A 44,881-nucleotide genomic window follows, 5' to 3' on the forward strand; every position below is an offset into this window, starting at 1 on the left:
TAGCGACATTCGCTGTCGTGTTCCGTGTCAGTGGGGTTGCATTATAGAGACTTCGATCACGTTGGCAAGAGGCTTTTTGCAAAAAAATCACAAAAAAAAGCCTTTCGAACAAAAAATAAACTAAAGCATCATAAATCGCACTTAAAACTGCCGAAACTGCCGTGCAAACAGGGAAACCTTATCCCAATCTGTGTATTCCACTTCTTTAGTCGGGTCAGTTTCTCCACCAGTTATCCGCATAATGAACTGAATCATCACCCGATCGAACCAACGATACTTCGGATATCGTAGTGCACCAGCAAACACCGCCTGCAATTTTGGCTGCCAAGGTGACTTTTTTAGGAAGGTCTTCATATAAGCGCTGGTTTCCGGCGTATTCTTACCTTCTTTACGGGCTGTCAGGTTCACGCAGAAAAAACCCACTTTATGTTTTTCCAGCGCAGGCCTGTGAAGACGAATAAATTCGTACAATTTTTTATTTAAATGCCCGTAACGGATGGATGCTCCGATCAATACGCGCTGGTAGTCAGCAAAATCAATCTCCGGCAGCGTATTTAAGTCTTTCAACTCACACTGACAGTCGGTACCCAATTGTTCCTCTATATAATGAAGGATTTTCACCGTCTGACCATCGGTGCTTGAATGAAGCAATAAAACCTTTTCCACGTCCTCTCCTTAGTTACGCCAGAATGTCGGCGTAAAGAGTACCAATAATGTAAATACTTCCAGACGACCAAACAGCATTGAGATAATCAATATCCATTTCGCCGGATCGTTAATCTCACCGAAGTGTACCGCGACCTCCCCCAATCCGGGACCGAGGTTATTCAACGTGGCCGCCACAGCAGAAAATGACGTCAATTCATCTAGGCCGGTCGCAATCAACGCCAGCATACAAATCACAAACACCAGGGCATAAGCAGAAAAGAAGCCCCATACCGCATCCACGACTCGTTGTGGCAGCGCTTTGTTACCGATTTTGATCGTATAAACCGCCCTTGGGTGAACAAGACGCTTAAGCTCCCGCACACCCTGTAATAAAAGCAGCAACATACGGATTACCTTGATGCCGCCACCGGTCGAACCGGCACAACCGCCCACAAAGGATGAAAACAGCAACAGTACCGGCAAAAACAGCGGCCATTCGGCAAAGCTGGTTGTCGTAAAGCCAGCTGTGGTTGAAATCGACACTGTCTGGAACAACGCCTGATCAAAAGCATCATAAAGAGAGTCATAGGAATGGTGCTTGAGCAGCAGGCTATAACAAATCAGCAGCAGGATCAGCTGGGTGGCTAGAAACGCCCGGAACTCAGGATCACGCCAATAAGTTCGCAAGTGCACCCCGCCATTGGCAAATGCCGCAAAATGCAACGAAAAGTTACAGCCGGAAATCAACAGGAACACCACGGTGATCATATTAATAGTGGGACTATCGAAATACCCCATACTGGCATCATGGGTTGAGAAGCCGCCGATCGCCACGGTAGAGAAGCTATGAGCGATAGCATCAAACACTGTCATTCCTGCCATCCAGAATGCCACCGCACAACTTACCGTCAGTGCCAGATAGATGTACCACAAGGTTTTTGCCGTTTCGGCAATTCGCGGTGTCATCTTGCTATCTTTAACCGGTCCGGGAATTTCCGCCCGGTACAGCTGCATACCACCGATACCCAGTACGGGCAGGATGGCGACCGCCAACACGATGATACCCATCCCGCCAAACCACTGCAGAAGCTGGCGATAGAACAAGATCGCCTTAGGCAAATCATCCAGCCCGACAATCACCGTCGCCCCGGTTGTCGTCAAGGCAGAAAACGATTCGAAAAAAGAATCCGTCACCGACATCACCGGGGTTTCAGACAAGATAAACGGCACGGCCCCGGCGCTGCCGATAACGGTCCAGAACAGGACAACGATCAAAAAGCCATCTCTGGCTTTGAGTTCACGGCGATAACGCCGGTTTGGCACCCACAGCAAAGCACCACCGGTAAAAAGAATAAGGAAGGTCACCACAAACGGGTAACCCGCACCGTCGCGGTAAATTAATGCCACCAGTGCCGGTGCCAGCATAGTGACACTGAACAGTGCGAGCAATAACCCGACAATTCTGATAATGGAACGAAATTGCATAGCCTTAGCCGGCTCTCATCCTGTTGTTATGATTATTTGAAGAATTACTGGGAGTTAAATACCGGAACAATACGGCCACCACTACGATTGGTCAGCTTAGCAATAAATTCCTCTGCGACCCGGCTATCAATCTCCACGGTCATCTCGACCTGGTTTCCGTAATCAGCACCCAGCTGAACCCCTGCATACTCGGCAAGCAACGACTCAACGAGTGACACCTGATTATATGCACAGCTCAGAGTAAGTTCCGAAGTTATTACTTTTTCTTTGGTTTGCAACACAGTTAATGCTTGCTGAACACCGCCACCATAGGCTTTCACCAAGCCACCTGTTCCCAACTTGATTCCACCGGAGTAACGGGTTACCACAGCCGTGATTTCACCGATACCGGAACCAGTCAGCTGGGCCAGAATCGGTTTTCCCGCGGTTCCCGACGGTTCGCCATCATCACTGAATCCCCATTTCATAGAATCTGTTGGTCGTCCGGCAACAAATGCCCAGCAGTTATGGCGGGCATCACTGTGTTTGGTTTTTATGTGCTGTACAAACGCCTTAGCCGCCTCGACCGACGGTGTATGAGCCAGATAAGTAATAAACCGACTCTTCTTTATTTCTTCTTCAAACGTCGCCATCTCGGCCGGAATGAAATACGGTTCAGATTCCATAATGATGATTCTATTAAGAAAACCAAAGACAATAGCTCAGGATAACACAGCGCACAGATGAGGCTTCAATCTCACCGTAAAAAAGCGAAGCAGCCCCACCGGCAAACGCATGACCAGCTCTTTGTCACCAGTATTACTACATTTTCGCAACATACAGACAAAGCCACCAACCAAAACCTAAGCCACTGATAAGCAATAAATTTAAAAGCAACCTTAATTCACCAACGCGACTTACTCATCTGTACAGCCCCCTTAATTCACAACAAAAAGTTAAACATTTGTTTAAAATAAGTGTTGTAATCGTTGCATAACAGGTTCAGACTAATCTTTAACCTGCTCAACAGGTCTAACCAGTTAAATCAAATTCGGCAAAGAACCGGTATTCACGGAGATAGAACATGATTTATCAAGGAGAAACCTTATCCGTCAGCTATCTGGAAGATGGCATTGCGGAGCTCAACCTCAACGCCCCGGGCGCCGTCAACAAGTTTGACCTTGCGACTCTGGAAAGCTTTAACGAAGCCCTGAATGCGCTCTACCAGCAAACCGACCTCAAAGGCCTGTTGCTGACATCAGATAAAGACGCATTTGTTGTCGGTGCTGATATCACTGAGTTTCTTGGCCTGTTTGCCAAACCTGCCGAAGAACTGTCTTACTGGCTGAGCCATGCCAACGACATCTTCAACAAATTAGAAGATCTCCCTGTTCCAACCCTTTCTGCCATCAACGGCCATGCCCTTGGCGGCGGATGTGAGTGTGTACTTGCTACCGACTTCCGCCTTGCCGATACCACAGCCCGCGTCGGACTGCCGGAAACCAAACTCGGTATCATGCCCGGATTCGGCGGAACCGTTCGCCTACCGCGACTGATCGGTGCCGATTCGGCGATGGAAATCATTACGGCGGGTAAAGATAAAAAAGCAGCAGATGCGCTCAAGTTAGGCCTGGTCGATGGCGTTGTTGCACCAGACAAGCTCAAAGACGCCGCCATTGCGATGCTAAAAGATGCCATCGATGGCAAGCTGGACTGGCACCACCGCCGAGAGCAAAAAAAAGCACCGTTACCACTGAATAAAATCGAAGCGACCATGAGCTTTACCACCGCCAAAGGCATGGTCAGCCAGATCGCCGGCCCTCACTACCCGGCTCCGATCACCTCGGTCATCACTATTGAAGAAGCTGCAACCCTTTCCCGTGATGAAGCACTGGCGGTAGAAAACAAGCACTTTACTAAACTAGCCAAAACGGATGTCGCCCAGGCGTTGGTCAGTATTTTCCTTAACGATCAGTACATCAAAGGCAAAGCGAAAAAAGCGGCCAAAGCAGGCAAAGCCACCAGCAAAGGGGCTGTACTGGGAGCCGGTATCATGGGCGGAGGCATTGCCTACCAGTCAGCCCTGAAAGGGGTGCCGGTTCTGATGAAAGATATCGCCGAGCCATCATTGGAGCTCGGTATGGGGGAAGCGGCCAAGCTGCTGAACAAACAACTTGAGCGTGGCCGCATCGATGGCCTGAAGATGGCCAAGGTACTGTCGGCTATTCAACCCAGCCTGCATTACGCCGGTATCGAGCAGACTGATGTCATTGTTGAGGCCGTGGTCGAAAATCCGAAAGTCAAAGCGGCGGTATTGTCGGAAGTAGAAGGTCTGGTCAGTGAGGACACAGTGCTCACCTCCAATACCTCAACAATCCCTATCAACCTGTTAGCCAAATCGCTCAATCGCCCGGAAAACTTCTGCGGCATGCACTTCTTCAACCCGGTACACCGCATGCCACTCGTTGAGATCATCCGCGGCGAACAGACCTCAGACGACACCATCAACCGCGTTGTCGCCTATGCCGCCAAAATGGGTAAATCCCCTATCGTGGTCAACGACTGTCCCGGCTTCTTTGTTAACCGCGTACTGTTCCCTTACTTTGCCGGTTTCAGCATGCTGATGCGTGATGGTGCCGACTTCAACAAAATTGACAAGGTGATGGAGAAACAGTTTGGCTGGCCGATGGGCCCGGCCTACCTGCTGGATGTGGTCGGCATTGATACCGCGCACCACGCCCAGGCTGTTATGGCCGAAGGTTTCCCGGAGCGCATGAGCAAAGACTATAAAGATGCTGTCGATGTGATGTTCGAAAGCCAACGTTTCGGGCAGAAAAATGGTAAAGGCTTCTACAACTATTCAGTCGACCGCAAAGGTAAGCCGAAAAAGAACGCCGATCCGGATGTTACCGACCTGCTTGCGCCGGTATCCGGTGAGGCCGTCGACTACAGCAGTGATGACATCATTGCCCGCATGATGGTGCCGATGATCAACGAAGTCGTTCGCTGCCTGGAAGAAGGTATTATCGCCAGCCCGGCAGAAGCAGACATGGCGCTGGTTTACGGCCTGGGCTTCCCTCCGTTCCGCGGCGGCGTGTTCCGTTACCTAGATACCTTGGGGCTGGCTAACTATGTAGCCATGGCAGATCAGTATGCCCAACTGGGCGCTGTCTATGAGGTTCCGACCGGCCTAAGGGAAAAGGCAGAAAAAGAGGAAACTTACTATCCGCTTCCTGCACAAAACACTCCGGACAAGGCTTAACCACCACTTAAGGATGAGGAACAAAAAATGAATAACGTTGTGATTGTTGATTGTATCCGTACCCCGATGGGTCGATCCAAAGGTGGTGCGTACCGTCATGTCCGATCAGAAGATCTGTCAGCTCATCTGATGAAAGGCCTGCTGGCACGAAACCCGCAGGTTGATCCGGCAACCATTGAAGATATCTACTGGGGCTGTGTACAGCAAACGTTAGAGCAAGGTTTTAACGTTGGCCGTAATGCCGCCCTACTTGCCGGCATTCCCCATACCGTCGGGGCAACCACAGTTAACCGCCTGTGCGGCTCCTCCATGCAGGCGCTGCATGATGCAGCCCGCGCCATTATGGTCGGCGATGCCGACACCTGCCTTATCGGGGGGGTCGAACATATGGGGCATGTGCCGATGAACCATGGTGTCGACTTCCATCCCGGTTTATCGAAGTCTGTCGCCAAAGCCGCCGGTATGATGGGGCTGACCGCCGAGATGCTGGGCCGACTGCACGGTATCAGCCGCGAAATGCAGGATGAGTTTGCTGCCCGCTCCCACCAGCGCGCCCATGCCGCCACGGTGGAAGGTCGCTTTACTCATGAAATCCTGCCAACCGAGGGCCATGACGAAGACGGTCGCCTTAAGCTGTTCGACTACGATGAGGTGATCCGCCCGGAAACCACGGTCGAGGCACTGTCAGGATTGCGTCCGGTCTTTGATCCGGCCAACGGCACAGTCACAGCCGGCAGTTCATCCGCTCTGTCTGATGGTGCCGCAGCCATGCTGGTCATGAGTGAAGCCAAAGCCAAGGAGCTGGGGCTGACGATCCGCGCCCGGGTGAAAGCAATGGCCATTGCCGGTTGTGATCCGTCAATTATGGGTTATGGCCCGGTACCGGCCACCCAGAAAGCCCTGAAGCGCGCCGGACTATCCATGGATAATATCGGCATGGTCGAACTCAACGAAGCCTTTGCCGCTCAGTCGCTGCCATGTGCCAAAGATTTAGGCTTGCTCGACAATGTTGACGATAAGGTCAACCTGAACGGCGGCGCCATTGCCCTTGGCCACCCGCTGGGTTGTTCCGGTGCACGGATCTCCACCACCCTGATCAACCTGATGGAACACAATGATGTCCAGTTTGGTCTGGCAACCATGTGTATTGGTCTCGGTCAGGGTATTGCGACCATTTTTGAGCGTGTCGAATAACCACCAGATAAGCCAAACAACAAGCCCGCTTCACGCGGGCTTTTCTTTTTCCTGCCCAATGATCGCAGTACAGCGCTTCTGTTTAACCCATGCTTGTGATGCATATATAAAATGATAAAGTTTCATTTTATTCATAGTCATATCAGGACTACACTCAATAGCCATCAACGCCCCCTTTTATTCAAATCCGGAGCATTCTTATGTTTAAGGCACTTGTTCTTAACCAAGAAGAGAAAAAAACCATCGCAGCTATCCAGCAAGTTGAAGAATCACAACTTCCTGAAGGTGATGTGCTTATTGATGTCGACTACTCGTCGCTGAACTTCAAGGATGGTTTGGCCATCACAGGTAAGGGCAAGATTGTCCGCCAGTTCCCAATGGTGCCAGGTATCGATCTGAGCGGTACCGTAACTGAATCAAGTGATGACCGCTACAAAGCCGGTGACAAAGTGGTTCTGACCGGCTGGGGTGTCGGTGAAGGCCACTGGGGCGGCATGGCTGAAAAAGCACGCCTGAAAGCAGACTGGCTGGTACCTCAGCCGGAAGGCCTGAGCGGTAAACAAGCAATGATGATCGGTACTGCCGGCCTGACAGCGATGCTGTGTGTTCAGGCGCTGGTCGATGCCGGTATCAAACCAGAACACGGCGAAGTACTGGTTACCGGTGCCAGCGGTGGTGTTGGCTCTGTTGCCGTTACCCTGCTTTCCCAGCTTGGTTATCAGGTAGCTGCCGTTACCGGCCGTGCTGAAGCCAATGGCGAATTACTGAAACAACTGGGTGCGGCCCGCATTATCGAGCGCAGTGAGTTTGAAGAACCTTCACGTCCGCTGGAAAAACAAATCTGGGCGGGTGCCGTAGATACAGTCGGCAGCAAGGTACTGGCGAAAGTACTGGCTCAGGTAGATTACAACGGCGCAGTTGCTGCTTGTGGCCTGGCTGGTGGTTTTGATCTGCCAACCACTGTAATGCCATTTATCCTGCGTAACGTAAGCCTGCTGGGTGTCGACTCAGTTATGTGCCCGTTTGAAAAACGTCAGCAAGCATGGAAACGTCTGAACGAACTACTACCAGCCAGCTTCTATGAGCAGGCATGCCGTGAAGTTCAGTTGGAAGAAGTTGCTGAGTGTGCAGAAGCTATCACTAACGGCCAGATCACCGGTCGTGTCGTGATTAAGCTATAAAGACCAGTTTTAAAACTAAACAACAGAGTTAGATATTGACTACCTTGGCCAGCTCCCCGCTGGCCTTTTTTCTAGCAGACTTTGCCCGCTCTCCCATAGTGACAACCACAAACTTCACTAATCAGCATCTTTGAAGTTACACCAAGCCCATATCGTGAATACGTTTATCGATCAGCTTACCGCACTCTTCCTGAATCAAATTCCGCAGCCAGATTTGCGAGGCCGAATGCTCACAGCGCGGGTGCCAGATCAGCGAATAATCAAACGGCTTGAACTCGAACGGCAACGGCTTCACCACCAAATCATGCTTGTCCGCAACCAGGTACGCTAAGTCAGCCGGAACGGTAATAATAAGCGGCATCTTATCAACAATTGCCAATGCCGCTTCCAGGTGATAGGCCCGCAATACCATTTTGCGCTGGGAGTACCCACGCAAGGCTTCATCAATTAACGACTTCACCCCATCACTGATCGCTATCATCGCATGGGGAAATGTCAGGTAATCCTCTAACGAAAGTTCTTTATCAGCCAGCGGATGCTGCTTCGACAACATGCAAAACACACTCACCAGCCCGAGCTTGTCACGACGCAACGGCTCAATCGGCCCGGTCGGCCGACAGATCGCCATATCGCAACCGTCAGTTGTAAGCTGGTTCAGTAAGTGATCATGTTGAAGCGGCGGGAACTCCAGCGAAATATTCGGCGCTTCTTCATAGATACGCGGCAAGGCAAACGGCAGGATGGTTTGCATCGCGTAGTCGGTAGTGGCAATAACAAAGTGTTGTTCACACCGCGCCGGATCGAAATCAGCGGGCGTGAGTAAAATACGCATCGCTTCCAACGGCACGTTCAGTGCTTCATTTAGCTCCAGTGCTCTTTGTGTCGGTAACAGTCGCTGGCCCTGGCGGGTAAATAAAGGATCACCAAGCAAATCGCGCAAACGCCCCAATACCCGGCTCATCGCCGACTGGCTCAGGTTTAGCCTGACAGCCGCCCGGCTGACGCTGCCTTCTTCCAGTAACACTTTCAGTGCCACCAGCAGGTTTAAATCACGGCGGTAAACTTCTTCTAGTTCCATTTCGCTCTGACCTTGCTTCGGTAACCCAATAAATAAGGAAGAGTATTATGGAACGACCAATAAAAAAAATCCCGCTCTATCAGCGGGGAAGCCCAAGAAAACCGGGAGTGAGATATGATGCGCACATTAGTGTTCTTCTTCTTCAAGCTCAGGTGAGTTGGTGAGTTCAAACCAGAGTCCTAGTGCAGAAGCAACCAAGGCAGCCAAAGCAAAAATACTGGTTTGATCCGGACTTCGAATCACCAAAGAGCAAAAGGTAATAAAGCACAACACACTATAAACAGCTAAGCGATCCATCTGAGTCAACATCATGCACCCTCCTAATCCTTTAGAAGACAACGTTAATGACTTGTTAAATACGTTACACAATTAATTGTGATTTGCCAAGCCTTATTGATTAATTCTTATCCATAAGTATGATCGGAAGCTTCGCAACAACACGTATATGCTATGACTGCTACATTTGAAAACGCGACTCATATTCTCGAAGCCGAAGGCCTGCGCTGCCCGGAGCCAGTTATGATGGTCCGTAAAACAGTAAGAAAAATGGCCGAAGGCGACACGCTTTTGATCACAGCAGATGACCCGTCAACAACCCGGGATATTCCGAGTTTTTGCCGATTCATGGATCACACCCTGCTTGCCGCAGAAACCGATAACCTTCCATATCGGTACTTAATCCAAAAAGGCGCAAATTAAAAAAGGCAGCTCAGAGAGCTGCCTTTTACATATTCGGTATTATTTATCTTTTTGACTAACTGCAATCAATCCCTATTGCTGAGATTCATAACTGTCACGCAATGCCTTGTTGGCCTTTTCCAGCTCATGGCGCAATTCGCGGATTTCCTTTTTCATCGGCAGCACATAGCGCAACCTGACCAGAGCATCAACGGATAAGTAGGTTGTCACAATCGCCCCTACCACCATAGGGACCCACATATCGGTTAACACCATTCCCAAAATATTGAGGGCCAGAGCAAGGTTAAACAACCAGAACTGGCTTCGCGGCGAAATAGCGAGAAAACGGTCCATACTCCCTCCTACTACCGTTCACCTTAACTTCACCATACCATGGCATTTAATTGCACACTGCTGCCAATATCACAGTTCAATCTCTTGTTACCGGACTGTCATGAACAAACAATAACGGGATGTTTCATGTGAAACATCCCGACATATTAAGGGAATAAAAACCGGGAGTTAGTCGCAGGCTTAAAGACCAAATGCAGCCGCCACAGCCAGTGCAACAAACAATGCAGCAGTCACTTTACGGATAAGTCCAAGCGGCATTTTGTCGGCTGATAATTTCCCGATCAGTACTACAGGAACATTCGCCAACAGCATTCCGATCGTTGTACCCATCACCACCAACAACAAGCCGTCATGGAATTTGGCACCCAGTACCGTTGTGGCAACCTGCGTCTTATCGCCGATTTCAGCAATAAAGAAAGCAATAAAGCTGGCGATAAACGGCCCGCGATTGGAAATCTGCTCATCATCATCCATCTTGTCCGGGATCAGGATCCACCCAGCCATCAAGACAAAACTGACTATCAGCACCCACTTCAATACTTCAGGTGAAAGGAAATCGGCCACCACCACACCCAGCCAGGCAGCGAGGGCGTGGTTGGCTATCGTTGCCAGGAAAATCGCCAAAATGATAGGAACAGGTTTGCGATAACGACTGGCCAGCAACAAAGATAAGAGTTGGGTTTTATCCCCGATTTCAGCAAGGGCTACGGTAGTAATAGATACGGCTAGAATACTCACGACATGCTCTTTGGGGCGAGGATTGGTATTTAACAACCACGGACAAACGCACATGCCCCACCCCGGTTCATGCTGGTTTGCCTATGGTCTCGCCAAACTCACTCGTAGGGAAAATGTGAGTCACAATCGCCATGAAGATTTTGCTTCAATTATGTTGACGATGGTCTCGATAGATCGAGAGGCTACTCCCCAAAGGAAACAGGATAATAACCAGCATCGATGACAGGATCAAGCAGAGAGAATAAACAGGAATGATGACGGGCTGCCGACTTGTCGGCGGCAGCCCGGGAAAGTTATGACAGCGGAGACAGAACAATCTCAACACGGCGGTTTTCCGCACGGCCCTGTTTAGTGCTGTTCGTCGCAATCGGATGTGATTCACCCATCCCCTTCGCCACAACACGATTCGCCGTTACACCTTCGCGGATCAGGTAATTGCTCACCTCACTGGCACGAACCTGAGACAGGCGCAGATTGTAAGACTCAGAGCCAGAGCTATCCGTAAAGCCATACACATTCAGAACAGTCTTGTCGTACTCTTTCGCTACCAGCGCTACATTGTGAAGCGCCTGCATTGCACGTGGGTTAAGTTCGGTTTTATCGAACTCAAAAGTGATCGCATTTGGCATATTCAGCACAATGTTGTCGCCGTCACGGGTAACACTGATACCAGTTGATTGCAGTTGCTGACGCAGTTCTGCTTCCTGTACATCCATGTAATAGCCGATACCACCACCCAGTGCAGCACCGGACGCCGCACCAATCAGCGCGCCTTTACCACGGTCACTCTTACTTGAAGAAGCCACACCAATTGCAGCCCCCGCCACTGCACCAAGCAGCGCACCACTGGTTGCCTTGGCAGTCTGAGATTCACCGGAATAAGGATTCACAGTACTACAGCCTGCTGCTGCAACAGCTGTTGCCGTAGCAAAAATTACATTTCGCACCCATTTGGTAGCGACCAATGAAGAATTGAAGTCCATCGTCTTGTCCATTAGTTCTCGATTTATTATCGATGTGATTGTATTCCCCGCCAGCATTTGACGAGCTATAAAACGAAAGCCCGGCCATTGTATCGGGCCTTCAGGAAGGTATATCAGAACAGTGTAAAATTATCATTACCGTTGTGAATCCTGCCATTGACCAACTAATTTAACCAATTTGCCCAAAGATGGCCAAAAAACATGCAACAGCCCTACTCGGGCCTTGCCATGCAAGGTATACTGGATTGTTACTAAAAAATTCTTTTAATCCACTAATCTCGCGAAGCTGACAATGCAGAAATACGATATTAAAACCTTTCAGGGCATGATCCTCGCGCTGCAGGATTACTGGGGCCAGCAGGGTTGTACCATTGTACAACCATTGGACATGGAAGTTGGTGCAGGTACCTCTCACCCAATGACCTGTCTGCGTGCTCTGGGTCCAGAACCAATTGCAGCAGCGTATGTACAACCATCTCGCCGCCCGACTGATGGCCGTTACGGTGAAAACCCTAACCGTCTTCAGCACTACTACCAGTTCCAGGTGATCATCAAGCCTTCACCGGACAACATCCAGGAACTATACCTGGGTTCACTGGAAGCACTGGGTATCGACACTCAAGTGCACGACATTCGTTTTGTTGAGGACAACTGGGAAAACCCGACTCTGGGTGCCTGGGGTCTTGGCTGGGAAGTATGGCTGAACGGCATGGAAGTAACTCAGTTTACTTACTTCCAGCAGGTTGGTGGTCTTGAATGTAAACCAGTTACCGGCGAAATCACTTACGGTATTGAACGTCTGGCGATGTACATCCAGGGCGTTGACTCTGTTTATGATCTGGTTTGGACTGACGGCCCGCTAGGCAAAGTAACCTACGGCGATATCTTCCACCAGAACGAAGTGGAACAGTCAACTTACAACTTCGAACACGCAGACGTAGACTTCCTGTTCACCTTCTTCGACCAGTGCGAGAAGGAAAGCCAGGAACTGCTGGCTCTGGAAAATCCACTGCCACTGCCAGCCTACGAGCGTATTCTGAAAGCTGGCCATGCCTTCAACCTGCTTGATGCACGTAAAGCGATCTCGGTTACCGAGCGTCAGCGTTACATCCTGCGTATTCGTAACCTGACTAAGCAGGTTGCAGAAGCTTACTACGCATCTCGTGAAGCCCTGGGCTTCCCTATGTGCAAAAAAGACAAGTAAGGGCATCGCATGACCGAGAAGAATTTTCTTATTGAGCTGGGTACGGAAGAGCTGCCACCAAAAGCACTTCGTACCCTTGCTGAAGCTTTTGCAGCAAACTTCGAAGCTGAACTGAAAACCGCAGATCTGGCACACCAGGGTGTTAAATGGTTTGCGGCACCTCGCCGTCTGGCACTGAAAGTATCCGCACTGGCTGAAGGCCAGGCCGATAAAGTGGTTGAGAAGCGTGGTCCAGCTGTAGCTGTTGCATTTGATGCAGACGGTAACCCGACCAAAGCCGCTCAAGGCTGGGCTCGTGGTAACGGCATCACAGTTGATCAGGCAGACCGCCTGAAAACTGACAAAGGCGAATGGCTGCTGTACAAACAAGAAGTGAAAGGTCAGCCAGCACAAGCACTGCTTTGTGATCTGGTTGCAGCTGCACTTGCTAAGCTGCCAATTCCTAAGCCAATGCGCTGGGGCGACAAAGATACTCAGTTTATCCGTCCGGTTAAAACCGTAACTATGCTGCTGGGTGACGAACTGATCCCGGGTAGTATCCTGGGTGTGGAATCTGCACGCACTATCCGCGGCCACCGTTTCATGGGCGAACCTGAGTTCACTATCGTCAATGCCGACCAGTACCCTGCGCTTCTTGAAGAGCGTGGCAAAGTAATGGCGGACTACGAAGCTCGTAAAGCAATCATTCTTGCTGACGCTCAAAAAGCAGCTCAAGAAGTTGGTGGTATCGCAGATCTTGAAGACGAGCTGGTTGAAGAAGTCACGTCTCTGGTTGAATGGCCGGTAGTACTGACCGCATCATTCGAAGAAGAGTTCCTGAACGTACCTTCTGAAGCTCTGGTTTACACAATGAAAGGCGACCAGAAGTACTTCCCTGTTTACGATGCTGAAGGCAACCTGGTTCCTAAGTTCATCTTCGTATCTAACATCGTGTCTAAAGACCCACGTCAGATCATCGAAGGTAACGAGAAAGTGGTTCGCCCTCGTCTGGCTGATGCTGAGTTCTTCTTCAACACCGACCGCAAGCGTCCGTTGGTTGAGCGCCTACCTGAGCTAGAAACTGTTCTGTTCCAGAAGCAACTGGGTACGCTGCGTGACAAGACAGATCGCATCACTGCGATGTCCGGTTACATTGCCGAGCTGATCGGTGCCAACGTTGAGCACGCTGAGCGTGCTGGCCTGCTTTCTAAGTGTGACCTGATGACCTCAATGGTATTCGAATTCACTGACACCCAGGGTGTGATGGGCATGCACTACGCACGTCTGGACGGTGAACACGAAGATGTTGCTGTTGCCCTGAACGAGCAGTACATGCCTCGTTTCGCCGGTGACGAGCTGCCATCATCTGACGTTGCTGCGACTGTTGCCCTGGCTGACAAGATTGATACCCTGGTTGGTATCTTCGGAATCGGCCAGCATCCGAAAGGTGCTAACGACCCGTTTGCCCTTCGCCGTGCAGCACTGGGTGCCCTGCGTATCATCGTAGAGAAAGGCTACAACCTGGATCTAGTTGCTCTGATCAACAAAGCGAAAGAACTGTTCGGTGCCAAGCTGACTAACCAAAACGTAGATGCAGACGTGATTGATTTCATGCTGGGTCGTTTCCGTGCATGGTACCAGGACGAAGGCCACAGCGTTGACGCGATCCAAGCGGTACTGGCACGTCGTCCGACTCAACCTTCTGACTTCGACAAGCGAGTGAAAGCAGTAACTCACTTCCGTGGTCTGGAAGCAGCTGAGTCACTGGCAGCAGCGAACAAGCGTGTAGGTAATATCCTGGCGAAATTCGACGGTGAACTTCCTGCGTCTATCGACAGCAACCTGCTGGCTGAAGATGCAGAGAAAGCTCTGGCAGAAAAAGTAGAAGCTATGGTGGCTGCTCTGGCCCCTGTTTTTGCTGAAGGTAACTACCAACAGGCTCTGTCTGAACTGGCTACCCTGCGTGAAACTGTCGATGCGTTCTTCGACAACGTAATGGTAATGGCTGAAGACGAGAAGCTGAAAGTGAACCGTCTGGCAATGCTGAACCTACTACGTAACCAGTTCCTGAAAGTGGCTGATATTTCTCTACTACAGAAATAATCACCGAACTTCAGTATCCAACCCCATGCCTGTGGCATGGGGTTTTTTATATCTGTCTTCACAACTCCACTTCGCTTCCCGCAAACCTCAATCCCCCAACCTTTAACTGACTCAACTCATCCGGCACAAATGAGTTTCAACATGAGGCAGAGATATAAGCAAAACAGCTTGTTTCATTGCTCACTCATTTTTCCCCCAAGGTAAAATTCGTCTTCCTAGGTTTCACGTGAAACAGCTATGAAGGGAATAAGGCGAAAACAATTAAGCCCGAAAAATAGACGGCTCCAGGTCATCCCTTTCCTCTATCCTGACGGGCCTTTCCCGCCTGAGACATCAGCCTCTGAAATCAAACGAACACCGGCTTATTTCTGATCCTTTCCCTCTCAGGCTCGATGAGGTATGTTGACTGATGAACATGACGTATACAGTAGAAGTATCATAATAGATAAGAGCGATAGACTGAGGTCGGAAGTAAAAATGGAGTTTTCTAGATTCGGAGATAAGTTCGCCCGTTATTCGGGGATCACCCAACTAATGGACGATTTAAACGATGGCTTACGCAACCCGGATGCCATCATGCTCGGCGGCGGCAATCCGGCACAAATCCCGGCAATGGTTGAATACTTCAACCAGCTCTGCGTGCAAATGACAGCCAGCGGCGAGCTGACCGCCGCCCTGACAAATTATGACGGCCCGCAAGGTAAGAATGTATTTCTTCATGCCCTCGCCCAACTGCTCCGTACCACCTATGGCTGGGATATCACCGCCAAAAACATCGTCCTGACTAACGGTAGCCAGAGTGCCTTCTTCAACCTGTTCAACCTGCTAGCCGGCACTTACCCGGATGGCAGCAAAAAGAAAATTCTGCTACCGCTGGCACCGGAATATATCGGTTACAGTGACTCGGGCCTGGAGCCGGATATGTTTGTATCCTTCCGCCCTGAGATCACCCTGCTTGATGATGGCCTGTTTAAATACCATGTCGACTTCAGTCAACTTGTAGTCGATGACAGCATCGGCGCAATCTGTGCTTCACGCCCGACTAATCCGACCGGCAATGTCCTCACCAATGAGGAAATCAAACACCTTGACGTACTGGCTCGTGAACACGATATCCCATTAATCATTGATAATGCCTATGGCATGCCTTTCCCCGACATCATCTTTGAAGATGTCACCCCATTCTGGAATGACAACACTATTCTTTGCATGAGCCTGTCCAAACTTGGCTTGCCTGGTGTGCGTTGCGGCATCGTAATCGCCAGTGAAGAAATTGCCACTGCGATAGCTAACATGAACGGCGTACTCAGCCTTGCCCCTGGTAGTGTCGGTCCGGCAATAGCAAACAAAATGATTGAGAATCAGGATCTGCTAAAACTCAGCGAACAGACCATCAAGCCATTTTATCTTCGCAAATCCCAATATGCCGTCGAGTTACTACAAGATGCCATTAAGGATGAACGGTTCAGGATCCACAAACCGGAAGGCGCAATGTTCCTTTGGTTATGGTTTAAAGACCTGCCAATCACTACCATGGAACTGTATCAACGGCTCAAGGCCCGTGGGGTGCTTATCGTTCCTGGTGAATACTTCTTTATCGGTCTTGATGGCGACTGGAGCCATGCCCACGAATGTTTGCGGATGAACTACGTCCAGAACGATGATGACATGAAGCGCGGTATTGCCATCATTGCTGAAGAAGTTGAAAAAGCCTACCAACAGGTTTAACCCCTACAACCAACAAAGCTGCCAACTCGGCAGCTTTGTTTTAAGCAAGAAGATCGCCCCCGCTCTTCATTCCTAATTGCCCTACCCATAAATAATTAAGAACGCCCTCTCCTAGTTACCGCTACAAACAAGACCAATAAACCAAATCACAGCTATCACCCATACCCACAATTTAAATCTGGCCTGCATGTCAGCTAATAACATCCATTACTTACTCGGCTGCGGCAAGATAAGTCATGACGTTTAACGCACCATTTAGCTCTCCCATTCGCTTCAGGTAATCAGCATGAACTTTTACCTGGTGGCGATGGTGGCCTCCAGCCTCAAAGGTCAGGTTAAACACAATATCAAATGACGAGAACCACAGTAGCTTGAGATCGTCAGGCAACTCCTCTGCGGCCACCAGCAAAGACTCGAGTTCTTCTTCTATTGAGGCAAACTCATCACTGGCAGGCTCAACAGAAAGCTGAAACAGATGCTCATCCAGCCAACCGCAATGGAGAATCCGCACCTGGTCCTGAAGGGTGGCGGCCAGTGGGGATATATCCTGCCGGGAATACAAATCTAGATCGATACTGACATAACGGGTAATGGTCGACATAGCTCCCCTCTCCAAATTCGGACAAGCAACGCTGTTTCACGTGAAACAGCCGCCTCTTGCTAAATCAATAATAAGGCGCGCTGGGATCAAACATAAGCATAGCGGGTAAACAAACAGGCAAGTGAATCAACTCATGGACAAAGGACCATAACGTGAGCTCATCAAAATTCAGACATAAAAAAGGCCAGCCGAAGCTGACCTTTCACACCTTATCCGAACTCTGCGTTATTCGGTTTCAATTAAACGCTGACCGTTAATCGCAATCTTACGTGGCTTCTGCTCTTCCGGGATCTCTCGTTCAAGATCGATATGCAGCAGACCATTTTCCATCTCGGCACCAACAACTTTAACGTAATCAGCCAACTGGAACTTGCGCTCGAAGTCGCGCTCAGCAATACCCTGGTACAGGTACTGAGCTTCTTCTTTAGTATTCTCACGAGTACCGCGAACAATCAGTTTGTTTTGCTGCTGGGTGATATCCAGTTGCTCTTCAGCAAAGCCGGCCACCGCCATGGTGATGCGGTAATGATGCTCATCCTGCTGTTCGATGTTGTATGGAGGGTAACCCGCATTTGCGTTAGTTACACTTTTCTCCATCTGGTTGAACAGACGATCAAAGCCAATAGCAGAACGGTATAAAGGAGTGAAATCAAGGTTACGCATAATAATATCCTTCTCTTGAAGCAATAAACATATAACGATAATGAATTGTCTGAAGTGGTTTTCCGCCTCGGGACAAACCGTTTGTCGGCCCAACTTTTGGCACCGACCTCTTCATAATTAGATATAGGGATGAGCCAAAACTTTTCCAACCCCTGACCGCAAAATTTTTATCTTCTCTCCCAACAGGTGAAAAACACGCTCAGACTCCCCTCTCCGTCTTCAAAAAACAACAACCAGTTAGCGTAATAAAAGACACAACAAAAAAGCAGAAAGAAAGAGAGACACTAAACTGTTTGAACAAAACAGGCATAAAAAAACGCCACTCCTGAGAGTGGCGTTTCAGCGTTTTGTTCAGAGCAATACGAAGAGGATTATACGTCCAGATTCGCGTTCAGTGCGTTTTCTTCAATGAAGTGACGACGAGGCTCAACCTGATCACCCATCAGAGTGGTAAACAGTTCATCTGCCGCAACCGCATCGTTAATGGTTACCTGCATCATACGACGAGATTCAGGATCCATCGTAGTTTCCCACAGCTGTTCCGGGTTCATCTCACCCAAACCTTTGTATCGCTGCAGGCTCAGGCCACGACGAGACTCTTTGATCAACCACTCCAGCGCTTCTTTGAAGCTGCTAACCGGCTGCTTACGCTCGCCACGCTGAACATAAGCTGTTTCATCCAGCAGGTTATCCAGTGCTTCAGACAGCTCAGCCAGCTTGCCGTACTCTTTAGAATTGAACAGATCGAAGCTTAGCTGGTGTACGTGATCAACACCGTGAGTACGAACGACAATCTTCGGCAGCCAAACATTGTTTTCTTCATCACGAACAGTCTCAAAGTTGTACTGGCTTTCACCAGACTGTTTAGCGTTCAGTGCAGCAATCAGAGGCTGAACCCAAGCTGCAACCGCAGCCTGATCTGCCAGCATTTCAGTTGTCAGGCGTGGCTGGTATACAAACTCGTTCAGCATCAGAGACGGATAGCGACGGCTCATACGCTCAATCAGCTTCATCGCGCCATTGTACTGCTTAACCAGATCCTCAAGAGCCATACCAGACATTGCCGGTGCACCCTCTGCTGTAAACAGTGCAGCGTTGTCCAGCGCCAATGCAACCTGGTACTGGTTCATGTCTTCATCATCTTTGATGTACTGCTCTTGTTTACCCTTCTTCACTTTATACAGTGGAGGCTGGGCAATAAAGATGTGACCACGTTCGATCAGCTCTGGCATCTGACGGTAGAAGAAAGTCAACAGCAGCGTACGGATGTGCGAGCCGTCGACATCGGCATCGGTCATGATGATGATGCTGTGGTAACGCAGTTTGTCCGGATTGTATTCATCGCGGCCGATACCACAACCCATCGCCGTGATCAGCGTAGCCACTTCCTGTGAAGACAGCATCTTGTCAAAGCGTGCCTTCTCAACGTTCAGGATCTTACCTTTCAGCGGCAGAATCGCCTGATTCTTGCGGTTACGGCCCTGCTTGGCAGAACCACCCGCAGAGTCACCCTCCACAATGTAAAGTTCAGACAGTGCAGGATCTTTTTCCTGACAGTCTGCAAGCTTGCCCGGCAGGCCAGCCAGATCAAGCGCACCTTTACGGCGAGTCATTTCACGTGCTTTACGTGCAGCTTCACGGGCACGGGAAGCATCAATAATCTTGGTACAAACCGTCTTGGCATCGTTCGGGTTTTCCAGCAGGAATTCACTAAGCTTCTCACCCATTGATGATTCAACCGCCGGCTTCACTTCACTCGATACCAGCTTGTCTTTTGTCTGGCTTGAGAACTTAGGATCTGGCACTTTTACCGAAACAACCGCTGTCAGGCCTTCACGGGCATCATCACCGGAAGTCGCTGTTTTGGCTTTCTTCGAGTAGCCTTCCTTATCCATGAAGTTGTTCAGGGTACGGGTCAATGCACCACGGAAGCCAGCCAGGTGAGTACCACCATCACGCTGCGGGATATTGTTGGTAAAGCAGTAGATGTTTTCCTGGAAACCGTCGTTCCACTGCATAGCCACTTCTACTGAGATACCGTCTTCACGCTCAAAGTTGAAGTGGAATACTTTCGGGTGGATTGGCGTCTTGTTACGGTTCAGGTGTTCAACGAAAGCCTGGATACCACCTTCATACATGAAGTGGTCATTCTTTCCTTCTTCGCGTTCATCAATCAGTTTGATGGAAACACCGGAGTTCAGGAACGACAGCTCGCGCAGGCGCTTAGCCAGGATTTCGTACTGGAATTCAATGTTGGTGAAGGTTTCTTCACTTGGCCAGAAACGGATGCGGGTACCGGTTTTTTCTGTATCACCGATAACAGCAAGTGGCGCTTCCGGTGTACCGTGGCGGTAAATCTGTTGGTGAATCGAACCAGCACGTTGGATGGTCAGCTCTACTTTTTCAGACAGGGCGTTAACAACCGAAACACCTACCCCGTGCAGACCACCGGATACTTTGTAGGAGTTGTCATCAAACTTACCACCAGCGTGCAGTACCGTCATGATAACTTCAGCAGCCGATACCCCTTCTTCTGGGTGGAGTTCAGTTGGGATACCACGGCCATCATCGCTGACAGACACAGAGCCATCTTCATGGATGGTAACAATGATATCTTCACAGTGGCCAGCAAGAGCTTCATCGATAGAGTTATCGACGACCTCAAAGACCATATGGTGCAAGCCAGTACCGTCATCGGTATCGCCAATGTACATCCCTGGGCGCTTACGTACCGCATCGAGGCCTTTAAGCACCTTAATGCTTGATGAATCGTAGTTGTTGGACATTGAGTTACTCTCGCTTTAATTATCCTGCGGTTATTTTACCGTGTTCCACATGAAACATCTTGCCATTTTCATCATGCATCTCAGCAATTTGTTCACTACTGATCGCACTGACAAAAACCTGGGCGTTGGTTTCCTTTAACCGTTGCGCCAACAGCGCACGCCTATGGCTATCCAGCTCGGAAGCAAAATCATCAATTAAATATACACATGGCTTGCCGGTAGCTTCAGTCAGGTGAAGTCCCTGTGCTAATCGCAAAGCACAGACCATCAGCTTCAGCTGACCACGGGACAAAACGTCCTCAACCGGTGTTCCGGCAACCTTGATCCGCAAGTCGGCTTTATGCGGCCCACTTGCGGTATAACCGAGCTGGCAGTCACGTTCAAAATTACGTTTAAGCAGCTCGGCATAGGGTGTTTCTTTTTCCCAGCCACGGTAGTACCCCAGCTGGATATCATATTCAGGCAGAAAGCCCTGGCAGATCTCCGCCGCTTTCTGCTTTACCGCTTCCAGGTACTGATCGCGCCACTGGCTGATTTCCTCTGCCAGTACCGCCAGTTCCTGATCCCAGTAGCTCAGCTCTCGATAACTACGGGCGGTTTTGAGCAAAGCATTACGCTGTTTGGTCAACCGCTTTACCCTGCTCCAGGCATGGTAAAACTTGGGCTCAACATAAAAAACGCCCCAATCGATAAACGAGCGACGGTATTTCGGGCCGCCAATCAGCAAATCAAAGCCTTCCGGGGTGATCAGCTGCAATGGCAGTACCTGCGCCAGATGCGCCAATTTCTGCCCGCCTTCGCCGGCAACCTTTACCTCAGTTGTACCGTCACGCTTTTTATTGATCCCCAGCGGCAGCTCCATATTAGAGCTTGTCTGCAGCCGGCCGTGAACAAACAGCTCCGGCTGTTCATGGCGTATCACCCTCCCGGTCAGGTGACTGCGGAAGGAACGGCCATGGCCAAGGTAGTAGATCGCCTCTAAGACACTGGTCTTGCCGCTGCCGTTAGCACCGACAAGAAAATTGAAGCTTGCCGACAAAGACAAGTCGCAAGCTTCAATATTTCGGAAATCTTTGACGATTAGACGAGTAAGTGCCATGCCCTAGAGTCTGATTGGCATAACCACATACAGGGCATCACCACTGGCGCTGTCTTCCAGCAACGCACTGGCATTCGCATCGGACAACGACCAGCGTACCTGCTCACACTTCAGGGTATTGAGCACATCTAGCACGTAATTTACGTTAAAGCCAATCTCCAGATCTTCACCTTCATAGTTCACATCCAGAAACTCTTCCGCTTCTTCCTGCTCCGGGTTGTTGGCAGTAATGCGCATCTCACCGTTAGACAGGTTAAGGCGAACGCCACGGAACTTCTCGTTAGACAAAATCGCCGCACGAGAAAATGCCTTGCGCAGCTCATCACAGCTGGCTTCAACAAACTTAGTGCTGTTTTGCGGCATCACCCGACGGTAATCAGGGAAACGGCCGTCAACCAGCTTGGTCGTAAATACGAAGTTATTCACCACCGCGCGCAGATTCGAATTACCGAAGCGAATATCGACCATCGCATCCGGCGTATCCAGCAAGCGCATCAACTCCAGTACCCCTTTACGCGGTACGATGATCTGCTTGCCCGGTAGTTCAGCATCTAAATCCGTGGCACACACCGCCATACGGTGACCGTCAGTGGAAACCGAACGCAGTAGCTTACCTTCGGTTTCAAACAACATGCCGTTAAGGTAGTAACGCACATCCTGATGCGCCATCGAAAACTGAGTGCTGTCGATCAGGTGACGCAGTTGGCCCTGAGGCAACGTCATTTCGACTTCGCTCTGCCAGTCCTCAATATTCGGGAAGTCCGCCGCCGGCAGTGTCGACAGGGAATAACGGCTGCGGCCAGAGCGGATGATCACGCGATCACCTTCCAGGCTCACAACAATATTGGCGCTGTCCGGCAGACCACGGCAGATATCGAGAAATTTACGCGACGGGACAGTGATTGCACCCGGCTCGAAATCCGCGGCCAGTGCCACTTTGGCAACCAGCTCCACTTCCAGATCGGTACCTGTCATCGACAGACAGCCATCTTCGACCTGCAACAGAATATTGCCAAGAATTGGCAAAGAAGGACGACCGCCCAGGGCACCGGAGACCTGCTGCAGCGGTTTGAGTAATTGTTCTCGTTCGACGGTAAATTTCATATCAGGACGACAGTGTTCTAATCAGGTTTGAATAATCTTCTTTAATATCGTGGCTTTCTTCACGCAACTGCTCAATCTTACGGCAGGCGTGCAGCACCGTAGTATGGTCGCGGCCACCGAAGGCATCGCCGATTTCAGGCAGACTGTGGTTAGTCAGCTCTTTCGCCAGGGCCATCGCCATCTGGCGCGGACGAGCCACAGAGCGCGAACGGCGCTTAGACAGCATATCAGCCATCTTTATTTTATAGTATTCCGCTACCGTCTTCTGAATATTATCAATAGTTACCAGCTTTTCCTGAAGCGCCAGCAAATCTCGCAGGGCTTCACGGACAAAATCAATGGTGATCGCCCGGCCGGTAAAGTTGGCGTTGGCGATAACACGGTTCAATGCCCCTTCCAGCTCACGTACATTGGAGCGCAGGCGCTTGGCAATAAAAAACGCAACTTCATCAGCCAGACGGATATTGTGATCCTCGGCTTTCTTCATCAGGATCGCGACCCGTGTTTCCAGCTCCGGCGGCTCAATCGCTACCGTCAGACCCCAGCCAAAACGTGACTTAAGGCGATCCTCTACCCCGTTAATCTCTCGCGGGTAGCGGTCAGAGGTCAGGATGATCTGCTGGTTGCCTTCAAGCAGCGCATTAAAGGTATGGAAAAACTCTTCCTGCGAACGCTCTTTATTGGCAAAGAACTGGATGTCATCGATCAGCAGCGCATCAACACTGCGGTAATAGCGTTTAAATTCTTCGATGGCATTGTTCTGCAGCGCCTTGACCATGTCCTGGACGAAACGCTCGGAATGCATATAGACCACTTTGGCATTCGGCTTGCGATCAGCAATCGCGTTACCGACAGCATGCAACAGGTGAGTTTTACCCAGACCGGTACCCCCGTACAAAAACAGCGGGTTGTAGGCAGCTCCCGGGTTATCAGCCACCTGACGACAAGCAGCCAGACCCAACTGGTTCGACTTACCTTCGACGAAGTTATTGAAGTTGTGTTTCGGATTGACGTTCGAACGGTACCCACCCTGAGATTCAGGCTGGACCGGCGACGGTGCCGGTTCCCAGTTACGGGACGGCGGCGGTATTTCATCACGCACCGGTGCCGGAGAAGGAGAACCGAGAACAGGTGCTGCCGCCACCGGTTGCGGGGGTGGCGCAGTCACAGGACGGCTTCCCACTTCAAAACGCAGGATTGGCACGTCGTTACCGCAAAATTCATTCAGCAGACGGTTAATATTATTAAGGTACTTATCACGTACCCAATCAAGCACAAAACGATTCGGCGCAAACAAGGTCAGCGTATTATCGTTTAATTCGGCCTGAAGCGGTCGAACCCACATACTGAATTCTGTTGCAGGGAGTTCTTCCTGAAGGCGTTGAAGGCACTGCAACCAAAGCGAAGATGACAAGCTCGACTCCACACTGAATAACAAAACACAAAAAGGGATGCAATTTTATACCTGCTGGCTCAGGATCGCCAGCAAAGAGATCGCAGATCCAGTGAATAAGATCGGACTTATTCACATGGATCGCACATAAAACAGCAAGATCAGCACAAATTGACCAGCCCTTACCCACAATTCTATTAACAACAGCCAGGATCAAGAAGCGAACGATTGGTTATTTTTAATAACTCATCGTTATTTAAGAAAGAGGCTTATAACCGTATAGGATGTGGCACATCGTATTGCATCACAGCGACCTGAGGAGTAGACAGGATGAAAAGCTGGTTAAAAACAACATTGACGGCCGCAGCTCTGGCCCTGACCGCCAGCCAGACGGCAATGGCAGCCACAGACGTCAAAGTCGGGATGTCGGGGCGTTATTTCCCGTTCACCTTCGTAAAACAGGATCAGCTTCAGGGCTTTGAGGTCGATTTGTGGAATGAAATCGCCAAGCGCAACGATTACAAGGTCGAGTTCGTGACAGCGAACTTCTCCGGCCTGTTCGGCCTGCTGGAAACCGGCCGTATTGATACGATTTCCAACCAGATCACCATTACCGATGAGCGCAAAGCCAAATACCTGTTCTCGCAGCCGTATGTTATTGACGGTGCCCAGTTGGTGGTGCGTAAAGGCAATGACAGCATCAAAGGAACCGACGATCTGCAAGGCAAAACCGTCGGCGTTAACTTAGGTTCCAACTATGAGCAGCTACTGCGTGAGCTGGACAAAGACGGCAAGATCAACATCAAAACCTATGATACCGGTATCGAACATGACGTCGCACTGGGCCGTACCGATGCCTTTGTCATGGATCGCCTGTCATCGGTTGAGCTGATCAAAAAAGCCAACCTACCGCTGCAACTGGCAGGACAGCCGTTTGAGAAGATTGAAAACGCCTGGCCGTTTACCAAGAGTGAAAAAGGCCAGAAGCTGCGTGATGACGTGAACAAGGCCCTGAATGCCATGCGCCGTGACGGCACCTTGGCGGAAATATCTGTGAAATGGTTTGACGCCGACATCACGAAGTAACCTGCCACTCGGCACCGCTCTTCTAAACTGTTCATAACCATAAAGGCTCACCGCACGGTGGGTCTTTATCGCTTACTCTCCCCCTGACAATGGAATACCGAGCCGCTATGGGTTTTGATTTTGACTACATGCTATCGCTGCTGCCCATTTTGCTAAAATACCTGGGCACAACCCTGGGTATGGCTTTCTGGGGCCTGCTATTTGCCCTGGTTATCGCCATCAGCCTGGCCCTGATCCGGGTATATAAACTACCGCTGCTGGACCAGCTCAGCCAGCTCTATATCAGCTTCTTCCGCGGCACTCCGCTGCTGGTACAACTGTTTTTGCTCTACTACGGCCTGCCGCAGCTGTTTCCGGTTTTCGTCGGGCTGGATGCCTTCAGCGCTGCCGTGATTGGCCTGAGCCTGCACTTTGCCGCCTACAAAGCAGAAAGTATCCGTGCAGCGATTATCGGTATCGACCGCAGCCAGCGAGAAGCCAGCCTGTCGATCGGGATGACTGAACTCCAGGCCATGCGCCGGATCATCCTGCCACAGGCGACCCGGGTGGCCCTGCCGTCGCTGATGAACTATTTCATCGACATGATCAAATCCACCTCATTGGCCTTTACCCTCGGGGTGGCCGAAATCATGGCCAAAGCACAGATGGAAGCCTCATCCAGCTTCAAGTTCTTTGAAGCTTTTCTCGCCGTAGCCCTGGTCTACTGGGTGATGGTGCTTATCCTGACCCGGATCCAGAACTGGGCGGAAATGAAACTGAATAAGGCATACACGCGATGATCAAAATAGAAAACCTCACCAAGCGCTTCGGGGAGGCGGCCATTTTTTCCCACCTCGACTTGTCGATTGAAAAAGGCGAGATTGTCGTGGTGATCGGCCCCTCCGGCACCGGCAAATCTACCCTGCTGCGTTGTATCAACTTTCTGGAGACCGCTAATCAAGGCAAAATCACCATTGGCGATGTCACCGTCGACAGCGAACAAGCAGCCAAAAGCGATATCCTGGCTTTACGGCGCAAAACCGGCTTTGTGTTTCAGAACTATGCCCTATTCGCACATCTGACGGCGAAACAAAATATCGCAGAGGGCCTAGTTACAGTAAAAGGCTGGAAAAAAGAAGAGGCCAACCAACGTGCCCAGCAGATCCTTGATGACATCGGCCTGGGCGATAAAGGCGATCACTACCCGGCGGCATTGTCGGGCGGCCAGCAGCAACGGGTCGGGATCGGCCGGGCAATGGCGCTGGAAGCCGAACTGTTGTTGTTTGACGAGCCAACCTCGGCACTGGATCCGGAATGGGTCGGCGAAGTGCTGACGTTGATGCAAAAACTGGCGACCCGGCACCAGACCATGCTGGTGGTGACCCATGAAATGCAATTTGCCCGCGAAGTGGCAAACCGGGTGATCTTTATGGCTGACGGGGAGTTTGTCGAGCAAGGGACTCCTGAACAGATCTTCTCCAACCCCAATGATCCGCGATTAAAAAAGTTCCTGAATAAAGTTGGGATCAACGGAGGATCCTTGCACTTAGCGCCACAAGAAGTATAATTCAGCGCCCGTAGTTCTCTGCGGGCATAATCATTGACTATTTAAAGGCCAGTGATTACAATTCCGCCTCTTTGTTTAGAGGTACCGATTGTCCGCAGTCGGAAACTCAGTAACAAAACTTAAAAACTGATCAGTTAATTTAAGGTAAAACCATGAAACGCACTTTTCAACCTTCAGTTCTAAAGCGCAAGCGTACTCACGGCTTCCGTGCACGCATGGCTACTAAGAACGGTCGCGCAACAATCAACGCACGTCGCGCTAAAGGCCGTAAGCGTCTTTCTAAGTAATCTCTGATTATTTTGAATAAGCTCGCTTTTTCTCGGGAGTTACGTCTGTTAACTCCCGAACATTACAAAAAAGTCTTCCAGCAAGCTCATCGTGCTGGCTCTCCCCACTTAACTATTCTTGCCCGCTCTAACGAACTCGATCACCCTCGCTTGGGTTTAGCTGTTCCAAAAAAACAGATCAAGACTGCTGTCGGTAGAAACCGCTTCAAACGTGTTGTACGTGAAAGCTTCCGCCTGAAGCAAGCAGAACTGCCAGCGAAAGATTTTGTTGTTATCGCCAAGAAAAGTGCCAGTGAGCTGAGCAACGAAGAACTTTTCAAGTTGCTAGATAAATTATGGCATCGCCTGTCTCGCCCTTCGCGTGGCTAGTCATCGGACTAGTCCGCTTTTACCAACTGGCTATAAGTCCACTTATTGGACCACGCTGTCGCTTTACCCCTACATGTTCTCAGTTCGCAATTGAAGCAATTAAAACGCATGGAGCGATAAAAGGTTGTTGGTTAGCAGCGAAACGTCTATTAAGATGTCATCCTTTAAACGACGGTGGTTATGACCCCGTTCCGCCAACCAAGCACAACGACAGAGATAGTTAACGATGGATTCCCAACGCAATATTCTGTTAATTGCCCTGCTGTTTGTCTCGTTCCTGCTGTTCCAGCAGTGGAACATGGATAACAGCCCCCAGACCCAACAGGGCATAGAGCAACAAGTCAACAACAGTGGTGATGTTCCTTCACATACCGGTGACGGCCAGCCGATTACTGACCAAACCACATCCGACAACCTAATCACCATCAATACAGATGTACTCGCGCTTACTGTCGATACGCTTGGTGGCGATATTATCGAAGCTAAGCTACTGGCTTATAACAACGAACTGGATTCCGTCGATCCGTTTGTTCTGCTGAAAAACGGCGCTGACTACCAGTACACAGCACAATCTGGCCTGATCGGTACTAACGGTATCGATACCACCGCTGGCCGTGCTCAGCTAAGCGTAGACAGCGACAGCTTCACTCTGGCTGACGGCCAGGACGAACTGCGTGTACCGATGACCTATGAGAAAAACGGCATCGCCTACACCAAAACCTTCATCATGAAACGCGGCAGCTACGCTGTTGATGTTGAATACAGCATCAACAACCAGAGCGACAATGCAGCCAGCGTGCAGATGTATGCTCAGCTGAAGCAGAATCTGGTTGATGCCGGCGGTAACCTGGCAATGCCAACCTACCACGGCGGCGCTTACTCTGCTGACGACACCAAATACAAGAAGTACAGCTTTGATGATATGCAGGACAAGAACCTGAACCTGACTATCAACAACCAAGGCTGGGCTGCGATGATGCAGCACTACTTCGTGTCAGCATGGATCCCGAACACCCAAGGTGCAACTAACCTGTACACTCGTACCGGCAACGGCTTGGGCTACATCGGTATCCGTATGCCGGCAGCCACAGTTGCACCGGGCGCGGAGCAGACTCTGGGCGCAACACTGTGGGTTGGTCCTAAGCTACAGGATCAGATGGAAGCAACTGCACCGAACCTGAACCTGACCGTTGACTACGGTTGGCTATGGTTCATCGCCAGCCCGCTGCACACCCTGCTGTCATTCATCCAGGGCATCGTAGTGAACTGGGGTGTGGCTATCATCATCCTGACCTTCATCGTTCGTGGTGCGATGTACCCGCTGACCAAAGCGCAGTACACCTCTATGGCGAAAATGCGCATGCTGCAGCCAAAACTGCAGGCAATGCGTGAGCGCCTGGGCGACGACCGCCAGCGCATGAGCCAGGAAATGATGGAACTGTACAAGAAAGAAAAGGTAAACCCGCTGGGCGGCTGTCTGCCAATTCTTGTCCAGATGCCTATCTTCATTGCTCTGTACTGGTCACTGATGGAGTCGGTTGAACTGCGCCATACGCCGTTCTTCGGCTGGATCCATGACCTGTCAGCTCAGGACCCTTACTTCATCCTGCCGGTACTGATGGGTGTGACTATGTTCATGATCCAGAAGATGAGCCCGACAACAGTAACTGACCCGATGCAGCAGAAGATCATGACCTTCATGCCGGTGATGTTCACTTTCTTCTTCCTGTGGTTCCCATCCGGCCTGGTTCTGTACTGGCTGGTATCGAACATCGTGACGCTAATCCAGCAGACACTGATTTACCGTTCACTGGAAAAGAAAGGTCTGCATTCCAAGTAATGTGAATACCTGTCAGAAAAGGCGGCCTTAAGGTCGCCTTTTTTATTTCCCGGAGACTAAGTACCGCCATACATCTGTGTAATGCTTGCGGTTACTGGGCTTTCCCAACTAGTCTGTTTACAATTGCAGCGAATTTATCAAGTTAAGCCAAAATTATGATCGAACACACTGATACCATTGTTGCGCAGGCCACCCCTCCGGGCCGTGGCGGCGTTGGCATTATCCGCGTCTCAGGCCTGAAGGCCAAAGACGTCGCCCTGGCAGTCGCCGGCCGTGAACTCAAGCCGCGCTATGCCGAATACCTGCCTTTCAAGAACGAGGACGGGAGCGCACTGGATCAGGGCATTGCCTTATTCTTCAAGGGACCGAACTCCTTCACCGGTGAAGATGTACTGGAGCTGCAGGGCCACGGCGGCCCGGTTCTGATGGACATGATGATCAAGCGCATCCTGCAAATTGACGGCATCCGTGCCGCCCGCCCGGGTGAATTCTCAGAGCGCGCCTTTATGAACGACAAACTCGATCTGGCGCAGGCAGAAGCGATTGCCGACCTGATTGATGCCAGCTCCGAAGAAGCAGCGAAAAGTGCCTTTAAATCGCTTCAGGGCGCATTCTCGACCCGGGTTAACGAGCTGGTGGAAGCACTTATCCACCTGCGCATCTATGTCGAAGCCGCTATCGACTTCCCGGAAGAAGAGATCGACTTCCTGTCTGACGGCCGGGTCAGCGGTGATCTGAATAACATTATCGAACGTCTGGAAGCAGTGCGCCGTGAGGCCAACCAAGGCGCGATCATGCGTGAAGGGATGAAAGTGGTCATTGCCGGCCGCCCGAATGCCGGTAAATCCAGCCTGCTTAATGCCCTGTCAGGCAAAGACTCCGCCATTGTGACCGATATTGCCGGCACCACCCGTGATGTCCTGCGTGAACATATCCACATCGACGGTATGCCGCTGCACATCATCGATACAGCCGGCCTGCGTGAAGCCTCAGACGAAGTCGAGCGTATAGGTATTGAGAGGGCCTGGGATGAAATCCAGCAGGCCGACCGCGTCCTGTTCATGGTCGACAGCACCACCACAGATGCCACCGATCCGAAAGAAATCTGGCCGGACTTTATTGAGCGCCTGCCGGAAAGCATGGGCCTGACCGTGATCCGCAACAAAGTCGAGCTGACTGGAGAAGAAGCTGGGATCTGCCATGTCAGCAATCCAACCCTGATCCGCCTGTCTGCCCGCACCGGTGACGGCATCGACAACCTGCGTGAGCACCTCAAAGAGTGCATGGGCTTTGCCGGCACCACCGAAGGTGGCTTTATGGCCCGCCGACGCCACCTGGAAGCACTGGAACGCGCCGCAACGCACCTGGAGACAGGTAAAGAGCAGCTGGAAGGCTTTATGGCCGGGGAAATCCTGGCTGAAGAGCTGCGCCTTGCCCAGCAACACCTGAGCGAGATCACTGGCGAGTTCACCTCTGACGATCTTCTGGGCCGGATCTTTACCTCATTCTGCATAGGTAAATAACCGGATCCAACTCCGATTGGCACAAAGGGCCGGCGCCGGGATCATCTCCCGCGCCGGCCCTTTGTCGTTTACAGCCTGTGAATAAACCTATTTTTTGTCTCTTTTATATTGCTTTAGAGCCAGTACAATCAGGGCAATCCATACTCGTTATACTGAGGATATCATGAGTCAAATCACCCTAATCACCGGCAGCACCCTTGGTGGTGCCGAATATGTCGCCGACCACCTAGCCGACCTGCTGGAGCAGGAAGGACATCAGACAGAAACCGTCAACCGGGCTGATTTAGCCAATCTGACACTGGATAATACCTGGCTGGTAGTCTGCTCAACCCACGGCGCCGGCGAGTTCCCGGACAATATCCAGCCCTTCATTCAGCAACTGACCGAGCAGAAACCGGACCTTTCTCAACTGAAATATGCCGTGATTGGCCTGGGAGACAGCAGCTACGATACCTTCTGTGCCGCAGCCAAAAACCTCGATCAACAGCTCAGTTCACTCGGAGCAACCCGTTTAGGCGAGCGCCTGGATATCGATGTATCAAAGGATCCGGTACCGGAAGATCCAGCAGAAGCCTGGCTTGCAGAGTGGAAAAACGCCTTCTGTGAATAAAATTCACGACCGTATTACTCAAAATTTCAGCGTTTTTTAAACTTTTTCCTGTGGATAACTATAGATCTTTCCGGTGATCAAACCATAGTTATCCATTGAATAAGTTTTACCGACCTCCCCCCCTGTTGATAAGTGCCCATTTTGATCCCAGCAAATCCCAACGAAGATCCATGCTGTTCCACAACTAATGATCCTCGCTAACCTCATGATCATTAGGATCATTTATCACTTATCCACACGATCGTACGATCTATATAATAGATCTAACAGAAGATCTCTTTAAAAGATCTTATATATATTTAATTCTCACTTTTCTCTTGATCAAATGATCTTCAGGAAAGATTCTCTCTTTCCCAGAAAAAGGATAGAATGATCCACCTTTGCTCGTAGATAACTCACTGGCGATTTTCATACCTGAGGTAGTTTCATGTTTTACCAGGAAAATTTTGATGTCATCGTGGTTGGTGGTGGTCATGCCGGTACTGAAGCCGCATTAGCCGCTGCCCGAATGGGACAAAAAACCCTTCTGCTGACGCACAATATTGATACGCTGGGGCAGATGTCATGTAACCCGGCAATTGGCGGGATCGGGAAAGGACACCTGGTTAAAGAAGTGGATGCCCTGGGTGGTTTGATGGCCCAGGCGATCGATAAGGGCGGGATCCAGTTCCGTACCCTGAACTCTTCAAAAGGCCCGGCGGTTCGTGCAACCCGTGCCCAGGCCGACCGCGCATTGTACAAGGCCGCTATCCGTGAAAAACTGGAAAACCAGCCGAACCTGATGCTGTTTCAGCAATCCGTGGATGACCTGATCGTCGACAATGATCGTGTTGTCGGTGTGGTAACGGAAATGGGATTGAAGTTCCGCGCTAAAGCCGTGGTGCTGACTGTCGGTACCTTCCTTGGCGGTAAGATCCATATCGGTCTGGAAAACTACAGCGGTGGCCGCGCCGGGGATCCACCGTCGATCGCGCTTGCTAACCGACTTCGTGAACTGCCGTTCCGAGTTGATCGCCTGAAGACAGGCACACCACCGCGTATTGATGCCCGTACTGTTGATTTCAGCCAGCTACAGGCGCAGCATGGTGATAACCCGACCCCATTGTTCTCGTTTATGGGTAAACCGTCGGATCATCCGCGTCAGATCCCATGTTTTATTACTCACACCAATGAGCAGACTCATGACGTGATCCGTAATAACCTGGATCGCAGCCCAATGTACTCAGGTGTGATTGAAGGTATTGGTCCGCGCTACTGCCCGTCAATTGAAGACAAAGTGATGCGTTTTGCTGACAAGAACAGCCATCAGATTTTTATCGAGCCGGAAGGCCTGACAACGCATGAGCTTTACCCGAACGGTATTTCCACCAGTCTGCCGTTTGATGTGCAGATGCAGATCGTCCGTTCGATGAAGGGCTTTGAAAATGCCGCGATTGTGCGTCCGGGTTATGCAATTGAGTATGATTTCTTTGACCCGCGCGATCTGAAACAGACATTTGAGACCAAGTTTATCCACGGCCTGTTCTTTGCTGGTCAGATCAACGGCACCACAGGTTACGAAGAAGCTGCGGCTCAGGGCTTGCTCGCCGGTATGAACGCCGCATTGCTGTCACAAGACCGTGAAGGCTGGAGCCCACGTCGTGATCAGGCCTACATGGGGGTACTGATTGACGATCTGTCGACTATGGGCACCAAAGAGCCGTACCGCATGTTTACTTCCCGTGCCGAATACCGTCTGCTGCTGCGTGAAGACAACGCAGATTTGCGTTTGACCGAAATCGGTCGCGAGTTTGGTCTGGTTGACGATGAGCGCTGGGCGCGCTTCAACCAGAAGATCGAAAATATGGAGCAGGAACGCCAGCGTCTGAAAGACATCTGGATCACGCCGAACTCGGATCATGTCGAGGAGCTGAATAAGATCCTCAAGACACCGATCACCCGTGAAGCCAACGGTGAAGATCTTCTGCGTCGTCCGGAAGTGACTTATGAGCAGCTGACTGCAATTGAAGCTTTTGCTCCGGCCCACGATGATGCACAGGCGCGTGAGCAGGTGGAAATTCAGGTGAAATACCAGGGTTACATCGATCGCCAGAAAGACGAAGTCGAAAAATCCCTGCGTCATGAAAAAACCAAGCTACCATTGGATTTGGACTACAGCCTGGTGAAAGGCCTTTCTAACGAGGTGATCGCTAAACTGAACGATGCCAAGCCGGAAACCATCGGTATGGCGTCGCGTATCTCGGGCATTACCCCGGCAGCGATTTCACTGCTGCTGGTTTACCTGAAAAAACAAGGCATGCTGAAGAAAGGCGAATAGGAGTCATCAGTGAAACAGCGTTTGGCGCAGCTAATTGCGCAAACTGACCTTGAGGTCACAGAACAACAACTTGAGCAGCTGGTTGGCTATGTTGGCCTGCTGCATAAGTGGAACAAAGCGTATAATTTGACCTCTGTTCGCGATCCCGATGAGATGTTAGTGAAACATATCATGGATAGTATAGTGGTAAGCACTCACCTTCGCGGTGAGCGCTTTATCGATGTTGGTACCGGTCCTGGCCTGCCTGGCATCCCGCTGGCTATCATGAATCCGGACAAGGAATTTACCCTGCTAGATAGCCTGGGCAAACGGATCCGCTTTATCCGCCAGGTGATTTTCGAACTGAAGATCGGCAATGTCACCCCGGTACAGAGCCGGGTTGAAGAATTCCAGCCTGAGCAGGGCTTTGATGCCGTACTGAGCCGTGCCTTTGCATCAATGAACGATATGGTGTCCTGGTGCCATCATTTGCCGACGGAAGACGGCTGTTTTATGGCGCTTAAAGGACAATTTAATCAACAAGAAGTGGCAGAACTTCCAGAGTGGTGTTCTGTGAGCGAAGTCAAATCTTTGCAAGTCCCTGAGTTAGATGGTGAGCGTCATCTAGTAATCTTGACGGCAAAGGGTTAATTGATGAGGTTTTTTCGTGGGAAGAGTTATAGCTGTTGCTAACCAGAAAGGGGGCGTGGGTAAAACCACGACTTGCGTCAATCTTGCGGCATCACTGGCCGCTACACAGCGTAAGGTCCTGATTATCGATCTGGATCCGCAGGGAAATGCCACTATGGCCAGCGGCGTTGATAAATACCAGGTCGACGCGACAGCTTATGATCTTCTGGTCGAAGAAACCCCGTTCGACGAGGTGGTGATCTCAGAAACCACGGGCGGCTATCATCTGATTGCCGCCAATGGCGATGTGACCGCCGCCGAAATCAAACTCATGGAAGTCTTTGCTCGCGAAGTGCGCCTGCGTAATGCTTTAGAGGCAGTTCGTGATAACTATGATTTCATCTTTATCGATTGTCCTCCTGCATTAAACCTTCTTACAATCAACGCAATGACAGCTGCAGATTCTGTACTTGTCCCTATGCAGTGTGAATACTTTGCGCTGGAAGGCCTGACTGCCTTGATGGATACCATCAGTAAGCTGACTGCGGTGGTGAATGCCGATCTCAAGATTGAAGGTCTGCTGCGTACTATGTACGACCCGCGTAACCGGCTGGCGAACGAAGTGTCGCAACAGCTGAAAAAGCACTTTGGCGAGAAAGTCTACCGTACCGTGATTCCACGAAATGTCCGTCTGGCTGAGGCTCCGAGCCATGGTCGCCCGGCGATGTACTATGACAAGTATTCTAGCGGTGCTAAGGCTTACCTTGCGCTCGCCGGCGAAATTATCCGCCGTGATGAGATGGAGCGCAGTGCCGGTACCGTGGATGCATAAGGGTAAACAATGAACATGAGTAAGCGAGGCCTGGGTAAAGGCCTTGATGCGCTGCTGGCAACTAGCTCGGTAGCACAAGCAAAACAGAAAAGTGCCGACAAGGCACAAAGCCTGTCAGCCGAAGGACGGCTACAAGATTTATCGGTTCATATGCTGCAGCCTGGCCAGTTTCAACCCCGCAAAGATATGTCGGATGAAGCTCTGGCCGAGTTGACAGACTCCATCCGTGCCCAAGGGGTTATTCAACCGATTGTGGTACGGGAAATTGCACCGCAACAATTCGAGATCATTGCCGGCGAACGCCGCTGGCGAGCTGCTCGTCAAGCTGGGCTTCAGAAAGTCCCTTGTATCATTAAGGATGTGAATGACCGTGCCACGGTGGCGATTGCGCTGATTGAAAATATCCAGCGTGAGGATCTTAACGCCATTGAAGAGGCACAGGCACTGGAGCGATTGCAGAGTGAGTTTTCACTAACCCACCAGCAGGTCGCCGAAGCAGTCGGTAAGTCACGCACAACCGTGTCTAATCTACTTCGACTGAATCAACTGGCAGAGCCAGTAAAACGTATGGTTGAACAGCGTCAGCTGGAAATGGGCCATGCCCGTGCCCTATTGGCTCTGGAAGGCGAAGCTCAGTTTGAAGCCGCTCAGGCGGTTGTAGCAAAAATGTTAACCGTTCGCGATACAGAAAAGCTGGTCAAGAAGATGTTGACGCCGGCTGAACCCGCGAAGGTGAAAGCGGTAAATCCTGTGCTGGAAGCGGCTGAGAACCATCTCTGCGAACATTTTGGCACTCAAGTTGCGATTAGCCAGCAGAAAAATGGTAAAGGTAAAATCGTTTTCAGCTTTGATGAAGCCGACAAACTGAAGCAATTCATTGCAATGTTTGGTCATGAAATGTGACCCCTGTCGAACATATTTAATTGCAATGATGACAATGACGTGATCAGGTTATTGTGTTGTAAAATCTAACACTTTTTTTTAATGTGATTAGATTGCATTCAATCTGATCCACCGTATAATTTTCGCAGTTTTCCCAGCACGACGTTTGTGTGTAGTGGAACGGACTCGAGGAACGAATACATGGTATCGGCGCTAGTTAGACCGGGACGCCAATTGGCGAAAAGGTTGCTGTTACTTCAATCTGGCGTCGTTTTAACAACGGCAATTATGGCAGTGTTTGCTGTCAATGTTGACTGGGGAATCTCCGCACTACTCGGCGGCGGCATCTTTGTGATCGCCAATGCTGTCTTTGCTAAGTGTGCATTTCTGTTCAGCGGTGCCCGAAAGGCGCGGCTGATCATGGCGTCATTCTATGGCGGAGAAGTGCTGAAAATCCTCATTACGGTCATCCTTTTTGCTATTGTCTACCTGTATGTCGAGGTGGAACTTGTTCCCCTCAAACTGACCTATTTGCTGGCACTCGGTATTAATATCTTTGGGCCGGTTTTATTCATTAACAACAACAAATAGGATGAGTTATGGCTGCGCCAGGTGAAGCGCTAACGCCGTCAGGCTACATCACTCACCACCTGACAAACTTGTCAGTCGGTGAGGGATTCTGGACGGTTCATATAGACAGCCTGTTTTTCTCTGTCCTAACGGGATTGATCTTTCTAGGTCTTTTCCGCAAGGCGGCGAAAACAGCGACATCAGGAGTTCCAGGAAAGCTACAGTGTTTTGTGGAAATTATGGTTGAGTTCGTTGACGGTAGCGTTAAGGAAACCTTCCATGGCCGCAATAAGCTGATTGCCCCTCTGGCTCTGACCATTTTCTGTTGGATTATGCTGATGAATATCATGGACTTGGTGCCAATTGATTTTCTTCCGTATCCAGCGGAGCACTGGTTAGGTATTCCTTACCTTAAGGTAGTACCAAGTGCTGATGTCAACATCACCATGGCAATGGCGTTGGGTGTTTTTGCTTTGATGATCTACTACAGCATCAAAATCAAAGGCCTTGGCGGCTTTGCTAAAGAACTGGCTCTTCATCCGTTCAATCATCCGGTCATGATTCCGTTCAACCTGCTTCTTGAAGTAGTTTCGCTGCTGGCGAAGCCTATTTCACTGGGTATGCGTCTGTTCGGTAACATGTTCGCTGGTGAGGTGGTGTTTATCCTTATCGCGGCACTGATGCCGTGGTGGGCTCAATGGCTAGGCTCGTTACCGTGGGCTATTTTCCACGTCCTGGTCATTACAATTCAATCATTCGTGTTTATGATGTTGACTATTGTGTACCTGTCTCAGGCGCATGAAGACAATCATTAGCGATATTTGTAAATTATTCTTTTTTTTACTGGCACTTTAGCCGACAACTATAAACTGGAGATAGTGATGGAAACTTTACTAAGCTTTTCTGCAATTGCCGTGGGCATCATTGTAGGTCTTGCTGCACTGGGTACAGCGATCGGCTTCGCACTTCTAGGTGGTAAATTCCTTGAAGGTGCTGCACGTCAACCAGAAATGGCTCCAATGCTGCAAGTTAAGATGTTCATCATTGCAGGTCTGCTTGATGCGGTTCCAATGATCGGTATCGTAATCGCTCTACTATTCACATTCGCAAACCCATTCGTTGGCCAACTAGCTGGTTAATTAAAAGAACGAACGGATCCCTAGCAACCCTTTCTAAGGAGATGCAGTTGTGAATATGAATGCAACTTTGCTGGGACAGGCAATCGCGTTTTTCCTATTCGTGGTGTTCTGCATGAAATATGTATGGCCACCAATCATGGAAGCGATTGAAGAACGTCAGAAGAAAATTGCTGACGGTTTGGCAGCCGCTGATCGTGCTGCCAAAGACCTGAACCTAGCGCAGGCGAATGCTTCTGATCAATTGAAAGAAGCAAAACGTACTGCAACTGAGATCGTAGAGCAAGCGAACAAGCGCAAAGCTCAGATCATTGACGAAGCGAAGACGGAAGCCTTAGCTGAGCGTGACAAAATTCTGGCCCAAGGTCTTGCAGAGATCGAAGCAGAACGTAACCGCGCACGTGATGATCTACGTAAACAAGTTGCAACTCTGGCTGTGATTGGTGCTGAGAAAATCATTGAGCGTTCTATTGATAAAGACGCTCATGCTGATCTTCTTAACAAAGTCACTGCAGAACTGTAATTAAAGGGGCAAGCACATGTCGGAAATGACTACTATCGCACGCCCCTACGCTAAAGCAGCCTTTGACTTTGCGGTTGAAAACGGTGAGCTGGCCCAATGGGCTGAAATGCTTGCCTTCACTGCCGAGGTAGCAAAAAACGACACTATCAAGGACATCCTTGATGGCGGCTTTGCTGCCGATAAACTGACTGAAATCTTTCTGTCAGTATGCGGTGAACAACTCAATGAGTTCGGCCAGAACTTGGTAAAAGTGATGGCAGAAAACGGACGTCTGAAAGTACTTCCTGCTGTTTGTGATGAGTTCCTGCTGCTGAAAAGCGAGCATGAGAAAACTATTGATGCCTTTGTAACCTCTTCGGTTGCCTTGGACGATAGCCAACTTGAAGCAATCAGCACGAAACTGGAAGAGCGTCTTGAACGTAAAGTGAAGCTGAACTGCAGTGTAGACGAGACCCTGATTGCCGGGGTTGTGATTAGAGCTGGAGACTTGATCATCGACAACTCAGTACGCGGTAAGCTAAACCGCCTGAGCGATGCTTTGCAGTCTTGATTTGGGGAATTGGAGCATGCAACTTAATTCCACGGAAATTAGCGAACTGATCAAGCAGCGTATCGAGAAATTCGACGTTGCGAGTGAAGCGCGTAACGAAGGTACTATCGTATCAGTAAGCGATGGTATCATTCGTATCCATGGCCTTGCAGATGTAATGCAAGGTGAAATGATTGAAATCCCAGGTGGCCGTTATGCACTGGCACTGAACCTTGAGCGTGACTCGGTTGGTGCGGTTGTAATGGGCCCATATGCTGACCTTCAGGAAGGCATGAAGGTTACCGGTACTGGTCGTATCCTTGAAGTACCAGTAGGCCGCGCACTGCTAGGCCGTGTGGTTAACACCCTGGGTGAGCCTATCGATGGTAAAGGCCCGATTGAAACCGATACTTTCTCTCCTGTAGAAGTTATCGCACCGGGTGTAATCGACCGTAAATCTGTTGACCAGCCTGTACAGACTGGCTACAAAGCAGTTGACTCAATGGTGCCAATCGGCCGTGGTCAGCGTGAGTTGATTATCGGTGACCGCCAGACTGGTAAAACAGCAATGGCGATCGATGCCATCATCAACCAGAAAAACTCTGGTATCTACTCTGTTTATGTTGCTATCGGCCAGAAAGCGTCCACTATCGCTAACGTAGTGCGCAAACTGGAAGAGCACGGTGCTCTGGAAAACACTATCGTTGTTGTTGCATCGGCTTCTGAAGCAGCAGCCCTGCAGTACCTGGCACCATACGCCGGTTGTGCAATGGGTGAATACTTCCGTGATCGCGGTGAAGATGCACTGATCGTATACGATGACCTGTCTAAGCAGGCTGTAGCTTACCGTCAGATCTCGCTATTGCTACGCCGTCCACCAGGTCGTGAAGCATTCCCAGGTGACGTATTCTACCTACACTCTCGTCTGCTAGAGCGTGCAGCTCGTGTAAACGAACACTACGTAGAGCATTTCACTAATGGTGAAGTGAAAGGTCAATCAGGTTCCCTGACTGCACTTCCAATCATCGAAACCCAGGCGGGTGACGTATCGGCATTCGTACCGACCAACGTTATCTCTATTACCGATGGCCAGATCTTCCTGCAGACAGAGCTGTTCAACGCCGGTATCCGTCCAGCGGTTGACCCAGGTATCTCTGTATCTCGTGTAGGTGGTGCTGCGCAGACCAAGATCATGAAGAAACTGTCTGGTGGTATCCGTACCGCTCTTGCACAGTACCGTGAACTTGCGGCGTTTGCCCAGTTCTCTTCTGACCTTGATGATGCAACTAAGAAGCAGCTTGATCACGGTCAGAAAGTTACTGAGCTGATGAAGCAGAAACAGTACGCTCCAATGTCTGTATTCGAGCAGAGCCTAGTTATTTTCGCAGCAGAAAAAGGCTACCTGGTTGATGTTGACCTGAGCAAGCTAGCTGATTTCGAAGCTGCGTTGCTTTCTTATGCCAAAGGTCACTATGCTGAGCTGATGGCTCAGGTTGATGAAGCGGGTGCTTGGAACGATGAAATCGAAGCTCAGTTCGTGAAACTGGTTGAAGATTTCAAAGCTACCCAGACTTGGTAATTGGTTGGTGATCGTCCGCGATCACCTACTAACGGAGAGTAACGATGGCCGGCGCAAAAGAGATTCGTAACAAGATCGGTAGTGTTAAAAACACTCAGAAGATCACTAAAGCGATGGAGATGGTTGCCGCGTCAAAAATGCGTAAGACGCAAGACGCGATGGAATCATCACGCCCATACGCACAAACTATGCGCAAAGTGATCGGTCATATCGCCCTTGGTAGCCTTGAGTATAAGCATCCTTATCTTGAGGAGCGCGAAGCCAAGCGCGTTGGTTACATCATTGTTTCTACTGACCGTGGCCTGTGTGGCGGCCTGAACATTAACCTGTTCAAGCAAGCCATTGCAGACATCAAATCATGGTCAGATCAGGGTGCTGAAGTTGAGATGGCGCTGGTTGGTGCCAAAGCGACAGCATTCTTTAACAGCTACGGCGGTAAAGTGGCGGCTCAGGTATCCGGTTTGGGTGACAACCCATCGGTTGACGAGCTTATCGGTACTGTCGGCGTAATGCTGAAGAAATATGATGAAGGCCAATTGGATCGCCTGTACCTGGTTTACAACAAGTTTGTAAACACTATGGTTCAGGAACCAGTGATCGATCAATTGCTGCCTTTGCCTAAGTCTGATGACGAAGAAATGCAGCGCAACCACTCTTGGGACTACATTTATGAGCCCGAGCCAAAAGCCCTGCTGGATACCCTGCTGGTTCGCTATGCCGAATCTCAGGTTTACCAGGGTGTGGTCGAGAACCTTGCTTGTGAGCAGGCGGCCCGAATGGTTGCGATGAAAGCAGCAACAGATAATGCAGGTAACCTGATTAATGATCTGCAACTTGTGTACAACAAGGCCCGTCAGGCCGCGATTACACAAGAGCTGTCAGAGATCGTTTCTGGTGCAGCTGCTGTTTAAGGCAAAGAATTTTTAAGTTTAGAGGATTAACGATGGCTACAGGTAAGATCGTACAGATCATCGGTGCGGTAGTCGACGTAGAGTTTCCACAGGACTCTGTACCACAGGTATACGACGCCCTACATGTTGATGCGAAAGAAAACGGCACGCTAGTGCTGGAAGTGCAGCAGCAGCTAGGTGGCGGTGTTGTTCGTGGTATCGCTATGGGTACTTCTGATGGCCTGCGTCGTGGTCTGTCTGTTGTGAACACAGGCAACCCAATTCAAGTTCCAGTTGGTACTGAAACACTAGGACGTATTGTAAACGTTCTGGGTCAGCCAATTGATGAGTGTGGCGATATCGGTGAGAAAGAGCGTTACTCTATTCACCGTGAAGCGCCAAGCTACGAAGATCAGTCTAACGCGACTGAGCTACTGGAAACAGGTGTTAAGGTTATCGACCTGATTTGTCCATTCGCTAAGGGTGGTAAAATCGGCCTGTTCGGTGGTGCGGGTGTAGGTAAGACCGTTAACATGATGGAACTTATCAACAACATCGCAATCCAGCACTCTGGTCTGTCAGTATTTGCCGGTGTTGGTGAGCGTACCCGTGAAGGTAACGACTTCTACTACGAGATGCAGGAAGCTGGCGTTGTTAACGTTGAGAAGCCTGAAGAATCTAAAGTAGCAATGGTTTACGGTCAGATGAACGAGCCACCAGGTAACCGTCTGCGTGTTGCTCTGACTGGCCTGACTATGGCTGAGAAGTTCCGTGATGAAGGCCGTGACGTACTGCTGTTCATCGATAACATCTACCGTTATACCCTTGCGGGTACAGAGGTATCGGCACTACTTGGCCGTATGCCTTCAGCGGTAGGTTACCAGCCAACTCTGGCAGAAGAGATGGGTGTTCTTCAGGAGCGTATTACCTCAACGAAGAGCGGTTCTATCACTTCTGTACAGGCGGTATACGTACCTGCGGATGACTTGACTGACCCATCTCCGGCAACAACGTTTGCCCACCTTGATGCGACAGTTGTACTTTCTCGTCAGATCGCATCTCTGGGTCTGTACCCAGCGATCGACCCACTGGATTCAACATCTCGTATGCTTGATCCGCTAGTGGTTGGCCAGGAGCACTATGATATCGCGCGTGGCGTTCAGAGTACTCTGCAGCGCTATAAAGAACTGAAAGATATCATCGCAATCCTGGGTATGGACGAGCTGTCTGAAGAAGATAAGCAAACTGTATCTCGTGCTCGTAAGATTGAACGTTTCCTGACTCAGCCTTACCACGTAGCAGAAGTCTTCACAGGTCAGCCTGGTATTTACGTACCGCTGAAAGATACGCTACGCAGCTTCAAAGGCCTTCTGGCTGGTGAATACGACGATATCCCAGAGCAGGCATTTATGTACTGCGGTGCGATTGAAGAAGTATTGGAAAAAGCTAAGAAGCTTTAAGCTGAGTAGGAGGCGACATGGCAGCGATAACCTTCCATCTAGACGTAGTAAGCGCAGAGAAAAAACTCTTCTCTGGTCGTGCTGAAAACGTTCAGGTGACCGGTAGCGAAGGTGAACTGGGTATTCACGCAGGACACACACCGCTGCTGACCGCTATCACGCCGGGTATGATTCGAATCGTTAAGCAACACGGTGAGGAAGAAGTTATCTATCTTTCTGGCGGTATGCTTGAAGTTCAGCCAGGTTCAGTAACTGTGCTGGCTGACACCGCTATCCGTGGTGAAGATTTGGATGCTGCCAAGGCGGAAGAAGCGAAACGTCAGGCTGAGGAGCGTATCCACAACCAGCATGGCGACATCGACTTTGCTCAAGCGGCCAGTGACCTGGCTAAAGCGATCGCTCAGCTTCGTGTTATCGAGCTGACGAAAAAAGCGCGTTAATCAGGCGCATGACGCAAAAAAGCGACCCACGGGTCGCTTTTTTTATGTCTGTTAAGCAAGTTATTACTTGCGAAAAATAAACAATTTCCCTTAAACCTCAGCTGCTGAACCGATACAATGCGGGCAGTTATGAATAATTTATGCATCAAGAAGGATACCTTATCATGAGCTTCAGTGCTGTGATCCTGGCTGCGGGAAAAGGAACCCGCATGTACTCCAACCTTCCAAAGGTACTGCATACCCTGGCCGGCAAGCCGATGGTAAAACACGTGATTGATACCTGCAGCGGGCTGGGCGCGAACAATATCCACTTGGTTTATGGCCACGGTGGCGATCAGATGAAAGCGGCCCTGGAGCAGGAATCGGTAAACTGGATTCTGCAGGCCGAGCAGCTGGGTACCGGTCATGCGGTAAACCAGGCTTGTCCGGATCTGGCTGATAATGAAAAAGTATTGATCTTGTACGGTGATGTGCCGCTGATAAGTGGCGAAACTTTGGAAAACCTGCTTGATGCCCAGCCGGAAGGTGGTATTGCCCTTTTGACCGTGGTATTGGACGATCCGACTGGCTATGGCCGTATCGTTCGTCGTAACGGTCCGGTTGTTGCGATTGTTGAGCAAAAAGATGCGACTGAAGAGCAGAAGCTGATCAAAGAAATTAATACCGGTGTGATGGTCGCTAACGGTGGCGATTTGAAACGCTGGCTGGGACAGCTTAAAAATGACAATGCTCAGGGCGAATATTACCTGACAGATATTATTGCGATTGCTCACGAAGAAGGCCGTGCGGTTGAAGCTGTGCACCCGGCAAAAGCTATCGAAGTTGAAGGTGTGAACAACCGTATTCAGCTAGCAAAACTGGAGCGAGCTTATCAGGCTATGCAGGCTGAGCGTCTGCTGGAGCAAGGCGTAATGCTGCGCGATCCTGCCCGTTTTGATCTGCGCGGTGAGCTGCAGTGCGGTCGTGACGTTGAGATTGATGTTAACGTGATTATCGAAGGTAGTGTTTCCCTGGGTGATAACGTGGTGATTGGTGCTGGCTCGGTTCTGAAGGACTGTGAGATTGACGATAATACGCTGATCCGCCCGTACAGCGTGATTGAAGGCGCGACTGTCGGTGAAGACTGTACCGTTGGTCCGTTTACCCGCCTGCGTCCGGGCGCGGAGCTGGTTGGTGACTCCCATGTCGGCAACTTCGTGGAAATGAAGAAGGCACGATTGGGTCAGGGCTCTAAGGCTAACCACCTGACATACTTGGGTGATGCTGAAATTGGTGATCGAGTGAATATCGGTGCAGGTACCATTACCTGTAACTATGACGGTGCAAATAAGTTTAAGACCGAGATTGGCGATGATGTGTTTGTCGGCTCTGATACCCAGCTGATTGCGCCGGTGAAAGTGGCGAAAGGTGCAACAATCGGTGCTGGTGCTACTATTAACCGCGATGTGGGCGAAGGTGAGTTAGTGATCACTCGCGCTCCTGCTCGTACAGTTAAGGGCTGGAAACGCCCGGTTAAGAAGTAACATAGCTTACTGACACGATTTTAAAGGCAAGGGTTCCCCTTGCCTTTATTGTATCCGGCTAATACTGTTTCTCACTTCTCACTTCTCACT

At 50.3% G+C, this 44,881-nt stretch carries 44 protein-coding genes and 1 riboswitch; of the genes, 30 read left to right on the top strand and 14 right to left on the bottom strand.

Translation table 11 applies throughout. The features are described from left to right. Window positions 1-141 precede the first annotated feature (141 nt). The 3 genes from hemG to C942_RS18590 are packed head-to-tail and all read right to left on the bottom strand — an operon-like array spanning window position 142 to window position 2,798. Window positions 142-666: a menaquinone-dependent protoporphyrinogen IX dehydrogenase gene (hemG, locus tag C942_RS18580; protein ID WP_007468648.1), complete on the bottom strand. Its 525-nt coding sequence runs from the start codon at window positions 664-666 to the stop codon at window positions 142-144. A gap of 9 nt (window positions 667-675) precedes the next feature. Beyond that, window positions 676-2,133 carry a TrkH family potassium uptake protein gene (locus C942_RS18585; RefSeq protein WP_007468650.1) on the bottom strand — a complete coding sequence of 486 codons (1,458 nt, stop codon included), beginning with the start codon at window positions 2,131-2,133 and terminating at the stop codon, window positions 676-678. 44 nt (window positions 2,134-2,177) lie between these two features. After that, the gene (locus tag C942_RS18590) at window positions 2,178-2,798 is read right to left on the bottom strand and encodes a YigZ family protein (RefSeq protein ID WP_007468652.1); all 621 of its coding nucleotides are present in this window, start codon (window positions 2,796-2,798) and stop codon (window positions 2,178-2,180) included. Window positions 2,799-3,196: 398 nt separating this feature from the next. On the opposite strand from C942_RS18590, the gene fadB reads away from it, so the two are divergent. The 3 genes from fadB to acuI all read left to right on the top strand — a co-directional run bounded on the left by fadB (window position 3,197) and on the right by acuI (window position 7,749). Next, the gene (gene fadB, locus C942_RS18595) at window positions 3,197-5,374 is read left to right on the top strand and encodes a fatty acid oxidation complex subunit alpha FadB (protein WP_007468654.1); all 2,178 of its coding nucleotides are present in this window, start codon (window positions 3,197-3,199) and stop codon (window positions 5,372-5,374) included. Window positions 5,375-5,401: 27 nt separating this feature from the next. Continuing rightward, a complete protein-coding gene (gene fadA, locus C942_RS18600) occupies window positions 5,402-6,568 on the top strand; it encodes an acetyl-CoA C-acyltransferase FadA (protein ID WP_007468656.1) in 1,167 nt (388 codons plus the stop codon). Window positions 6,569-6,768: 200 nt separating this feature from the next. After that, window positions 6,769-7,749, top strand: a complete 981-nt coding sequence (gene acuI / locus C942_RS18605) for an acrylyl-CoA reductase (NADPH) (RefSeq protein ID WP_007468661.1) — start codon at window positions 6,769-6,771, stop codon at window positions 7,747-7,749. Window positions 7,750-7,885: 136 nt separating this feature from the next. Here acuI and C942_RS18610 read toward each other — a convergent pair whose 3' ends face one another. Further along, the gene (locus tag C942_RS18610) at window positions 7,886-8,827 is read right to left on the bottom strand and encodes a LysR family transcriptional regulator (protein ID WP_007468663.1); all 942 of its coding nucleotides are present in this window, start codon (window positions 8,825-8,827) and stop codon (window positions 7,886-7,888) included. A 126-nt stretch (window positions 8,828-8,953) separates the two neighbouring features. Next, entirely contained in the window at window positions 8,954-9,136 is a 183-nt protein-coding gene (locus C942_RS18615; protein ID WP_036801139.1) for a hypothetical protein, read from the bottom strand. 141 nt (window positions 9,137-9,277) lie between these two features. Here C942_RS18615 and tusA point away from each other — a divergent pair, with 141 nt between their 5' ends. Continuing rightward, on the top strand, window positions 9,278-9,526 hold the full coding sequence (gene tusA, locus C942_RS18620; RefSeq protein WP_036801125.1) for a sulfurtransferase TusA: 249 nt from the start codon (window positions 9,278-9,280) through the stop codon (window positions 9,524-9,526). Window positions 9,527-9,598: 72 nt separating this feature from the next. Here tusA and C942_RS18625 read toward each other — a convergent pair whose 3' ends face one another. The 3 genes from C942_RS18625 to C942_RS18635 form a co-directional block, all read right to left on the bottom strand. After that, window positions 9,599-9,859, bottom strand: a complete 261-nt coding sequence (locus tag C942_RS18625; protein ID WP_007468669.1) for a hypothetical protein — start codon at window positions 9,857-9,859, stop codon at window positions 9,599-9,601. Between the two features lie 180 nt (window positions 9,860-10,039). Then, window positions 10,040-10,597 (bottom strand): TMEM165/GDT1 family protein, encoded by a 558-nt coding sequence (locus C942_RS18630; protein ID WP_007468671.1) that lies wholly within the window; start codon window positions 10,595-10,597, stop codon window positions 10,040-10,042. Window positions 10,598-10,691: 94 nt separating this feature from the next. Next, a riboswitch (yybP-ykoY riboswitch) is annotated at window positions 10,692-10,800 on the bottom strand. A 90-nt stretch (window positions 10,801-10,890) separates the two neighbouring features. Next, window positions 10,891-11,592 carry an OmpA family protein gene (locus tag C942_RS18635; protein ID WP_157097582.1) on the bottom strand — a complete coding sequence of 234 codons (702 nt, stop codon included), beginning with the start codon at window positions 11,590-11,592 and terminating at the stop codon, window positions 10,891-10,893. Between the two features lie 280 nt (window positions 11,593-11,872). Between C942_RS18635 and glyQ the strand changes: the two genes are divergently transcribed. From glyQ to C942_RS18650, 3 genes are all read left to right on the top strand, one after another. Further along, the gene (gene glyQ / locus C942_RS18640) at window positions 11,873-12,784 is read left to right on the top strand and encodes a glycine--tRNA ligase subunit alpha (RefSeq protein WP_007468675.1); all 912 of its coding nucleotides are present in this window, start codon (window positions 11,873-11,875) and stop codon (window positions 12,782-12,784) included. Between the two features lie 9 nt (window positions 12,785-12,793). Beyond that, entirely contained in the window at window positions 12,794-14,866 is a 2,073-nt protein-coding gene (glyS, locus tag C942_RS18645) for a glycine--tRNA ligase subunit beta (RefSeq protein ID WP_007468677.1), read from the top strand. 477 nt (window positions 14,867-15,343) lie between these two features. Further along, entirely contained in the window at window positions 15,344-16,594 is a 1,251-nt protein-coding gene (locus tag C942_RS18650; protein WP_036801128.1) for a valine--pyruvate transaminase, read from the top strand. Between the two features lie 211 nt (window positions 16,595-16,805). Here C942_RS18650 and C942_RS18655 read toward each other — a convergent pair whose 3' ends face one another. From C942_RS18655 to dnaA, 6 genes are all read right to left on the bottom strand, one after another. Next, window positions 16,806-17,195 (bottom strand): hypothetical protein, encoded by a 390-nt coding sequence (locus C942_RS18655; RefSeq protein ID WP_007468681.1) that lies wholly within the window; start codon window positions 17,193-17,195, stop codon window positions 16,806-16,808. Between the two features lie 225 nt (window positions 17,196-17,420). Further along, window positions 17,421-17,858, bottom strand: coding sequence for a small heat shock chaperone IbpA (gene ibpA / locus C942_RS18660; RefSeq protein WP_007468683.1), 438 nt, complete (start codon window positions 17,856-17,858; stop codon window positions 17,421-17,423). Between the two features lie 371 nt (window positions 17,859-18,229). Next, window positions 18,230-20,644: a DNA topoisomerase (ATP-hydrolyzing) subunit B gene (gene gyrB, locus C942_RS18665; RefSeq protein ID WP_007468685.1), complete on the bottom strand. Its 2,415-nt coding sequence runs from the start codon at window positions 20,642-20,644 to the stop codon at window positions 18,230-18,232. A 19-nt stretch (window positions 20,645-20,663) separates the two neighbouring features. After that, window positions 20,664-21,743: a DNA replication/repair protein RecF gene (recF, locus tag C942_RS18670; RefSeq protein WP_007468687.1), complete on the bottom strand. Its 1,080-nt coding sequence runs from the start codon at window positions 21,741-21,743 to the stop codon at window positions 20,664-20,666. A gap of 3 nt (window positions 21,744-21,746) precedes the next feature. Next, window positions 21,747-22,847 (bottom strand): DNA polymerase III subunit beta, encoded by a 1,101-nt coding sequence (gene dnaN, locus C942_RS18675; RefSeq protein ID WP_007468689.1) that lies wholly within the window; start codon window positions 22,845-22,847, stop codon window positions 21,747-21,749. Between the two features lies 1 nt (window position 22,848). Continuing rightward, a complete protein-coding gene (gene dnaA, locus C942_RS18680) occupies window positions 22,849-24,261 on the bottom strand; it encodes a chromosomal replication initiator protein DnaA (protein WP_007468691.1) in 1,413 nt (470 codons plus the stop codon). Window positions 24,262-24,570: 309 nt separating this feature from the next. Between dnaA and C942_RS18685 the strand changes: the two genes are divergently transcribed. From C942_RS18685 to glmU, 23 genes are all read left to right on the top strand, one after another. Continuing rightward, window positions 24,571-25,326, top strand: coding sequence for an amino acid ABC transporter substrate-binding protein (locus C942_RS18685; RefSeq protein ID WP_007468693.1), 756 nt, complete (start codon window positions 24,571-24,573; stop codon window positions 25,324-25,326). A 107-nt stretch (window positions 25,327-25,433) separates the two neighbouring features. After that, complete coding sequence (locus C942_RS18690; RefSeq protein ID WP_007468695.1) at window positions 25,434-26,105, top strand: amino acid ABC transporter permease; 672 nt, start codon at window positions 25,434-25,436, stop codon at window positions 26,103-26,105. Next, complete coding sequence (locus tag C942_RS18695) at window positions 26,102-26,872, top strand: amino acid ABC transporter ATP-binding protein (protein ID WP_007468696.1); 771 nt, start codon at window positions 26,102-26,104, stop codon at window positions 26,870-26,872. The genes C942_RS18690 and C942_RS18695 overlap by 4 nt, the downstream gene beginning before the upstream one ends. A gap of 152 nt (window positions 26,873-27,024) precedes the next feature. Then, the gene (gene rpmH / locus C942_RS18700) at window positions 27,025-27,159 is read left to right on the top strand and encodes a 50S ribosomal protein L34 (RefSeq protein WP_004411068.1); all 135 of its coding nucleotides are present in this window, start codon (window positions 27,025-27,027) and stop codon (window positions 27,157-27,159) included. 12 nt (window positions 27,160-27,171) lie between these two features. Further along, entirely contained in the window at window positions 27,172-27,528 is a 357-nt protein-coding gene (gene rnpA / locus C942_RS18705) for a ribonuclease P protein component (protein ID WP_036801135.1), read from the top strand. Further along, complete coding sequence (yidD, locus tag C942_RS24815) at window positions 27,495-27,752, top strand: membrane protein insertion efficiency factor YidD (RefSeq protein ID WP_083882379.1); 258 nt, start codon at window positions 27,495-27,497, stop codon at window positions 27,750-27,752. The genes rnpA and yidD overlap by 34 nt, the downstream gene beginning before the upstream one ends. A gap of 2 nt (window positions 27,753-27,754) precedes the next feature. Next, complete coding sequence (yidC, locus tag C942_RS18710) at window positions 27,755-29,368, top strand: membrane protein insertase YidC (RefSeq protein WP_007468716.1); 1,614 nt, start codon at window positions 27,755-27,757, stop codon at window positions 29,366-29,368. A gap of 155 nt (window positions 29,369-29,523) precedes the next feature. Then, window positions 29,524-30,891, top strand: a complete 1,368-nt coding sequence (gene mnmE / locus C942_RS18715) for a tRNA uridine-5-carboxymethylaminomethyl(34) synthesis GTPase MnmE (protein ID WP_007468719.1) — start codon at window positions 29,524-29,526, stop codon at window positions 30,889-30,891. 163 nt (window positions 30,892-31,054) lie between these two features. Further along, window positions 31,055-31,501 (top strand): FMN-binding protein MioC, encoded by a 447-nt coding sequence (gene mioC, locus C942_RS18720; protein ID WP_007468721.1) that lies wholly within the window; start codon window positions 31,055-31,057, stop codon window positions 31,499-31,501. Window positions 31,502-31,928: 427 nt separating this feature from the next. Beyond that, the gene (gene mnmG / locus C942_RS18725) at window positions 31,929-33,818 is read left to right on the top strand and encodes a tRNA uridine-5-carboxymethylaminomethyl(34) synthesis enzyme MnmG (protein ID WP_007468723.1); all 1,890 of its coding nucleotides are present in this window, start codon (window positions 31,929-31,931) and stop codon (window positions 33,816-33,818) included. Between the two features lie 9 nt (window positions 33,819-33,827). Further along, window positions 33,828-34,448: a 16S rRNA (guanine(527)-N(7))-methyltransferase RsmG gene (gene rsmG / locus C942_RS18730; protein WP_007468726.1), complete on the top strand. Its 621-nt coding sequence runs from the start codon at window positions 33,828-33,830 to the stop codon at window positions 34,446-34,448. A 16-nt stretch (window positions 34,449-34,464) separates the two neighbouring features. Further along, the gene (locus C942_RS18735) at window positions 34,465-35,259 is read left to right on the top strand and encodes a ParA family protein (RefSeq protein WP_007468728.1); all 795 of its coding nucleotides are present in this window, start codon (window positions 34,465-34,467) and stop codon (window positions 35,257-35,259) included. A gap of 15 nt (window positions 35,260-35,274) precedes the next feature. Beyond that, window positions 35,275-36,162 (top strand): ParB/RepB/Spo0J family partition protein, encoded by an 888-nt coding sequence (locus C942_RS18740; protein ID WP_036801142.1) that lies wholly within the window; start codon window positions 35,275-35,277, stop codon window positions 36,160-36,162. 180 nt (window positions 36,163-36,342) lie between these two features. After that, a complete protein-coding gene (locus C942_RS18745; protein ID WP_007468731.1) occupies window positions 36,343-36,732 on the top strand; it encodes a F0F1 ATP synthase subunit I in 390 nt (129 codons plus the stop codon). Window positions 36,733-36,740: 8 nt separating this feature from the next. Next, entirely contained in the window at window positions 36,741-37,526 is a 786-nt protein-coding gene (gene atpB, locus C942_RS18750) for a F0F1 ATP synthase subunit A (RefSeq protein WP_007468733.1), read from the top strand. Window positions 37,527-37,592: 66 nt separating this feature from the next. Further along, window positions 37,593-37,850, top strand: coding sequence for a F0F1 ATP synthase subunit C (gene atpE / locus C942_RS18755; protein WP_005302247.1), 258 nt, complete (start codon window positions 37,593-37,595; stop codon window positions 37,848-37,850). Between the two features lie 49 nt (window positions 37,851-37,899). Next, window positions 37,900-38,370 (top strand): F0F1 ATP synthase subunit B, encoded by a 471-nt coding sequence (gene atpF, locus C942_RS18760; protein WP_007468739.1) that lies wholly within the window; start codon window positions 37,900-37,902, stop codon window positions 38,368-38,370. Window positions 38,371-38,386: 16 nt separating this feature from the next. Further along, entirely contained in the window at window positions 38,387-38,920 is a 534-nt protein-coding gene (gene atpH / locus C942_RS18765) for a F0F1 ATP synthase subunit delta (RefSeq protein WP_007468741.1), read from the top strand. 16 nt (window positions 38,921-38,936) lie between these two features. Beyond that, on the top strand, window positions 38,937-40,478 hold the full coding sequence (gene atpA / locus C942_RS18770) for a F0F1 ATP synthase subunit alpha (protein ID WP_007468743.1): 1,542 nt from the start codon (window positions 38,937-38,939) through the stop codon (window positions 40,476-40,478). Between the two features lie 44 nt (window positions 40,479-40,522). Next, complete coding sequence (gene atpG / locus C942_RS18775) at window positions 40,523-41,389, top strand: F0F1 ATP synthase subunit gamma (protein WP_007468745.1); 867 nt, start codon at window positions 40,523-40,525, stop codon at window positions 41,387-41,389. Window positions 41,390-41,421: 32 nt separating this feature from the next. Beyond that, window positions 41,422-42,828 carry a F0F1 ATP synthase subunit beta gene (gene atpD, locus C942_RS18780; RefSeq protein ID WP_007468747.1) on the top strand — a complete coding sequence of 469 codons (1,407 nt, stop codon included), beginning with the start codon at window positions 41,422-41,424 and terminating at the stop codon, window positions 42,826-42,828. A gap of 17 nt (window positions 42,829-42,845) precedes the next feature. Then, complete coding sequence (locus C942_RS18785; protein ID WP_007468760.1) at window positions 42,846-43,268, top strand: F0F1 ATP synthase subunit epsilon; 423 nt, start codon at window positions 42,846-42,848, stop codon at window positions 43,266-43,268. Window positions 43,269-43,432: 164 nt separating this feature from the next. Beyond that, window positions 43,433-44,791, top strand: coding sequence for a bifunctional UDP-N-acetylglucosamine diphosphorylase/glucosamine-1-phosphate N-acetyltransferase GlmU (gene glmU, locus C942_RS18790; protein WP_007468764.1), 1,359 nt, complete (start codon window positions 43,433-43,435; stop codon window positions 44,789-44,791). Window positions 44,792-44,881: the final 90 nt, after the last annotated feature.

It is taken from the genome of Photobacterium marinum, from assembly GCF_000331515.1.
GTDB classification, from domain to species: Bacteria; Pseudomonadota; Gammaproteobacteria; order Enterobacterales; family Vibrionaceae; genus Photobacterium; species Photobacterium marinum.

Bases quoted from the DNA above. Each gene is read 5' to 3' on its own strand.
- C942_RS18585 (WP_007468650.1), bottom strand. From the start codon at position 2,133: ATGCAATTTCGTTCCATTATCAGAATTGTCGGGTTATTGCTCGCACTG.
- C942_RS18590 (WP_007468652.1), bottom strand. From the start codon at position 2,798: ATGGAATCTGAACCGTATTTCATTCCGGCCGAGATGGCGACGTTTGAA.
- fadB (WP_007468654.1), top strand. From the start codon at position 3,197: ATGATTTATCAAGGAGAAACCTTATCCGTCAGCTATCTGGAAGATGGC.
- fadA (WP_007468656.1), top strand. From the start codon at position 5,402: ATGAATAACGTTGTGATTGTTGATTGTATCCGTACCCCGATGGGTCGA.
- acuI (WP_007468661.1), top strand. From the start codon at position 6,769: ATGTTTAAGGCACTTGTTCTTAACCAAGAAGAGAAAAAAACCATCGCA.
- C942_RS18610 (WP_007468663.1), bottom strand. From the start codon at position 8,827: ATGGAACTAGAAGAAGTTTACCGCCGTGATTTAAACCTGCTGGTGGCA.
- C942_RS18615 (WP_036801139.1), bottom strand. From the start codon at position 9,136: ATGTTGACTCAGATGGATCGCTTAGCTGTTTATAGTGTGTTGTGCTTT.
- tusA (WP_036801125.1), top strand. From the start codon at position 9,278: ATGACTGCTACATTTGAAAACGCGACTCATATTCTCGAAGCCGAAGGC.
- C942_RS18625 (WP_007468669.1), bottom strand. From the start codon at position 9,859: ATGGACCGTTTTCTCGCTATTTCGCCGCGAAGCCAGTTCTGGTTGTTT.
- C942_RS18635 (WP_157097582.1), bottom strand. From the start codon at position 11,592: ATGGACAAGACGATGGACTTCAATTCTTCATTGGTCGCTACCAAATGG.
- glyQ (WP_007468675.1), top strand. From the start codon at position 11,873: ATGCAGAAATACGATATTAAAACCTTTCAGGGCATGATCCTCGCGCTG.
- glyS (WP_007468677.1), top strand. From the start codon at position 12,794: ATGACCGAGAAGAATTTTCTTATTGAGCTGGGTACGGAAGAGCTGCCA.
- C942_RS18650 (WP_036801128.1), top strand. From the start codon at position 15,344: ATGGAGTTTTCTAGATTCGGAGATAAGTTCGCCCGTTATTCGGGGATC.
- C942_RS18655 (WP_007468681.1), bottom strand. From the start codon at position 17,195: ATGTCGACCATTACCCGTTATGTCAGTATCGATCTAGATTTGTATTCC.
- ibpA (WP_007468683.1), bottom strand. From the start codon at position 17,858: ATGCGTAACCTTGATTTCACTCCTTTATACCGTTCTGCTATTGGCTTT.
- gyrB (WP_007468685.1), bottom strand. From the start codon at position 20,644: ATGTCCAACAACTACGATTCATCAAGCATTAAGGTGCTTAAAGGCCTC.
- recF (WP_007468687.1), bottom strand. From the start codon at position 21,743: ATGGCACTTACTCGTCTAATCGTCAAAGATTTCCGAAATATTGAAGCT.
- dnaN (WP_007468689.1), bottom strand. From the start codon at position 22,847: ATGAAATTTACCGTCGAACGAGAACAATTACTCAAACCGCTGCAGCAG.
- C942_RS18685 (WP_007468693.1), top strand. From the start codon at position 24,571: ATGAAAAGCTGGTTAAAAACAACATTGACGGCCGCAGCTCTGGCCCTG.
- C942_RS18690 (WP_007468695.1), top strand. From the start codon at position 25,434: ATGGGTTTTGATTTTGACTACATGCTATCGCTGCTGCCCATTTTGCTA.
- C942_RS18695 (WP_007468696.1), top strand. From the start codon at position 26,102: ATGATCAAAATAGAAAACCTCACCAAGCGCTTCGGGGAGGCGGCCATT.
- rpmH (WP_004411068.1), top strand. From the start codon at position 27,025: ATGAAACGCACTTTTCAACCTTCAGTTCTAAAGCGCAAGCGTACTCAC.
- yidD (WP_083882379.1), top strand. From the start codon at position 27,495: ATGGCATCGCCTGTCTCGCCCTTCGCGTGGCTAGTCATCGGACTAGTC.
- yidC (WP_007468716.1), top strand. From the start codon at position 27,755: ATGGATTCCCAACGCAATATTCTGTTAATTGCCCTGCTGTTTGTCTCG.
- mnmE (WP_007468719.1), top strand. From the start codon at position 29,524: ATGATCGAACACACTGATACCATTGTTGCGCAGGCCACCCCTCCGGGC.
- mioC (WP_007468721.1), top strand. From the start codon at position 31,055: ATGAGTCAAATCACCCTAATCACCGGCAGCACCCTTGGTGGTGCCGAA.
- mnmG (WP_007468723.1), top strand. From the start codon at position 31,929: ATGTTTTACCAGGAAAATTTTGATGTCATCGTGGTTGGTGGTGGTCAT.
- C942_RS18740 (WP_036801142.1), top strand. From the start codon at position 35,275: ATGAGTAAGCGAGGCCTGGGTAAAGGCCTTGATGCGCTGCTGGCAACT.
- C942_RS18745 (WP_007468731.1), top strand. From the start codon at position 36,343: ATGGTATCGGCGCTAGTTAGACCGGGACGCCAATTGGCGAAAAGGTTG.
- atpB (WP_007468733.1), top strand. From the start codon at position 36,741: ATGGCTGCGCCAGGTGAAGCGCTAACGCCGTCAGGCTACATCACTCAC.
- atpE (WP_005302247.1), top strand. From the start codon at position 37,593: ATGGAAACTTTACTAAGCTTTTCTGCAATTGCCGTGGGCATCATTGTA.
- atpH (WP_007468741.1), top strand. From the start codon at position 38,387: ATGTCGGAAATGACTACTATCGCACGCCCCTACGCTAAAGCAGCCTTT.
- atpA (WP_007468743.1), top strand. From the start codon at position 38,937: ATGCAACTTAATTCCACGGAAATTAGCGAACTGATCAAGCAGCGTATC.
- atpG (WP_007468745.1), top strand. From the start codon at position 40,523: ATGGCCGGCGCAAAAGAGATTCGTAACAAGATCGGTAGTGTTAAAAAC.
- atpD (WP_007468747.1), top strand. From the start codon at position 41,422: ATGGCTACAGGTAAGATCGTACAGATCATCGGTGCGGTAGTCGACGTA.
- C942_RS18785 (WP_007468760.1), top strand. From the start codon at position 42,846: ATGGCAGCGATAACCTTCCATCTAGACGTAGTAAGCGCAGAGAAAAAA.
- glmU (WP_007468764.1), top strand. From the start codon at position 43,433: ATGAGCTTCAGTGCTGTGATCCTGGCTGCGGGAAAAGGAACCCGCATG.